This is a genomic window from Alcaligenes sp., assembly GCF_050255915.1.
GTDB classification, from domain to species: Bacteria; Pseudomonadota; Gammaproteobacteria; order Burkholderiales; family Burkholderiaceae_B; genus Alcaligenes; species Alcaligenes aquatilis.
The window spans coordinates 1-57,671 of record NZ_JBFWIQ010000006.1 but is presented as its reverse complement, the minus strand read 5'-3'; the positions used below and the strand labels follow the sequence as shown (position 1 = coordinate 57,671).

At 57.8% G+C, this 57,671-nt stretch carries 51 protein-coding genes (1 of these 51 running past the window's edge); 37 read left to right on the top strand and 14 right to left on the bottom strand.

The features are described from left to right. Together AB7E06_RS09135 and AB7E06_RS09130 are read right to left on the bottom strand one after the other, a co-directional pair. Window positions 1–1,790: the 5' portion of a helicase-related protein gene (locus tag AB7E06_RS09135; RefSeq protein WP_427956486.1), read on the bottom strand. The gene continues 1,411 nt to the left of window position 1, outside the view; 1,790 of the gene's 3,201 nt are visible here — the first part of the coding sequence; its start codon is at window positions 1,788–1,790; its stop codon lies beyond the left edge, outside the window. A 386-nt stretch (window positions 1,791–2,176) separates the two neighbouring features. Further along, window positions 2,177–2,932 (bottom strand): alpha/beta fold hydrolase, encoded by a 756-nt coding sequence (locus AB7E06_RS09130; RefSeq protein WP_321277981.1) that lies wholly within the window; start codon window positions 2,930–2,932, stop codon window positions 2,177–2,179. A gap of 143 nt (window positions 2,933–3,075) precedes the next feature. On the opposite strand from AB7E06_RS09130, the gene AB7E06_RS09125 reads away from it, so the two are divergent. From AB7E06_RS09125 to AB7E06_RS09005, 25 genes are all read left to right on the top strand, one after another. Further along, on the top strand, window positions 3,076–4,128 hold the full coding sequence (locus AB7E06_RS09125) for a FecCD family ABC transporter permease (protein ID WP_094195385.1): 1,053 nt from the start codon (window positions 3,076–3,078) through the stop codon (window positions 4,126–4,128). 3 nt (window positions 4,129–4,131) lie between these two features. Beyond that, entirely contained in the window at window positions 4,132–4,917 is a 786-nt protein-coding gene (locus AB7E06_RS09120; RefSeq protein WP_249460925.1) for an ABC transporter ATP-binding protein, read from the top strand. A gap of 14 nt (window positions 4,918–4,931) precedes the next feature. After that, entirely contained in the window at window positions 4,932–6,065 is a 1,134-nt protein-coding gene (locus AB7E06_RS09115; RefSeq protein ID WP_094195383.1) for an ABC transporter substrate-binding protein, read from the top strand. Window positions 6,066–6,071: 6 nt separating this feature from the next. Next, on the top strand, window positions 6,072–6,851 hold the full coding sequence (locus tag AB7E06_RS09110; protein WP_427956481.1) for an alpha/beta hydrolase: 780 nt from the start codon (window positions 6,072–6,074) through the stop codon (window positions 6,849–6,851). A gap of 164 nt (window positions 6,852–7,015) precedes the next feature. Next, a complete protein-coding gene (locus tag AB7E06_RS09105) occupies window positions 7,016–8,098 on the top strand; it encodes an NAD/NADP-dependent octopine/nopaline dehydrogenase family protein (protein WP_249460922.1) in 1,083 nt (360 codons plus the stop codon). Beyond that, complete coding sequence (locus AB7E06_RS09100) at window positions 8,098–9,114, top strand: 3-hydroxybutyryl-CoA dehydrogenase (RefSeq protein WP_321277980.1); 1,017 nt, start codon at window positions 8,098–8,100, stop codon at window positions 9,112–9,114. Before AB7E06_RS09105 ends, AB7E06_RS09100 begins: the two co-directional genes overlap by 1 nt. A 74-nt stretch (window positions 9,115–9,188) precedes the next feature. Beyond that, window positions 9,189–10,163 carry an ABC transporter substrate-binding protein gene (locus AB7E06_RS09095; protein ID WP_230018868.1) on the top strand — a complete coding sequence of 325 codons (975 nt, stop codon included), beginning with the start codon at window positions 9,189–9,191 and terminating at the stop codon, window positions 10,161–10,163. Next, on the top strand, window positions 10,160–10,924 hold the full coding sequence (locus AB7E06_RS09090; RefSeq protein WP_094195378.1) for an ABC transporter ATP-binding protein: 765 nt from the start codon (window positions 10,160–10,162) through the stop codon (window positions 10,922–10,924). Before AB7E06_RS09095 ends, AB7E06_RS09090 begins: the two co-directional genes overlap by 4 nt. Next, on the top strand, window positions 10,921–11,706 hold the full coding sequence (locus tag AB7E06_RS09085) for an ABC transporter permease (protein ID WP_094195377.1): 786 nt from the start codon (window positions 10,921–10,923) through the stop codon (window positions 11,704–11,706). The genes AB7E06_RS09090 and AB7E06_RS09085 overlap by 4 nt, the downstream gene beginning before the upstream one ends. Before the next feature lie 4 nt (window positions 11,707–11,710). Further along, complete coding sequence (locus tag AB7E06_RS09080; protein WP_321267471.1) at window positions 11,711–12,523, top strand: ABC transporter permease; 813 nt, start codon at window positions 11,711–11,713, stop codon at window positions 12,521–12,523. Between the two features lie 128 nt (window positions 12,524–12,651). Then, window positions 12,652–13,113 (top strand): MarR family winged helix-turn-helix transcriptional regulator, encoded by a 462-nt coding sequence (locus tag AB7E06_RS09075; RefSeq protein ID WP_094195376.1) that lies wholly within the window; start codon window positions 12,652–12,654, stop codon window positions 13,111–13,113. Between the two features lie 252 nt (window positions 13,114–13,365). Then, window positions 13,366–14,568 carry an ABC transporter substrate-binding protein gene (locus AB7E06_RS09070; RefSeq protein WP_346549200.1) on the top strand — a complete coding sequence of 401 codons (1,203 nt, stop codon included), beginning with the start codon at window positions 13,366–13,368 and terminating at the stop codon, window positions 14,566–14,568. Further along, complete coding sequence (locus tag AB7E06_RS09065; RefSeq protein WP_094195374.1) at window positions 14,565–15,446, top strand: branched-chain amino acid ABC transporter permease; 882 nt, start codon at window positions 14,565–14,567, stop codon at window positions 15,444–15,446. Before AB7E06_RS09070 ends, AB7E06_RS09065 begins: the two co-directional genes overlap by 4 nt. Continuing rightward, window positions 15,447–16,385 carry a branched-chain amino acid ABC transporter permease gene (locus AB7E06_RS09060; protein ID WP_125277325.1) on the top strand — a complete coding sequence of 313 codons (939 nt, stop codon included), beginning with the start codon at window positions 15,447–15,449 and terminating at the stop codon, window positions 16,383–16,385. Next, window positions 16,382–17,140: an ABC transporter ATP-binding protein gene (locus tag AB7E06_RS09055; RefSeq protein WP_346549198.1), complete on the top strand. Its 759-nt coding sequence runs from the start codon at window positions 16,382–16,384 to the stop codon at window positions 17,138–17,140. Before AB7E06_RS09060 ends, AB7E06_RS09055 begins: the two co-directional genes overlap by 4 nt. Next, the gene (locus AB7E06_RS09050; RefSeq protein ID WP_108728276.1) at window positions 17,137–17,853 is read left to right on the top strand and encodes an ABC transporter ATP-binding protein; all 717 of its coding nucleotides are present in this window, start codon (window positions 17,137–17,139) and stop codon (window positions 17,851–17,853) included. Before AB7E06_RS09055 ends, AB7E06_RS09050 begins: the two co-directional genes overlap by 4 nt. A 1-nt stretch (window position 17,854) precedes the next feature. Continuing rightward, a complete protein-coding gene (locus AB7E06_RS09045) occupies window positions 17,855–18,532 on the top strand; it encodes a 4'-phosphopantetheinyl transferase family protein (RefSeq protein WP_108728277.1) in 678 nt (225 codons plus the stop codon). Between the two features lie 50 nt (window positions 18,533–18,582). Then, on the top strand, window positions 18,583–20,229 hold the full coding sequence (locus AB7E06_RS09040; RefSeq protein ID WP_427956470.1) for a (2,3-dihydroxybenzoyl)adenylate synthase: 1,647 nt from the start codon (window positions 18,583–18,585) through the stop codon (window positions 20,227–20,229). Then, window positions 20,226–20,471 (top strand): phosphopantetheine-binding protein, encoded by a 246-nt coding sequence (locus AB7E06_RS09035; RefSeq protein WP_108728279.1) that lies wholly within the window; start codon window positions 20,226–20,228, stop codon window positions 20,469–20,471. Before AB7E06_RS09040 ends, AB7E06_RS09035 begins: the two co-directional genes overlap by 4 nt. Window positions 20,472–20,492: 21 nt before the next feature. Next, on the top strand, window positions 20,493–24,416 hold the full coding sequence (locus AB7E06_RS09030; RefSeq protein ID WP_346549196.1) for an amino acid adenylation domain-containing protein: 3,924 nt from the start codon (window positions 20,493–20,495) through the stop codon (window positions 24,414–24,416). 3 nt (window positions 24,417–24,419) lie between these two features. Next, window positions 24,420–25,670, top strand: a complete 1,251-nt coding sequence (gene entS / locus AB7E06_RS09025) for an enterobactin transporter EntS (protein WP_094195366.1) — start codon at window positions 24,420–24,422, stop codon at window positions 25,668–25,670. A 97-nt stretch (window positions 25,671–25,767) separates the two neighbouring features. Then, on the top strand, window positions 25,768–27,165 hold the full coding sequence (locus tag AB7E06_RS09020; RefSeq protein WP_230018855.1) for an SMP-30/gluconolactonase/LRE family protein: 1,398 nt from the start codon (window positions 25,768–25,770) through the stop codon (window positions 27,163–27,165). Between the two features lie 69 nt (window positions 27,166–27,234). After that, window positions 27,235–28,440 carry an isochorismate synthase gene (locus AB7E06_RS09015; RefSeq protein WP_094195364.1) on the top strand — a complete coding sequence of 402 codons (1,206 nt, stop codon included), beginning with the start codon at window positions 27,235–27,237 and terminating at the stop codon, window positions 28,438–28,440. Between the two features lie 14 nt (window positions 28,441–28,454). After that, window positions 28,455–29,093, top strand: a complete 639-nt coding sequence (locus AB7E06_RS09010; RefSeq protein ID WP_427956464.1) for an isochorismatase family protein — start codon at window positions 28,455–28,457, stop codon at window positions 29,091–29,093. 13 nt (window positions 29,094–29,106) lie between these two features. Continuing rightward, the gene (locus AB7E06_RS09005) at window positions 29,107–29,889 is read left to right on the top strand and encodes a 2,3-dihydro-2,3-dihydroxybenzoate dehydrogenase (protein ID WP_427956461.1); all 783 of its coding nucleotides are present in this window, start codon (window positions 29,107–29,109) and stop codon (window positions 29,887–29,889) included. Window positions 29,890–30,919: 1,030 nt separating this feature from the next. Here AB7E06_RS09005 and AB7E06_RS09000 read toward each other — a convergent pair. The 7 genes from AB7E06_RS09000 to apaG form a co-directional block, all read right to left on the bottom strand. Then, entirely contained in the window at window positions 30,920–32,497 is a 1,578-nt protein-coding gene (locus tag AB7E06_RS09000) for an alpha/beta hydrolase (protein WP_321267448.1), read from the bottom strand. Window positions 32,498–32,606: 109 nt separating this feature from the next. Continuing rightward, the gene (locus tag AB7E06_RS08995) at window positions 32,607–34,139 is read right to left on the bottom strand and encodes a methyl-accepting chemotaxis protein (protein ID WP_230018851.1); all 1,533 of its coding nucleotides are present in this window, start codon (window positions 34,137–34,139) and stop codon (window positions 32,607–32,609) included. Between the two features lie 178 nt (window positions 34,140–34,317). Continuing rightward, the gene (locus AB7E06_RS08990; RefSeq protein ID WP_427956456.1) at window positions 34,318–35,934 is read right to left on the bottom strand and encodes an EAL domain-containing protein; all 1,617 of its coding nucleotides are present in this window, start codon (window positions 35,932–35,934) and stop codon (window positions 34,318–34,320) included. Between the two features lie 312 nt (window positions 35,935–36,246). Further along, window positions 36,247–36,978: a DsbC family protein gene (locus AB7E06_RS08985; protein ID WP_094195358.1), complete on the bottom strand. Its 732-nt coding sequence runs from the start codon at window positions 36,976–36,978 to the stop codon at window positions 36,247–36,249. Window positions 36,979–37,017: 39 nt separating this feature from the next. After that, on the bottom strand, window positions 37,018–38,211 hold the full coding sequence (locus tag AB7E06_RS08980) for an FAD-dependent monooxygenase (protein ID WP_427956452.1): 1,194 nt from the start codon (window positions 38,209–38,211) through the stop codon (window positions 37,018–37,020). Continuing rightward, on the bottom strand, window positions 38,208–39,503 hold the full coding sequence (mltA, locus tag AB7E06_RS08975; protein ID WP_230018846.1) for a murein transglycosylase A: 1,296 nt from the start codon (window positions 39,501–39,503) through the stop codon (window positions 38,208–38,210). The genes AB7E06_RS08980 and mltA overlap by 4 nt, the downstream gene beginning before the upstream one ends. A gap of 15 nt (window positions 39,504–39,518) precedes the next feature. Further along, on the bottom strand, window positions 39,519–39,893 hold the full coding sequence (gene apaG / locus AB7E06_RS08970) for a Co2+/Mg2+ efflux protein ApaG (RefSeq protein WP_427956448.1): 375 nt from the start codon (window positions 39,891–39,893) through the stop codon (window positions 39,519–39,521). A 117-nt stretch (window positions 39,894–40,010) separates the two neighbouring features. On the opposite strand from apaG, the gene rpe reads away from it, so the two are divergent. After that, complete coding sequence (rpe, locus tag AB7E06_RS08965; RefSeq protein ID WP_094195354.1) at window positions 40,011–40,706, top strand: ribulose-phosphate 3-epimerase; 696 nt, start codon at window positions 40,011–40,013, stop codon at window positions 40,704–40,706. Window positions 40,707–40,761: 55 nt separating this feature from the next. On the opposite strand, the gene AB7E06_RS08960 is transcribed toward rpe, so the two are convergent. After that, the gene (locus AB7E06_RS08960; RefSeq protein ID WP_094195353.1) at window positions 40,762–42,564 is read right to left on the bottom strand and encodes a GGDEF domain-containing protein; all 1,803 of its coding nucleotides are present in this window, start codon (window positions 42,562–42,564) and stop codon (window positions 40,762–40,764) included. A gap of 210 nt (window positions 42,565–42,774) precedes the next feature. Here AB7E06_RS08960 and AB7E06_RS08955 point away from each other — a divergent pair, with 210 nt between their 5' ends. The 9 genes from AB7E06_RS08955 (at window position 42,775) to AB7E06_RS08915 (ending at window position 51,528) form a co-directional block, all read left to right on the top strand. Then, complete coding sequence (locus AB7E06_RS08955; protein WP_230018843.1) at window positions 42,775–43,455, top strand: phosphoglycolate phosphatase; 681 nt, start codon at window positions 42,775–42,777, stop codon at window positions 43,453–43,455. Between the two features lie 216 nt (window positions 43,456–43,671). Then, on the top strand, window positions 43,672–45,192 hold the full coding sequence (gene trpE, locus AB7E06_RS08950) for an anthranilate synthase component I (protein WP_108728293.1): 1,521 nt from the start codon (window positions 43,672–43,674) through the stop codon (window positions 45,190–45,192). A 37-nt stretch (window positions 45,193–45,229) separates the two neighbouring features. Beyond that, window positions 45,230–45,793: an anthranilate synthase component II gene (locus AB7E06_RS08945; RefSeq protein WP_427956443.1), complete on the top strand. Its 564-nt coding sequence runs from the start codon at window positions 45,230–45,232 to the stop codon at window positions 45,791–45,793. A gap of 3 nt (window positions 45,794–45,796) precedes the next feature. Then, a complete protein-coding gene (gene trpD / locus AB7E06_RS08940; RefSeq protein WP_094195349.1) occupies window positions 45,797–46,831 on the top strand; it encodes an anthranilate phosphoribosyltransferase in 1,035 nt (344 codons plus the stop codon). Further along, a complete protein-coding gene (gene trpC / locus AB7E06_RS08935; RefSeq protein ID WP_042488673.1) occupies window positions 46,828–47,628 on the top strand; it encodes an indole-3-glycerol phosphate synthase TrpC in 801 nt (266 codons plus the stop codon). The genes trpD and trpC overlap by 4 nt, the downstream gene beginning before the upstream one ends. Continuing rightward, window positions 47,625–48,083, top strand: coding sequence for an HIT family protein (locus AB7E06_RS08930; protein WP_427956439.1), 459 nt, complete (start codon window positions 47,625–47,627; stop codon window positions 48,081–48,083). The genes trpC and AB7E06_RS08930 overlap by 4 nt, the downstream gene beginning before the upstream one ends. Window positions 48,084–48,529: 446 nt before the next feature. After that, the gene (locus AB7E06_RS08925; protein ID WP_427956436.1) at window positions 48,530–50,398 is read left to right on the top strand and encodes a ribonucleoside triphosphate reductase; all 1,869 of its coding nucleotides are present in this window, start codon (window positions 48,530–48,532) and stop codon (window positions 50,396–50,398) included. Window positions 50,399–50,578: 180 nt separating this feature from the next. Beyond that, window positions 50,579–50,761 (top strand): anaerobic ribonucleoside-triphosphate reductase, encoded by a 183-nt coding sequence (nrdD, locus tag AB7E06_RS08920; protein ID WP_094195346.1) that lies wholly within the window; start codon window positions 50,579–50,581, stop codon window positions 50,759–50,761. A 17-nt stretch (window positions 50,762–50,778) separates the two neighbouring features. Then, window positions 50,779–51,528, top strand: coding sequence for an anaerobic ribonucleoside-triphosphate reductase activating protein (locus AB7E06_RS08915; RefSeq protein ID WP_249460882.1), 750 nt, complete (start codon window positions 50,779–50,781; stop codon window positions 51,526–51,528). Between the two features lie 7 nt (window positions 51,529–51,535). On the opposite strand, the gene ubiT is transcribed toward AB7E06_RS08915, so the two are convergent. The 3 genes from ubiT to ubiU are packed head-to-tail and all read right to left on the bottom strand — an operon-like array spanning window position 51,536 to window position 53,965. Beyond that, complete coding sequence (gene ubiT, locus AB7E06_RS08910) at window positions 51,536–52,024, bottom strand: ubiquinone anaerobic biosynthesis accessory factor UbiT (RefSeq protein WP_230018836.1); 489 nt, start codon at window positions 52,022–52,024, stop codon at window positions 51,536–51,538. Between the two features lie 24 nt (window positions 52,025–52,048). Then, the gene (ubiV, locus tag AB7E06_RS08905) at window positions 52,049–52,951 is read right to left on the bottom strand and encodes a ubiquinone anaerobic biosynthesis protein UbiV (RefSeq protein WP_125277305.1); all 903 of its coding nucleotides are present in this window, start codon (window positions 52,949–52,951) and stop codon (window positions 52,049–52,051) included. An 18-nt stretch (window positions 52,952–52,969) separates the two neighbouring features. After that, window positions 52,970–53,965 carry a ubiquinone anaerobic biosynthesis protein UbiU gene (gene ubiU, locus AB7E06_RS08900; protein WP_108728773.1) on the bottom strand — a complete coding sequence of 332 codons (996 nt, stop codon included), beginning with the start codon at window positions 53,963–53,965 and terminating at the stop codon, window positions 52,970–52,972. 248 nt (window positions 53,966–54,213) lie between these two features. Here ubiU and AB7E06_RS08895 point away from each other — a divergent pair, with 248 nt between their 5' ends. After that, window positions 54,214–54,435 (top strand): DUF2249 domain-containing protein, encoded by a 222-nt coding sequence (locus tag AB7E06_RS08895; protein WP_094195343.1) that lies wholly within the window; start codon window positions 54,214–54,216, stop codon window positions 54,433–54,435. A gap of 4 nt (window positions 54,436–54,439) precedes the next feature. Then, window positions 54,440–55,807 carry a hypothetical protein gene (locus AB7E06_RS08890; RefSeq protein WP_427956431.1) on the top strand — a complete coding sequence of 456 codons (1,368 nt, stop codon included), beginning with the start codon at window positions 54,440–54,442 and terminating at the stop codon, window positions 55,805–55,807. Here AB7E06_RS08890 and AB7E06_RS08885 read toward each other — a convergent pair. After that, the gene (locus AB7E06_RS08885) at window positions 55,746–56,516 is read right to left on the bottom strand and encodes a Crp/Fnr family transcriptional regulator (RefSeq protein ID WP_094195341.1); all 771 of its coding nucleotides are present in this window, start codon (window positions 56,514–56,516) and stop codon (window positions 55,746–55,748) included. The two genes, AB7E06_RS08890 and AB7E06_RS08885, sit on opposite strands and share 62 nt — an antisense overlap. Window positions 56,517–57,671: the final 1,155 nt, after the last annotated feature.

Below are 57,671 nucleotides of genomic sequence, written 5' to 3'. Positions count from 1 at the left end.
AACGGCGCCAAATACACGCCGGACCGGGCTTCCATCAGGGCCTCCAAGGCCTCGTGCGTCTTGCCCGAGTTGGTCGGCCCCAAACGGAACACCAGATGGCGACGGATACCACGGGCCAGACTGAACATTTCCGGGAAATCGCCCAGGCGCATCAAATCCTGGGCGCGTTGCTGCTCCACGCTTTCCAGAATGCGACGCACCGGGCCATTGAGCAGACGTTTCTCAAAATCTCCAGCTTCAATTTCCTTTTGCTCGATGCCTTCTTCCAGAGCCATGCGCAAGGCTTTGGCCAGCTCCAGGAAGGACGAGCCATCAATCAAGGGGCGCTGCGTTTGCAAAAATGCCTCCAGCGAATCTTCCAAGCGCTGGGACAGACGGTTTTGAGCCGCCGTATTGAACAAGACCGTGACACGGGCGGGTAATCTGTCCAGCTCCGAGCCGGTACGTGGCAAAGGCACGGCAGCCTGCATACGCACATTGGCACGCCAGTGCTGGCGCTCCCCCGCTACGGACACATTCACGGCCAGCCACAAATCCTTGTGCCACCACAGGCGCTGCGGATCTTCCGGATCAATGTCGTAATCGCATGCCTCTTGCGTCTTGATCTGATTCAGCACTTGTTGCTGACGCCATTGCGTGCGAGCACGGTCAGCAGCGCGCTGATACTGCACACGTTCACGATTGCTCAAGGTGCTGGCGTGCTGCTCGCGCCATTGCTCAATCTGGTTCTGGTCAATGGCCACCAGCAAATCCGGATGATGGGCAATACGATCACGCCCGCCAGCGGCTGCGCCACGCACTTCCAGCTTGGTGCTGGGCAAGCGGCGATCAGCCAGCCACAGCTCGTATTCCTGACGGGTAATACCCAGCAAGGCCATGGTTTCTTCCGAACCGATGCACGCCTGCTCCCAGGCCCAACGCTGCTGGCGTTGCTCGCGCTGACGTTCCTGACGTTGTGCTTGGGCCTGCAACAGAAACTCCTGCTGCTCGGCATCCAGCTTGAACTCTTGAGTCAAGACAGCGGCACTGGCATTGCGGCCATACACGGTCATGAACCAGTGGGCAGGTTCACCGGCTTGCAGGCCCTCAAAGGCCTCCAGGGTGATGCGCTGCGGCTCGCAACCCTGCTCTTTCAGCCAAGCGGTCAACCGCGCCTGGGCTTGATCGAACTTGCGCTGCTTGTCGTTTTGTTCTTTTTGACGGGCTTGCTCACGTTCTTTCTGAGCCTGCTCCCAGCGCTGGGCACGTTGATCGCGATCGCGCTGTTCGGCCTGCAACTGCCACAAATAGGTTTGCGCCAAAGGCAAGGACTGCCAGGCCTGTACCAAAGCCTGCAAGCGCGGACCGCGTTCGGCATCGGGCCAGTTCTCGCTTAAAGGCAAAGACTGGGAAGCAATCGCTCCGGCCAATTGGCCGCGCTGTTCAAGCAGTTGCTCGCGCAAGGTTTCATACACATCCGCCTCCAGCTTGTCTGCACTCATTTGATAGAGCAGACGCAGGGTACGAATCACGACCTCAGGCACCCCTTGGGACTGCAGGCGCTGGTCCGCATCCTTCAAACCCAGTTCAGCAGCAATGATCTGATTGAAAAAAGCGGCATCCTGCGGCAAGCGCCAGGCTTTCAGCCACAGGCGTCGTATGCCTGCCCGGTCCTGATAACGCGCTTTTTTGGCGACCTGACGAGCCACTCCCTCCAGACGCGGATAATCCAGCCATTGGGGATGGAGCAGCAAACCCGCTTGAGTGGGGACGGGGGAATCGGAAACAGACGAAGCGCGACGCGCAGCCATAGGGCGGGGACCTGAAAATACGGGAAGAGGAGAACGAGAAGGGCAGAAAAGCCGGTTCAAGCCAGCATGAGCAGCATTATACGGGTCTGCTCCGGTACGGTCAGAGGATACATGCCATCACCGTGCTGAACGTCTTGGTGGACAGAAAGAAACCGGGCCATCCCAGCACACGATCAAGAAGGAAGCGAGTCAACGCAGGCAGAACAAGTAAACCAAAGCCGCATTGGATGGCTCAGAGCCAAGCACATACGCGGTCAGCCTCGACGCAACCGCAGCGGCGTGTCCAACCAAGTCGGGATAAAAGGTCGCCCAAGGCGTCAGAGACGGCCCCATCGCCTAGCGCGGTAGCAAAACAGCGACACATCTAAACAAAGCCAGCGATACCACTAATCAGCCAACCATTCCAGACAGCCTTGCGGCAAGGCGACCAAACCGGACTGACTGTGATTGCAGCCCGGCACGATGCGAAAACGCGGTTCACCACCTTGTTGTTGCGCCAAAGCCTGCGCCAGTTCGCGTGTGCCATCGACCATGCGGCGCGCTTGCAAACGCAAGCGACGCAGCTCGCGCTTGTCCTCGGGCATGGCTTTCTCTGCCGGGCCCAGGCTTTGCTCGAACTCGCCAACGGAGAGCTGCACAGGCATCGTCAAAGCGGCTTTGGGCAAGGGTTGAGCAAGCAGTCGAGCCAGATAGCCCTCCCCCCACCAGACCGAGGGGCTGGACACCACCAGCGCATCGAACAATTCCGGCTGCTGATACAGCAGTTGCAAGGCAAACAGGCCTCCCAGGGAATGACCGCCAAGCAACCGCCGTTGCACATTCAAGGGCGCTTGTGCGTAGGCCCAAGGCAAGAACACGTCTTGCATCATGGCCAGAAAATCCGGCGCGTGGCCCGCGTCCCCATTTAGCGCGGGCGTGAAGTCCTGGTCGCGCCAGACCTGCCCGCCATAACCGATCCCCAACACCGCACAGGCTTGTGGAGCCTGCTTTTCACAGGTGGCCAGCACCGCATCAAATTGCGGTAGATCAAGCACACACAGCAATGGCCAGCCATCCGCAGGTGCTGGCGTGTCCGGCCAGGCCAAAGTCAGACGATACTGTCGGCCCAATGGGGAAAGAAAATCCAGGTGTTCAAGCGGCATAAAAGAATCGCGGTCAGCACGTTAGAGGCATCGGTCTACAAGCACAAACAGCCGGCCCGAAGCGGGCTGCTTTTAGTGTTAACAGACCCTAGCCAATGAACTATACTTTCTTTCTATGTAAACGGTTATCATTCAGACTCTTAATGTCCACATCCGCTGTTCCGGCCCCTGCCCTGGCCGACTATCAACATATCCTCAGACGTCGCTGGCTCCTGGTAGGTGCGCTGGTCCTTGTGATTTTGGCCTCGATTGTGGCCGACTTCATGTTGGGGCCGTCGGGCCTTAGCTTGGGTGAGCTAAGCCACGCTCTGTTCTATCCGGAACAGTCCGACCCAACCACCCGCGTCATCGTCTGGGAAATCCGCCTGCCTTACGCCCTGATGGCCATGGCCATTGGTTTAGCGCTGGGGCTGTCCGGCGCGGAAATGCAGACCATCCTGAATAACCCGCTGGCCAGCCCCTTTACCTTGGGGATTTCCTCGGCGGCGGCCTTTGGCGCGTCCCTGGCGATTGTGCTGGACTTGTCGATTCCTGGCATTCCGCAAGCCTGGACCATTGCTGCCAACGCCTTTATTTTTGCCTTGCTGTCCGCCTTTTTGCTCGATGCGGTGGCCCGCTGGGGCGCCATGAGCACCGCCAACCTGGTGCTGTTTGGCATTGCACTGGTGTTCTCCTTTAACGCGTTGGTCTCGCTGGTGCAATTTGTGGCCAGCGCCGAGGCCCTGCAGGGGCTGGTGTTCTGGACCATGGGTAGCCTGTCACGCTCGTCCTGGGGCAAGGTCGGTATCATGCTGGCGGTGTTTGCGCTGATCCTGCCGCTGTCCCTACGTGATACCTGGAAGCTGACCGCTTTGCGTCTGGGTGAAGACCGCGCCACCAGCTTTGGTATCAACGTCTCGCGCCTGCGTCTGGTGTCCCTGCTGCGCATCAGCTTGCTGGCCGCGCTGGCCGTGTCCTTTGTGGGCACCATCGGCTTTGTGGGCCTGATTGCCCCGCATATTGCCCGCCGTCTATTTGGTGAAGATCACCGTTTCTACCTGCCTGGCAGTGCGCTGGTCGGGGGGGTGATTCTGTCGCTGGCCTCGATTGCCTCAAAAAACATTGTGCCGGGCATCATCATCCCGGTCGGCATTGTCACCTCGCTGGTGGGTGTGCCCTTCTTCCTGGGCGTTGTGCTGCGCCGCCAAATAAAGTGAACCATGCTTGAAGTCCACGATCTGAGCCTGTCTTACGGCAAACGCGAAATCCTGTCCAAGCTGACCATCGAGCCTTTGCAGCCCGGTCAGTTGGTGGCTTTGCTGGGCCCCAACGGCAGCGGCAAATCCACTCTGCTCAAGTCCCTGGCAGGGTTGCTCAAGCCCACCACCGGCAAGATCTTGCTGGACGGTCAGGAGCTGAGCGGCATCAGCTTCGAGCAGCGTGCCCAAAAAGTGGTGTACCTGCCCCAGTCCCTACCGGCATCGGTCCACCTGCGGGTATTTGAATCCGTGCTGGTGGCGGCCAATGCCTCAGCCCCCGGCGGGCATGCCCGTGATGTGGACCATGAGCACATCATGCATATCCTGCAGCGTCTGGGCATTGCACACCTGTCCATGCACTATCTGGACCAGCTCTCAGGTGGCCAGAAGCAACTGGTGGGCCTGGCACAAGCCTTGATTCGCAAGCCGACTTTGCTGCTGCTCGATGAACCCTTGTCCGCCCTGGACCTGAACTATCAATTCCACGTCATGGATTTGCTGGCCCAGGAGACCCACGACAATAATCTGATCACCCTGATCGTGCTGCATGACCTGAACGTGGCCCTGCGCCATAGCGACTATGCGCTGATGATTGAAGGCGGTGGGCTGCTGGCGCAAGGGGAACCGTCCAACGTCATTACCCCCACCTCGCTGGCCCAGGCTTATGGCGTACGTGCCCGCGTGGAGAGTTGCTCACAAGGCACCTTGCAAATCATCATCGACGGGCTGCAAGAGCCTGTGCTGTGACCTTCGGAGAACCCATGAACATCCTGCGCCACCTACTGTTGTCGCTGACCTTGCTCTTGCCTTTGGGTGTGCAAGCCCAGCCCATCGAAGTTACCGATGCCATGGGTCGTACCGTTACCCTGCCCGGCCCGGCCAAACGTATTGTGCTGACCCAGGCGCGCCATTTTCCGGTATTGGCTTTGGTCCACCCCGAACCCGCCACGCTGATTGCCGGTTGGTCGGACGAATTCAAGACCTCATTCTCCAACGAATACAACACCTACCTGAAGCGCTACCCACAACTGGCCAATATTCCTATTGTGGGCCGCCATACCGCTGATACCTTCTCGGTCGAGCAAGCCTTGGCTCTGCGCCCCGATTTGGTGGTACTGACCGCCGCCTTTGCGGGCCTGACACCCGGCCAGGACACACGCGACTCGGCGCTGATCCAGCGCCTTACTGCCGCCAAAGTGCCCGTCATCGTGATCGACTTCTTTGTCAATCCACTGGAGAACACCGTACCCAGCCTGCGCGCATTGGGCTACGCCGTGGGTGAAAAAGAGCGCACCGACGAGTTCATCCAGTTTTACGAAGAACACATGCAAGGCGTGGCCCAGCGACTGGCTGATCTGCCCAAGGAAGATCACCCGCCCGTTTTTGTCCATGCCCATGCTGGCAGCACGGACTGCTGCAACTCGCCCGGCGCAGGCACCTTCAACGACATGATCACCTATGCAGGCGGCCACAATATTGGTGCCGATGTCCTGAAAAGCGCCACTGGCAAGCTGAACTTTGAATACATCCATTCCCGTGCCCCGGTGGTCTATGTGGCCACCGGCACAGGCGCAGGCAAGCGTACGACCTCCGGTGGCCTGACCATTGGCACAGGCGTGACACCGGAGCAAGCCCGTGAAAGCCTGCAAGCCATTATCGACGGCAACCGTCTGCAGGCCTTGCCTGCCGTACGCAGCGGCAATAGCCACGGTATCTGGCACGCCTTTAACGATTCGCCTTTGCACATGATCTTTATCGAAGCACTGGCAAGCTGGATTCACCCGGATCGTTTTGAAGGTGTCTCGGCCCTGAAAACACTAGAGGAAGTGAATCAGCGTTTCCTGACCGTGCCGATGGAAGGCACCTACATGATTGATCTGAAGCCCGCCTCCTAAGCCTTCATGTCGCGCCTGATTCCACTAGAGCTGCCGCCTGCGGGCGGCCATCCCCATCACGTCTTGCTGCGCCTGCCGGACGGCAAGCCCGAACAAGGCCCTCTGCCTTTGCTGTGCCTGCTCGATGGTCAGTGGACCTTGCCCTTGCTGGAAGAAAGCGGTCACCCCGCCCTGGAACGCTGCGCCATTTTGTCGCTGGGCTATCAAGGCGAACGCGATCAGATCACCCGCTATCGCGCTCTGGATTACACCCCGCCCGGCCCGGACGGTGGTTTATGGGAAGACCCGCGCGTCCCTCAGTGGCAAGCCGGTGGCGCCCCAGCCATGATCGAACAAGTACGCATGGTGCTGGCATTGGCCCAAAGGGTAGAACCCGCACTAACCCGTTCGCGTATCAGCCTGTACGGTCATTCCTACGCCGGCTTATTCGTGCTGTATGCCCTTAGCCAGCACAGCCTACCCATTCATCATTACCTGTGCGCCAGCCCTTCTTTGTGGTGGCACGATCCCCTGATCTGGACCTTGCTGGAGCAATTGGGCAAGCCGGTGCAGGTAGATATTCTGGCCGGTGCCTCAGAGGCCTGGTATCCGCTGAGCGCTCAGGCAGCAGGGCCGGACGGACGCAAAAATGGCGTGCCTACCCTGCCCACCATGCAAAAACTGCAAGCGCACCTGCAAGCCCAAGGCATGCAGGCCAAGTTGCATGTTCTGCCCGGAGCCGGTCACGGCCATGTGCTGGCACAAGCCACCCTGCGTGCGCTGGAACTGGCCTGCGGCGCGGCTTAGCCGCTTTTTTCTTGCGGGCACTGGGTGCCTTTTCACTTCGTATCCAAGTTTTCCCGCCCTAGGGTAACTCCCCCCATTCGTCCTCTTGTTTTAGGCCTCAACTTCTTTTAGTCTGTATTTATATGCAAGTGCATAGAAATCAAAAAAAGAGATTGGAGACGAATATGAAGGTAGCGGTATTAGGTGGCGGGCACGGTTGTTACGCAGCAGCGGCAGACTTGAGCGAGCAGGGCCACGAAGTACGTTTGTGGCGCCGTGATACGGCTCAGCTGCAGCCCTTGCTGGACCGCCCAGTCATGACACTGAAAGACGAAGCAGGCGAGCGCGACATCCCCATTGCCAAGGTCTGCGCGGATATTGGCGAGGCCATCGCCGGTGCCGATCTGGTACTGATCCCTTCGCCCGCCATTGCACAAACCGATATTGCCCGCGTCATGGCCCTTCACCTGACAGACGGCCAGGTCGTGTTCCTGCCACCGGGCACCTTTGGCTCCTTCATCATGAGCGAGATCGTGCGCGGCACCGGCAACAAGGCCGATGTCAGTTGGGCCGAAACCGGCACCCTGCCCTGGCTGGCCCGCAAGCATGGCGATACCGTCATCAACATCACCACCCGCGCCACCCGCCTGCCTACCGGCGTGTACCCGGCGCGCAATACCGATCACGCCCTGGAGGTGATTGGCAAAGTGTTCCCCAGCGTGGAGCGCTGCGAAGATGCCCTGTCCGGCGCCCTGATGAATGCCGGCCCCATCATCCACCCCCCGCTGATCATGATGAACGCAGGCCCGCTGGAGCATTTCCCGGCCTGGGATATTCATAACGAAGGCACTCAGCCCTCGGTACGTGCCGTGACCACGCAGCTGGACAATGAACGCATGCGTATTCGTGAAGCGCTGGGCTACGGTGCCCCGCACTTCCCCCTGTCCGACCACTACGAAAACGACCAGTGGATGTATGGCGACCGTTCCTCGCACTCCAAGCTGGTAAAAAGCGGCGACTGGCGCGAGAAGATCGACCTGCACGAGCACCGCTACATGCGTGAAGACACCATGCTGGGTCTGGCCTTCTTCGCTTCCGTAGCCGACTGGGCCGGTGTGGACGCCCCCGTCACCAAAGGCTTGCTGGCGATTGCCGGTGCCATCGTGGGTGAAGATCTGCGCCAGGGCCAACGTACACTGGCCAGCCTGGGTCTGGACACGATGAGCCGCGAGCAATTGCAAGAGATGCTGCACGCCGGGAGAGCCTGATGAGCACGCCCGCCCCGATCCAACGTGTCGTTGCGGTGGGCGCAGGTCGCATGGGGCGGGGCATTGCCCTGGCCTATGCGCTGCGCGGCCAAGCCGTGACCTTACTGGATTTCAAACCCCGGCAGCCTGCCGATAGCGCCCGCCTGGAAGCCGAAATACGTCAGGAGTTACGTGCCACGCTGGAACAGTTGGCCGACCTGGGCATGTTCGCCGCCGAGCAAATCGACGGCTATCTGGCCTGCATCGGCGTCGCTCCCTTGAGCGAAGCGGCGCACGTGTTGGGCCAGGCAGATCTGATTTACGAAGGCGTGCCCGAAACCCTAGCAGCCAAGACCGACGCTCTGGGTCGTATCGGTGAACTGGCCCAGCCCGATGCGCTGATCGCCTCCACCACCTCCACCATGCTGGCCTCGGATCTGGCCCCCATGTTGAGCCATCCCGAGCGTTTCCTGAACGCGCACTGGCTCAACCCGGCCTTCCTGATTCCGCTGGTTGAAATCAGCGCCCACCCCGGCACCAGCGAGCAGACCTTGAACCGTCTGCAAAGCAATCTGGAGTCCATCGGCAAAGTGCCCGTAGTCTGTGGCTGCCACCCCGGTTTCATCGTCCCGCGTCTGCAAACCCTGATCATGAACGAGGCCGCTCGCATGGTGGAAGAAGGCGTGGCCAGCGCGGCGGATATTGATAAAGCCACCCGCTACGGCCTGGGCTTTCGCTTTGCCAGCATCGGCGTGCTGGAGTTCATCGACTACGGCGGCAACGACATTCTGTATCACGCCGGACAGTACTTGTCGCAGAACCTGGACCCGGAACGCTACGCCGTACCCGACATCATCACCCGCTATATGGAAAGTGGACGTAACGGTCTGCGTAGCGGACAGGGCTTTCACGAATACCCAGTGGACCAGCAACAGGCATACCGCCGTGACGTGCTGGCCCGCGTACTGGGAATGCTGGATCACATCGGCCTGGCCCCTGCCCGCGCCGAACACCTTGCCAAGGAGACACAGGAATGAAAAAAGACACCCACGCTGCGCCTTCGGCTTGCTGCCCTCCAAGAGGGCACCTTTCATCTTGGGGCGGCCCGGCGATGAAAAAAACCGCTGCGTTGTTGTTTGCCCTGATGAGTTGTCACGGTCTGAGCCAGGCTCAGGAAGTCCCCACCCTGCGGGTAGGCTGGACCATTCCGGGCGAGGAAGCCAAGTATCTGATGGCCAAGCGCCCCGAGCTGTTCCCGCAATTGGGCAAGAAATATCAAATCCAGTGGACCCAGTTCCAGGGCACCTCGCCCATGGTGCAAGCCATGCGGGCCGGTGTATTGGAGTGCTCCACCATGGCCCCCATGTCGCTGGCCAATGGCGCGATTGAAAGCGGTCTGGAAGCCTATATCGTGGCCCAGCACGTGCACTCGGACGATAAGCACTTCTCCGTCTATTGGGCCGTGAAAGAAGACAGCCCGATCAAGACGGCAGCGGACCTGAAAGGCAAGGTCATCGGCACCAACGCCTACGGTGCCGGGGTGTACTTCGACATGCTGCTGTGGCTGCGTCAAAACGGCATTGACCCGGACAAGGATGTGAAAATCGTTGAAACCGGTTTTCCGCCTGCGGCTGACGCCGTTCGCAGTGGCCGCATTGATGCCGGTCCCATGGCCCAACCCTTTGCCCTGCTGAATGAAAAGAAAGGCGGCTTGCGCAAGCTGTTTTCCCTGTCCGAAGTGGCCAGCCCGTCGGTACAAATTTTCGAGGCCTGCAGCAAATCCTATAGCGATGCCAACCCCGAAGTGGTACGCGCCTACGTACAGGATTTGAAAACTGCCATGAGCATGCTCAGCAAGGATCCAGCATTGGCCGTGGAAGTCACCGCCCAAATCACCCGCGCCCCCAAGGACTTGCTAGCCCAATACCTGTTCACCGACAAGGACTTTGCACGTGTGCCCGACATGCAGCCCGATCTGGAGTCCATTCAAGGCACCTATGACCGCTACCACAAGGCCGGTTTCCTGAAAGAAGCCTTGAACGTGCAGGATTTTTACCGGGCTGATTTACGCGAGGCCAAACCATGATTGAACTGGATGGTGTCGGTAAAACCTTTAACACCCGGCAGGGCCACAGTCATACGGCCCTGCAAGACATCGCCCTGAGCATTCCGGCAGGGCGCTTTGTGTCTATTCTGGGGCCCAGCGGTTGCGGCAAAAGCACCCTGCTCTATATGTTAGGGGGCTTTGAGTCCTGCTCCAGCGGCCAGATCCGCGTCAAGGGCAAGCCCATTACTGGCCCAGGTCCAGACCGGGGCCCGGTGTTTCAGGAATATGCTCTGTTTCCCTGGAAAACCGTGTTGGGAAACGTGGCCTACGGCATGCGCGAACAAGGCATGCCTAAAGCCCAGGCCGAACAACGCGCCAGCGAATGGTTGGACAAGGTCAAGCTGGGGCCTTACGCCGCCTTCTATCCTCGTGAACTGTCCGGCGGCATGCGTCAGCGCGCGGCCATTGCCCGCACCCTGGCCTATGAGCCGGACATTCTGCTGATGGACGAACCCTTCGGGGCGCTGGATGCCCATACGCGCGTCACCCTGCAAACGGAACTGCTCAGCTTGTGGGAGCAGTTGCGCAATACCGTGGTCTTTGTGACACACGGCGTGGACGAAGCGGTCTTTCTGTCCGATACCGTGATTGTCATGACTGGCTCGCCTGGCCGCATCAAGGAAGTGGTGGAGATTGACTTGCCCCGCCCCCGCATCCGTAGCGAGCTGTTGCGCAATCCGGTCTATCAGGAAACCATTATTCGTCTGGAGCAATCCTTGATGGCGGAGGCCCACCCATGACGCCACAGCACTGGTATGAACATCGCTGGGCCTCTTTGGTCATGGCGGCCATTCTGGTGCTGCTGGCCTGGGCAGGACTGGCCCGTTGGGTAGAGCTGGACTCCTTCCCCAGCCCCTGGGCGGCTCTGGGTGAACTACCCGCCCTGATCAGCGACCCGATGGCCTGGTCGGCCATCCTGCAGTCAGTAGGCCGCATGTTTACGGGCTATGCCCTGGCGCTGGTCGTGGCCGTACCGCTGGGTTTGGCCATGGGCCGCAGCCGCCTGGTCTATACCGCCTTCTATCCCTTGGTGGCCCTGGCTTATCCCATGCCCAAAGCGGCCTTGATGCCAATCTTGATGCTGTGGTTCGGTCTGGGGGATTTCTCCAAAATTCTGGTCATTGCGCTGGGCGTGTCCCTGCCTTTGCTCTATCACAGCTATCACGGTGCAACCCGTATCGAGCCCAAGCTGATCTGGGTAGCCCAGTCCATGGGTATGGGTCCACTGGCCCGTCTGGGCAAGATCGTACTGCCCGCCTCTTTGCCGGAAGTCATGATTGGCTGCCGCGTCGGCGTGGTCATGGCGCTGATCGTGATGGTGTCCTCCGAGATGATTGCGCGTCAGGAAGGCATCGGCAATCTGCTGTTCACCTCTATGGATATGGCGCAGTACTCCACGGTGTATGCGGTCATCATGCTGCTGGCGGTCCTGGGCATTGCCTTTGACGCCTTGTTTGAGTTCGTGCGCAAGCGCTGCACGCACTGGCATGACTCTACCCAGGGCCTGATGGACAAAGGATGACGCGATGACCACTAAAACCTTAGCCTCATCGGGACAAGCTATGCGTTCTACTGAAACCCGCCCGGCCAGGCGCCGGGATCTGTCCGGTCTGTCTTTGTGCATCAGCCCGGCCATCTTGCTGATTATCTGGGAGCTGTGTACCCGCTCGGGCTGGGTCAGCCCGCAGTTGTTGCCTGCCCCTTCTGCCATTTTGATGCGGGTATTGGAGCTGGCCGGTCAGGCTGACTTCTGGCAGAACCTGGGCATCACCGTCTACCGTCTGATCAGCGGTTTGCTGATTGCCTGTGTGGCCGGGGTCGCCCTGGCCCTGATTGCCCAACTGACACGCTGGAGCTCGTTTCTGCTGGATGCACTGATCCGTTTGCTGGCCCCTATCCCCAAGATCGCCCTTTACCCGGCACTGATCTTGATCATGGGGTTTGAAAGCGCATCGAAAATTGCGCTGGTGGTCTCGGATGCCATTTTCCCTGTGCTGATGGCCAGTTGGGTGGCGGCGCAAACGGTGGACCGCAAGCTGATCTGGTCGGCACGTGCCGCAGGCACCTCCCGCAGTGCCTGCCTATGGAAAATCATTTTGCCCGCCATCAGCCCGACGGTGCTGGCCGGTGTGCGGGTGGCCGGCGTGATTGCCTGCGTAGTGGTCTTTCTGGCCGAGATGATTGCCTCCACCGACGGTCTGGGCCATATGCTGACCGCCGCCGCTCGCAGTTACCGCACGCTTGATATGTTTGTACCCCTGGTCTGGATCTGTGTGCTGGGCTTCGCACTGAACCTGACCATTGCCGCTTTGCAACGCAAAGTGGATCATGCAAACTAAGTTCCACTCACCGTAAAAACCACCACTTGCCCGGTCTGCTTACAGCGATGACCGGGCTTTGGCAGGCTATCTCAATCATCTGGAACGAGTAGCCTGCTTTTTTTCTGCATCAAGGAAGCCGCTTCACTATGGCCAGCCCCCCTCTGACCGACGCCTATACCGGGCACGATACCTTTATTCCCTATCTGCTCAATCGCAGTACCTCGGCCTTAAATGCTGACTTTCAAACCTTGCTGCGCAGCCATGAACTGACCCTGCTGCATTGGCGCGTGCTGGCTTTTCTGAATGAAACCGATGGACTGGGCGTCAGCACCCTGGCGCAATATACCGATGTGGACCAAACCACCTTGTCACGCGCCCTGGTGGTGATGGAAAACGCGGGCCACCTGTCCCGCCAGCCCGATCCGCTGGACCAGCGTCGTGTGTTGATCCATCTGCATGAGCAAGGTCGGCAGCACTTTTTGCGCGTCCTGCCCGCCGCGCTGGATATTCATCACCGCGCCATTCAGGGCTTTTCGGCTGAGGAACTGGCCCAGCTACGGCAGTTTTTGAACCGTATTCGCGCCAATATCAACGGGGATGGGCGCTAAGCACCCCGCCCCTGCGCCTTTCCTGCAAAGCGTCCACGTGGCCGCTTTGACCTGCCTCACCCTCTGAATCTGCCCCCAATCGAGGCCTGCTGCCCTTGAAGGCCCACGCTTGAAATGGACATTCAAGGGCGATGAGCCTTTATTTACATCAGGAAAGACCATAAAATGATAATGATTAACATTTAGTAGTGCAGCCTCCTGCCTGAAATGTCTACCCAGGCGAACTTGGCTCTCTTACGGAAACAAGCTCTCGTGACTCTCTCCCCTACCCGTGCTGGACGTCGTCAGCTTTTGCTGGCCGCTGCGGCCAGCCCTTTGCTATTTGGCGTACCCCGCCTGCTTCGTGCCCAAGACGGTCCCCTGAAAATTGCCCTGCTGACATCCTTGTCCGGCCCCTTCGCCTCCTTGGGCGAAAGCATGCGCGCCGGTCTGGAGTTGATGCTGCAACAATGCAATTACGAAATGGGTGGGCGCAAGGTGCAGTTGCTGGTCGAGGACGATCACGGCAAGCCGGACGAAGCCATCCGTAAAGTGCGCAAGCTGATCGAGCGCGACAAGATCGACATTTTGGGCGGCGTCATCAGCGCCAATATCGCACTGGCCATTCGTGACATCGTGCACGATGCGCAACTGCCTACCTTTATTTCCAACGCCGCTGCCAATGGCCTGGCGCGTGAAGCCGCCAGCCCCTACGTATTCCGCCCCACCAAAACGAGCTGGATGCTGGGTCATACCGGCGCCTTGTGGACCTTCGAACACATCGAAAAATCCGGCGGTATCACGCTGGGTTCGGACTACACCGCAGGCCGTGAATACATTGAGGACTTCGCCAACACCTATCAGGAACAAGGCGGCACACTGGGCGAGCGCATCTGGACTCCCTTGGGTACCCCCGACTTCGCGCCTATCCTGATGAATCTGGCCGCCAGCAACCCCAAGTTTGTCTACACATTCCTGGCTGGTGCCGACGCCGTTCGTTTCCACCAGCAAATGCAGGATTACCAACTGCACGGCAAGATCCAGATCGTGGGCCCCGGTGCCTTGTTCGACCAAGAAGATGTGATCACTGCGGTGGGCGAGGCCGCATTGGGTGGCGTCAGTACCTTCCACCAGTCCCCCGGCGCTCCGGCTGCCCAGGACTTTGTGGCCGCCTACCAAGCCAGCCGTGGCCGTTTGCCCGGCGAGGCCAGCACCTCCGGTTACGTGACCGGCCAGGTCATCAAGGCCGGTCTGGATGCGGTTAAGGGCGATCTGTCCAACAAGGTCGCCTTCAAGCAAGCCCTGCTGGACAAGCCTATCGACACCGCCTTTGGCCCCATGGCGTTTGACCCGCGCAATAACCAGTCCATTCTGGATATTTACGTCAACCGGGTGGAAAAAGACGCGCAAGGTCGCCCCTTTAACACCGTGGTTCATACTTACCAGCGTATCCAGGACCCCGGCCCGCGTTCTTGAGCCACACCTTGTCTTACTACCTGCTTCAAATCCTCAATGCCCTGTCCTTCTCGGCCCTGCTGATGTTGGCGGGGCTGGGGCTGTCTTTAGTGCTCAGCCTGATGAACTTCATCAACCTGACACACGGCTCTTTTTTCCTGCTGGGCGGCTACATCAGTGTCCAATGGCTGGCCTCTGGCGCGCCCTGGTGGCTGGCCTTTCCCGCCGCGTTTGTACTGTGTGGGCTGATGGGCTTGTTACTGGACCGCTTTCCCTTTCGCCAGTTCTATCAACGCACTCACCTGATGCAGGTGCTGCTGACCTACGGCCTGTCCGTGATTCTGGCCGATTTGATGCGCTGGGGTTTCAGCGCCGACACGCTCTCGCCCATGCTGCCGCAAGTGCTGCGTGGCGGGGTGTGGATCATGGGCCTGCCTTTCCCCACCTATCGCCTGTTCCTGATCGTCACCGGCCTGACACTGGCTTTGTTGTTCTGGTTCCTACTGGATCGCACCCTGTGGGGTGCGGCCATTCGCGCTTGCGTACAAGACGCCCAGATTGTCGAGACCCTGGGCCTGAATTCGCGTCGCCTGTTTGCCATCGGCATGGCGCTGGCCGCCGGTCTGGCCGGTTTGGGTGGCGCCTTGGGCGCAGGCATGTTGTCGGTCTACCCCGGTCTGGATGAAGAAATCCTCTTGCTGGCCTTGCTGGTGGTGGTCATTGGTGGCTTGAACTCAGTGCGCGGGACCTTGCTGTGCGCGCTGATTCTGGGTTTCGTCACCACTTTTGCCCGCGTCTGGGTCCCTGCTTTTGCCAATGCCGCTACCCTGGCCGTCATGCTGGGCCTTCTGCTTTGCTGGCCCAATGGCCTGAGCAAATCCGCTACGCGTCAGGTTTAAATGAACAAGCTCAACACCTGCCTGCTACGCACTGGACTTTGGCCCGCTTTGGCCTGCCTGGTCTTGCTCAGCAGCTATTTCTGGGGCGACGCCTTCTTATGGCGCTTTGGCACCGAAGCCCTGCTGATCGGTTGCGCCGTCCTTAGCATCAACCTCTTGATTGGTTACGGTGGTCTGGTCTCTCTGGGCCACGGTGCCGTCTTTGGCTTTGCCGCGTACGCCACTGCCGTCAGCAGTCAATACTGGGGCGCATCCTTGCCCTTGATGCTGCTGGTCGGCATTGCGGCAGGCACCCTGCTGTCTATGTTGATGGCGCTGATCAGCTTGCGCAGTTCCGAGCTGTTTTTCATGGTGGCCACGCTGGTTGCCGGTCAGTTGATCTGGGAAGTGGCATTTCGCTGGCGTGACGTCACCGGTGGTGCAGACGGCCTACGCGGTTTCCCGCGTCTGAGCCTGGGCGAGTTGCCCCTGAGCGCCCCCTACACCCTGATGATTCTGGCCCTGGTGCTGGCGGTGGTCTGCTGGTTGTTGCTGCGCTCCTTCAGCCGCGCCCCGATCGGGTTGGCCTTGACCGGCCTGCGCGACCAGCCCTTGCGCATGGCCGCCCTGGGTTATCAAGCATGGCGCATTCGCCTTTACACATTCATGATTGCGGGTGCGGTAGCGGGTGCGGCTGGCGGCCTGTATCCCTTTGCAAACCAGTACGTCAGCCCACAACAAGTGCATTGGAGTTTCTCGGCCACGCTCATCATCATGGGTGTGATCGGTGGCATACGCACCTGGCGCGGCGCATTCATCGGCGCTACGTTTTATCTGTTTGCCCAGACCTACCTCAGCTCCTACACAGATCGTTGGCAGTTGTTGGTGGGGTTGATCTTTGTGCTGACGGTTCTGTTCATGCCCAACGGTCTGGCTGAGCGGCGCAAGAGGTCCACATGAGCGTGTTACTAAGCACTCGCGAACTGGCCCTGCATGTGGGTGGCCTGGATATCCTGACAGATGTCAGCCTGGAGCTGCGTGCGGGCGAAACCCTGGGGCTGATTGGCCCCAATGGTGCAGGCAAAACCACGCTGTTCAATATCATCAGCGGTTTGACCACGCCATCCAGCGGCCAGGTTTTTCTGGAAGGCAAGGACCTGCGCAGTCTGGGGCCTATTGAGCGCGCCAGGCAAGGTCTGGTACGCAGCTTTCAGACCAGCCGCATTTTTCCCGAACTGAGCCTGCTGCAAAACCTGGCCTTGGCCGTGCGCATCAAAAAAGGCTGCGGCTATCACTGGTGGGGCCGCCAATCTGCCCGCAGCGCCAGTCAACAGGCGGCCGAAGCATTGCTGGAGCACAGCGCCCTGGCCGGTCGCGGGCATTTGCTGGCCCGCTCCCTGTCCTATGGCGAGCAACGCATTCTGGATTTGCTGATTGCCCTGGCGCAGCAACCCCGCGTACTCTTGCTGGACGAGCCAACGGCTGGCCTGTCCGAATCCGAATCCCGTGAAGTCATGGCGCTGGTCCATGCCATGCGCGGCCAATGCGCCGTGCTGCTGATCAGCCACGACATCGATATTGTTTTCCAGGAATGTGACCGGATCGCCGTGCTGTCGTCCGGCACCTTGCTGACCTGCGATACCCCGGACGCCGTGCGCCAGCACGCTGGCGCGCGCCAGGCCTATCTGGGTGAACTGGCTTTGGAGACCGCATGAGCACAGCGCTGAACATCTCGGGCCTGCATGCACGCTACGATCGGGCCGACATTTTGCAAGAAATTTCGCTGAATATTCCCGTCGGACAAAGCGTGGCCCTGCTGGGCCGCAACGGTGCCGGAAAAACCAGTCTGCTGCACTGCCTGTTCAATATGGGCCCGCAATGGAGTGGGCAAATCCATGTGCACGGTCAAAACATTACGGGTTGGCCTACCCACAAAATCGCCCTGCTAGGCATGGCGCTGGTGCCACAAGGCCGGGGCCGCTTTCCCACACTGACCGTGCAGGAAAGCCTGCGCCTGGCCGGGCTGGCCCGCCGTCCACGCTCGGATGATCGCTGGACGCTGAACAGCATTTATGAATCCATGCCGCGTCTGTACGAGCGCCGCCAGTCCTCCTGCTCCGCCTTGAGTGGTGGCGAACGGCAATTGCTGGCACTGGCCCGCGCCCTGCTGACACAGTCCTCCATTATTGTTCTGGACGAACCCAGCGAAGGCCTGGCCCCCATGACAATTCAGGACACCTTGCTGCCGCAGCTGCAAACGCTAAACGAGCAGGGCATTACCGTGCTGATTGCCGAACAGAATTTAAGCCTGGCTCTGCAATTGGCGGATCGAGCCTTGTTGCTGGGCAATGGTCAGTTGGTTTACGACGGCCCTGCCGAACAGTTGCGCCAGGACGCCGCCCTTTTGCAACGCCATTTGGGACTTTGACATGCTGGCTGTGTACAGCTTGTCGCTTCCCCTGCCTGCAGGTATGGAATCCTGGTTACGAAGCCAGATCCCGGACAGCACCCTGGCCGTGATTGCCCGCCGCAAGCGTCAATCAGATCAGCACTTAAGCCTGCTGGCCCACGGTGCCCTGCGCCATTTTCTGGCGCCTTTGCTGGGGTGTACGCCACGCGCCGTCCCCATTACTACGCTGGAACATGGCAAGCCGGTGCTGGATCTGGACGATACCGATCTGCACTTTAGCCTGTCGCACAGCGGCGAGCGCGTGCTGATTGGCATGGCCGACCGAATCATCGGCGTGGACATAGAAGCCATGCGCCTGCCCGTCAAACCAGGGTTGGTCGAACATTGCAGTGTGCCGTCCGAACGCAGTTGGTTAAAATGCGATCTGGATTTTTATGCGCTGTGGTGTGGAAAGGAAGCAGCCTTGAAACAGGCGGGCACCGGTTTTCATATTCAGCCTCAAGAGTTATCCTTGAACGGCCATCCGGATTACGGATGCACCGTACAATCCCCCCATCCCATCTTGCAAGATTTGGTGGTGCACAGTCACCGGCCAGTAGAAAACTATGCCGCTGCGATCTGCCTGAACACCCCTTTTGCTCCGTGGACGGTCAGCTTGCTGGACAGTGTTGAACTGCCTGACACCAAGCTGACTTAGCACGAGTAAATCTGACAAGCCTACTTATTTATGTAATAGTTCTCATTACCATGATGAAATCTATTCCTGTTGAACAAATTTGGCCTGACGCCTTTGCCCAGCGCTATCGCGATGCCGGACACTGGCAAGGGGAAACGTTTGGGGCCTTGTTGCGCACGCGCGCACAAAACCACCCGGAACGTGAAGCCGTTGTTGGCGGCACCCAACGCTGGACCTATGGCGCGCTGGATCAGTACGCCAGCCAAATCGCAGCGGGCCTGCTGCAAGCCGGTCTGCGCAAGGGTGATCGGGTTCTGGTACACCTGCCCAACATCCCTGAATTTGTCAGCGTGATCTTTGGCCTGTTCCGTGCTGGTCTCCTGCCCGTGTATGCCCTGCCAGCGCACCGCATTACCGAAGTCGAGCATTTTGCCAATACCGCCCAGGCACGCGCCTATATCGGTGTCGATACGCATGCCGGTTTTGACTATCTGCCCTTGGTGCGCGAGCTGCGTGAACGCTGCCCGCATGTAGAACAGGTTTACATCGTGGGCAATGCGCAGGAATACACCTCGCTTGCCCAGTTGCAAAGCAGTGCGGCCAATGTGGACGTGCCCGTATCAGCAGCCCAGCCTTCTGACGTGGCTTTCCTACAAATTTCAGGTGGCAGCACCGGCTTGTCCAAGCTGATTCCCCGCACGCACGACGACTACATCTACACCTTGCGTGAAAGCGCCAAGATTGCTGGCCTGAACGAAAGCAGCGTGTTCCTGGGCGCCTTGCCCATTGCACACAACTTCCCCATGAGCTCACCCGGTTTTCTGGGTGCGCTGTACGCCGGTGCCAAAGTGGTGCTCAGTCCCGCCCCCAGCCCGGACGTTTGCTTTGAGCTGATCGAACGCGAAGGCGTGACCGACACCAGCCTGGTCCCCCCACTGCTGATGCTGTGGATGGATGCGGCCACCAAGACCCATGCCAATCTGGAGTCGCTGCAAGTGATTCAGGTGGGCGGTGCCAAGCTGAACGCCGAAGCCGCCAAGCGCGTGCGCCCCACGCTGGGCGTGACCTTGCAGCAGGTGTTTGGCATGGCCGAAGGTCTGGTGAACTACACCCGCCTGGACGACCCCGAGGACATCATCATCAACACCCAGGGCCGCCCTATCAGCCCGGACGATGAAATCCTGATCGTAGACGACAACGGTGACCCGGTCTCCCCTGGCGAAACCGGCTACCTGCTGACACGTGGCCCCTACACGATCCGCGCCTATCACAACAACCCGTCGGCCAATGCCCGCTCCTTTACCGAGGACGGTTTTTACCGCACAGGCGACGTGGTACGCATGACGCCCGAAGGCTATTTGATAGTTCAGGGCCGTGCCACTGACCACATCAACCGCGCTGGCGAGAAAATCTCCGCCGAGGAAATTGAAGATCATCTGCTGGCCCACCCGCAGGTCTTTGACGCTGCCGTGGTGTCGGTGCCCGACGAGTTCCTGGGCGAGCGCAGTTGCGCCTTCATCATTCCCAAGGATGACAAGCCACGCGCGATTGAACTGAAGAAATGGATACGCAGCCGTGGTCTGGCCGACTTCAAGGTACCGGACCAAATCGTGTTTGTAGACCGTTTCATGGAAACGGCGGCCTTGAAGATCAGCCGCAAAGAACTGCGCGCCCAGTTGCGCGAGCAATTAGAAAACACAACGCAAGAATCATCATGAGTACTCCCCTTACCCTGGAACGCATGCGGCAAGACATTGCCGCCATGTTGCATGAAGACCCGCAGGACATCCTGGACGACGACAATCTGATCGATCTGGGCCTGGATTCCATGCGCGTCATGACCCTGGCTACCCGCTGGCGCGAGGCCGGCGCTCCTATCGAGTTTTCCGAAATGGCCTCGGTTGTCACCCTGGGCCAATGGTGGTCGCTGATCGAGCGTGCCCAACAAAACGGCCGCTGATTTTCTTACTGCAACACGCTTATGTTTAGCTCCCCTTCCGAACTGCCATTGCGCCCCCTGACCGAAGCACAAGAAGGTCTGTGGTACGCCCAGCGTTTGGACCCGCTCAACCCGATTTTCAACACCGGGCATTGCACCCATATCCACTCGGCGTTGGACACCGCGCTGTTTGCACAGGCCATCAATCTGACGCTGACCGAAGCCGATGCCTTGACCTTGCGCATGGTGGACACACCCGATGGCCCGGCCCAGTACCTGCGCCCGCAAGAGCCGATTCAGCTGGAAATTGTGGACCTGTCCGCTCACCCAGACGGTGCCGAACAGGCTCAAACCCAGTTGATGGCGGACCTGCGCACACCGCTGGACCCGACCATTGCACCGCTGGCACGGCACATTCTGTTTGTGTTGGGGCCCAAACACCATCTCTGGTATCAGCGTATCCATCACCTGGCCGCTGACGGCTATGGCATGGCGCTGATCGAGACGCGGGTAGTCAAGCTCTACAAGGCCTTGCTCAATGGCCATGAAGATCATGGCCATGAGCTGGAATCGTTCGCCCTCTTGCAGGATGACGATCAAAGCTATCGGGAGAGCGAGCGCCGCAGTAAAGACAGACAGTTCTGGCTGGACACCTTGAACGATGCAGAACCCGCCCAAAGCCTGAGCGAATCCCAGGCCTTGAGCGACCATCATTTCCTGCTGGCACGCCGCGCCGTCAAGCCCGAGCTGACAGCCAGCCTGCAAGCATTGGCACAAAGCAGCGATATCAGTTGGCCAGACATTCTGACGGGCCTGACCGCCGCCTATGTGCGCCGTCACACCCGCCAGGACGAATGCACGGTAGGCGTGCCCTGGATGGGACGTCTGGGCCATATCAGCGCCCGTATCGTCTCCACCGTGATGAACGTGGCTCCGCTGCGTTTGCAGATCGACGAATCCCAGCCTTTGAATCAATACCTGATTCAGGTTTCCAAGGCACTGCGCCAGGCGCGTCGTCATGGCCGCTACCGCAGTGAGCAACTGCGTCGTGATCTGGGTTTGCTGGGCGGCATGCGTCGTCTGCACGGCCCCATCATCAACGTCCTGCCTTTCGATGCACCCTATGAACAAGCAGGCCTGACCGCCAGCCAGACCGTGCTGTGCGCTGGCCCCGTAGAAGACCTGAACTTCACCTTCCGCGCCCAGCCCGATGCCAGTGGCCTGCGTCTGGAAGTCGAGGCCAACCCACGTCTGTACACCGAAAAGCAGATTCAAACCCATCTGACCCGTCTGGAACAGTTTCTGCTGCGTGCTTTGCAAGCCAACACCCTGTCTGCTGTGCCTACGCTGACGGACGCGGAACACCACCACTGGATTGAGACCGTCAACCAGACTGCTCACCCGGTTCCTGAAACAACACTGTGGGCACTGATCCACGCCCAGTTGCAGGCTCACCCGGAACAAAGCGGCCTGGAATTTGAAGGCAAGAAGCTCAGCTACGCCCAGATCAACGAGCAAACCGCCAATCTGGCCGCGCAACTGCGTCTGGCCGGTGTGCAGACCGGTGATATCGTCGCCGTGGCCCTGCCCCGCTCGCTGGAACTGGTGCTGTCCTTGCTGGCTATCCACCGTGCCGGTGCCGCCTACTTGCCGTTGGATCTGGACCAGCCTGCCGATCGCCTGAACACCATCTTGCAGGCCGCTCAACCGCGCCTGCTGGTTGGCCAGCCCGATTGCACGCTGAACGCCACCCTGCTGGTTCCTCAGCCTGAACAGGCTTGCAGTGCAGACGCCTGGACAGCCGCTGGTCCGCATGACCCGTCTTACCTGATCTACACCTCCGGCTCTACCGGCACACCCAAAGGCGTGCTGGTCAACCACGACGCCATCGTCAACCGGCTGGTGTGGATGCAAACCCATTACGGCATTGGCACGGGTGACCGCATTCTGCAAAAGACCCCGGCCACCTTTGACGTGTCGGTGTGGGAGTTCTTCCTGCCCTTCCTGTCCGGTGCAACCCTGGTCGTGGCCCCACCACAAGCCCACCGCGACCCCGCCCATATTGCCCGCCTGATGCGCGAACAGTCCATCACCGTGCTGCACTTTGTGCCCTCCATGCTCAGCGCCTTTCTGGATGAGCCTGAGGCTCGTGGGCTAGCGCCGCGTCTGGTGTTTTGCAGTGGTGAGGAACTGTCGGCCACTACCCGCGACCGCTTCCACTGCCTGCTGAACGCCGAACTGCACAATCTGTACGGCCCAACCGAAGCCGCCGTGGACGTGTCCTACTGGCCTGCTTCGCGCGAGGACAAATCCCAGCCTGTGCCCATCGGCTTCCCTGTGTGGAACACCGCTCTGTACATTCTGGACGAGCAATTGCAGCCTGTACCGCCGGGCGTGGCCGGCCACCTGTACCTGGCTGGCAGACAGTTGGCGCAAGGCTACTGGGGCCGCCCGGACCTGACTGAAGAACGCTTTGTACCCGACCCTTACGCCCTACATGGCGACCGCATGTACGCCACTGGCGATGTAGCCCGCTGGCGTGACGATGGCGCAGTTATTTTCCTGGGCCGCTCCGATCACCAGATCAAGCTGCGTGGCCAGCGTATCGAGCTGGGCGAAATTGAAGCCTTGCTGGCGCGCCACCCCGATGTGGCCCACGTCGCCGTGATTGCCCGTGAAGATGTACCCGGTCAAATGGCGATTGTGGCTTACTGGGTGCCGCAAGCAGGCAGCCAGTGCACGGACAACACGCTGACCGCGTATGTCGGCGAGCAATTGCCGTCCTACATGGTGCCCAGTGCCTGGATCAGTCTGGACGCCTTGCCCGTAACGGCCAACGGCAAGCTGGACCGCAAGGCTCTGCCCGTACCGGCCTTGCAAGCACGCTCTGCTGGTTTGCCACTGGAAGGGGCCACTCAACACCAAATCGCCGCTGCTTTCGCCACCGTGCTGGAAAGCAGCGACGCGTTTTACGCCGACGACGATTTCTTCGCCCTGGGCGGACATTCGCTGCTGGCCGCCAAACTGGCCTTGCTGCTGCGCGAAGCACGCAGCCAGGCCGTCTCGATTGGCACTATTTTTGAGTACCCCACCATTGCCCGTCTGGCCAAGCACCTGGATCAGGCAGGCAGCACGACTGCCGATGGTTTTGGCCCCATCATCACCTTGCGTCCGGCACAAAGCGACCAACCTGCGCTGTTCGTGATTCACCCGGCCGGAGGCTTGTCCTGGTGCTATGGCGCGCTAGCGCGTCACCTGCCCCCAGGTCGTGCCGTCTACGGCCTGCAAGCCAGTGTGCTGTCTGACGCCTCGCTGGGTCTGGATAGCAGCCTGGATGCCATGGCCAAGGTGTATGTGGATCGTATCGAGCACGTTCAGCCACAGGGCCCCTACCATCTGGCCGGCTGGTCCGTGGGCGGCATTATTGCGCAGGCCATGGCCGTCGAACTGCGTCGTCGCGGGCAACTGGTGGGCATGTTGTCCTTGCTGGACGCCTACCCCAGCGATGCGTGGCGTAACGAACCGGCTCCCGAACCCAACGCCATCTACAAGGCGCTGCTGCATATTGCGGGCCATGATCCGGACAGCTTGCCCGACGTTTCCCTGACCCGTCAGGGCGTGGTGGACTTCCTCAAGCGCAGTGCTCACCCGCTGGCCGAACTGCCTGACACGCGTCTGGACAGCGTATTTCAGGTGGTGGAGAACAATAACCGTCTGGTGCGTCTGTACGAGCATCACGTCTATGACGGCCCCATGCTGTATTTCCGTGCGGCTCTGGACCACGCAGGCACACAATTGCATCCCAATTTGTGGCAGCCCTATGCAGAGCAGCTAGATGTGCACGATATTGCCTGCCTGCACGCTCATTTGACCGGTACTGAAGCCGTGGCCGTCATGGCCCCGCTCATGGACTCGGCCATGGCTTTTGCCGAACAGGCACAAGCTCAACCTGAACTCGATGTATAAGCCATGTCTGTAAGACGTTTCTTTCTGGATATCTCGCCGCTGATCGAAAGCCGGGCCTTCCGCTTTGCCTACTTCGCTCGGGCCGCCACGGTGCTGGTCACCGGCATGTTGATGGTGGCTGCCAGCGTACAGCTTTATGATCTGACCAAATCCAGTGTGGCCGTTGCTTTCCTGAATGTGTCCATGGCCACCCCCATGGTGCTGGCACTGATTGCGGGCGGTGTTTTGTCGGACCGCATGGACAGGCGCAGTCTGATGGTCTGGTCGCGCAGTGTCTACATCCTCAGCGTGCTGCTGTTCCTGATCAATACGCTGCTGCCCAACCCGCAGGTCTGGCTAATCTATGTGGCTGCAGCCATTGGTGGCGCGGCGGGCGGCATCAGCGTGCCGGCCATGATGTCGGCCACCCCGGCCCTGGTCGGTCGAGACAAGCTGGCCGCTGCCGCTGCCCTGTCCGGTTTGGCCATGCAGTTGGGCGGCATTATCGGCCCCGCACTGGCAGGCGTTCTGATCTCTGGCCCTGGCCTGATTTTCTGCTACGTGATCGTGCTGTGCGGTGTCATTGTCACCCCTTTGCTCTTGCGCGCTCTGCCGCCCTTGCCTCCGCAAGCGGGCAAGCAGCCCCAGAAAAACGCCTTCCAATCCCTGCGCGATGGCCTTGCCTTTGTAGCCAGCCACCCTTTGCTGCGCGCCCTGTTGCTGATTGATCTGGCCGCCTTGATTTTGGCCACGCCCTTGGCCTTGATGCCCGAGTGGGGCGACACCATTCTGAACATGGGCGCTACCGCCACCGGCTATCTCTACGCCGCCCCGGCGGTAGGTGCCACGCTGGCTGCCCTGTCCAGTGGCTGGTGCCGCCAAGTGTCCCGTCCCGGTGCCGCCATTGTGCTTGCCGTACTGATCTGGGGTCTGGCTGTTGCCGCCCTGTCCCTGCAAACCACCTTATGGTGGGCACTGATCTGCCTGGCCATCATGGGCGCAGCCGACACCATCTCCAAAATCATGCGTATGGCGCTGGTTCAGCACCACACCCCCGATTACCTGCTGGGCCGTGTTTCCAGTCTGTGGATGACGCAATACTCCCTGGGCCAGGCCCTGGGCAATATGCAAATGGGCTATCTGTCCCGCCTGCTTGGACCGGCAGTCGCTGTGGCCGTCGGTGGTCTGGCTTGCGCTGCGGTCGCAGGTGGTTTCGGCGTGTTCAATCAAGGTCTGCGGTCAGCCCGCAAACAGGATGGCCCACCCCATGCCTGACATCTCGATTTTGTTCTATCCACGCCTGCTGCACGCCTGTAGAAAGAGCTCCTACATGGACCGTCTTGTCGACCGAACTTTTATTTAGGATTAAAAGATGCTAATCAATGTCAATTGCATTCGTCGTACCCCCGCTGCCCTGCTACGCAAGGCCGGCCTGAGCGCCGCCGTCCTGTCCCTGTCTCTGGCCAACGCCTTTGCGGCTCCTGCCTTTGACCAGCCTGACGCTGACTTCCGTGGTTCCATGAATGCTGCTGGCGTGGTCTACGCAGGCACCGAAGCTCAACTGGCAGGCCGTGGTTTTACGCCCGGCCAGGAAGTGATTCTGCTGCAAAACGGCCACACCCTGACCCCCAAAGCGCTGGTTGCTGACAAGGAAGGCAATCTGAGCACCACCCTTGCCATTCCAGCCGAAGCCGCCGTTGGCGTGCATCCCGTGGTCATGCAGGTCAGCAAGCCATCGACCGCTGGCATCTTCAACCTGAAGGTTTCCCCTAAAGTTGAGCTGAGCGGTCAGGACAAATTTGAACTGCAATCCCAGCACCTGGTGCCCGGCTTGTACCAAAGCGCCTACAGCCCCAAGAACAAAGTGCTGTTCGTGACTTCTGCCGTGGGCCGTCCACCCGTCAAGCAATCGCAATTGCTCAAAGTTAACCCCAAGACCCTGGCCGTTGAAGCCAGCGTGACCCCCGCCGCTCAACAAAGCCGCAATGATGGCCAGGTTCAAGCTGTTTATGGCGTGGACGTGGACGATGCGCACGGCCATGTTTGGGTCACCAACACCCGCAGTAATACAGTCGCGGTCTACAGTCAAAAAGACCTGAAACTGGTGAAACAGTTTGAGGATGGTGCCGCCAGCCACGCCCGTGACGTTGTAGTGGATCAGAAAAACCAACGCGCCTATGTCTCCTCGCCCGGCTCCAAGCTGATTTCTGTTTTTGACACGAAGAAATTGGCGACACTGGACCCCATCGAACTGAAATCCCAAACTCGCGGCCAGCTCAGCCCCATGAGCCTCGCCCTGGATGACGAGAATGGCCGTCTGTACACCGTCAGCGCCAGCACCAATGAGCTGCTTATCATCGACCTTAAAGACGGCAATGCTCAGACCGTCTATGCCCTGCCAGGCTCACGTGGCGCGGCCGGTGTGGCCGTGGATAGCAAAAACGGACAAATCTACGTGGCCTCCCAGGGCAGCGACAACCTGCTGATCGTCAACGCCAAAGACGGCTCCGTCCAGCACGACATCAAAATCGGCGCTGGCGCTTTGAACGTAGCCTTCGATCCCAAGACATCCTTGGCGTACGTGGCCTCCCGTGGTGCGGGCACCGTGACCGCCGTGAACGGCAAGGGCGAAATCGTTGCCAACCTGGACGGTGGCAGCTTCCCCAACCACGTTTCCCTGGATGGCGACGGCAATGCCTACCTGGTCAACAAATCCAAAGGTAAGGATGACCAGACTGCTGACCGTATCACTCGTATCCACCTGAAGTAAGCCGCCTGACGCGCCCCTTTCATAAAAAGGGGCGCAAAGGCAAAACCCTTGCCCTTAAAAAGGACTCCTATGAACAGCCGTATAGCCGACCAAGTCCGCCCCGCCACCATTGAAGAATGGTTAAGGCATTACCGGGCCGACAGCAGCGTATTTGCCTCTCCCACCGTCAGTTTGATGGCACACGGCACGGCACTGGAGCGGCATACCCATAATGCCCAAGGACAATTGCTGTCAGATGCCCAGACCTTGCTGTCACAAGCCGCACAACAAGGTCTGGACGCCCCCCTGCTACTGGGTGTGATTCCCTTTAACCCGGCCCGCGAAGCCTATTTACGCGTGCCCAAGGAATACCGACGCGATCCCGTCTTGCTGCGCCCGGTCCAGCGCCCACCGCTGGCCAAATCCGGCAACAGCATTGCCAGCCAAAGCCTGCTGCCCAACGGTGCGGGCTACGAAGACAGCGTCAGCCGCATCCTGGCAACGATGCGCGAACAAAACATCTCCAAAACCGTGATGGCCCGTACCGTGACCATCACGCTGAACGAAGCCCTGGATCGTCAGACTGTGTTGAGCAATATGCTCCACAGCAATCCGGCTGGCTACACCTACGCCCTGCCCTTGCCAGGTGGCAAGGCCCAAGACCCAGATCTGTTTTTTGGAGCCAGCCCCGAGCTGTTGGTGCGCCGCCAAGGCGATCTGGTTACCGTCAACCCGCTGGCAGGTACAGCCCCGCGCTTTGCCGATCCGCAACGCGATCAGGCCAGCGCAGAAACCTTGATGGCGTCCAGCAAAGACCTGCGTGAACATGCCTACGTGATCCAGGACGTAGTACGCATCCTGTCCCAGTTCTGCGACTGCCTGGACGTGCCCGACGGCCCCAGCCTGACCAGCACCGCCAATCTGTGGCACCTGTCCACGCGTATCAGTGGCCGTTTGCGCGACCCATCCGTCACCTCTCTGGAACTGGCATTGGCCATGCACCCCACACCGGCCGTGTGCGGTTTGCCCACCCAGCCCGCCATGCAGGCCATCGAAGCCACCGAGGTCTTTGATCGCGGCTACTTTGCGGGTGCCATAGGCTGGAACGACCACGAAGGCAACGGCGAATGGGCCGTGGCCATCCGCTGTGGCCACTACACCCAGCAAAATCTGACCTTATCGGCTGGCGCTGGCATTGTGGACGGCTCCGTCCCTGCCCTGGAGCGTCAGGAAACCGGCAATAAACTCATGACCCTGATCAACTCCCTGGGTCTGGCACAAAACATCACTCTTTAACGGAGACACGGTTCATGACCATTCACGCCTTGCCCAGCTACGAGCTGCCTCAAACCCCCGTAGCCAACCGCGTCAATTGGCGGCCTCAGGCCAATCGTGCCGCCCTGCTCATTCACGATATGCAGACCTACTTTCTGCAGAAATACGATATGAGCCAGGCTCCGATCCCCATGTTGATCGAACGCATCGCGGCCCTGCGCGAGGTCTGCCACTCGCTGGGCATTCCCGTGTTCTACACCGCCCAGCCTACCGAGCAGCCCGAGAAAGACCGTGCCCTGCTCAACGATTTCTGGGGCCCTGGCCTGACCGCCACCGAATTTCACACTCAACAAGCCGTCGTGCCCGAGCTGGCACCAGCCGAACAGGACATCATGCTGACCAAATGGCGCTACAGCGCCTTTCAGCGCTCCGATCTGCGCGAGCAACTGCGTCACCTGGGCCGCGACCAACTGATCATCACCGGCGTCTACGCCCACATCGGCTGCATGACCACCGCTCTGGAAGCCTTCATGCAAGACGTGCAGCCCTTCCTGGCCATTGACGGCGTTGCCGACTTCTCGCTGCCAGAACACCACATGGCCATCCGTCACGTCTCGCAACGCTGCGGCGTCAGCCTGACCTGCGCCGAAATCCAGGACAGCCTGCAACGCTAAACAGGGAGTACACATGAGCACACAAGAATTTGCAGGTGAATGCGTTGCCGTCACGGGCGCGGCCCGTGGCATCGGCGCCTCTGTGACCAAACTGCTGCTGGAGCGAGGCGCCAGCGTCATCGCCCTGGACCTGGACGTAGAAGGTCTGACCCAACTGAGCCAATCCGAATACAGTGAGCGGGTTTCCTGCCACCTGGTCGACATCAGTCAGGCCGATGCCGTTGATGCAGCGCTGGCCCAAGGCCAGGAAAAACTGGGCCCCATCCAGCGCCTGGCCTGTGTCGCGGGCGTCCTGCAAATGGGCCGCATCACCGAACTGAGTAACGAGCAATGGGACCGCACTTTCGCCATCAACACCACCGGCGTCTTTAACGTCTGTCGCAACGTGGCCAAAGGCATGATAGAGCGCAAACAAGGCGCCATCGTCAACGTCAGCTCTAACTCCGCCGCCACTCCCCGCATCGCCATGGGCGCCTACGCCGCCTCCAAAGCTGCCGTCACCCAACTGAGCCGCTGCCTGGGGCTGGAACTGGCCCCACACGGTATCCGGGTGAACATCATCTCTCCCGGCTCCACCGACACCCCCATGCAACAAGCCATGTGGGCGCAAGGTAGCTCGCGCGAAACGGTTATCGCAGGCTCCGGCGAGAACTACCGTCTGGGCATCCCCCTGCAGAAAATTGCCACCCCCGAAGAAATTGCTGAAGCCGTGCTGTTCCTGCTCTCGGACCGCGCCAGCCACATCACCCTGTCTGACTTGCGCGTGGACGGCGGTGCCACACTGGACCAAGGCTAAACAGCCAGACGCAAAAAAGGGCGGATTCTCCGCCCTTTTTTATTACCCTTGACCCGTCCTGAATTAAGTTGACACTTTTTCTCCTTATCGAAGGAGAGTCAATGGAGACAAGGCATTCGACACAGCCAACGTGATTACAGCTTGGCTTTTAAATTGCGGGGGGGCGAGCAAGTTGGCCTACAAGCAGGCTCAGCAACGCTATGGTACTCAAGGTCACTCAACCGTTTTAGTATAGTGCCGTCAACACGGCTTGCAGGACTGACCCGTCCTGAGCGACATTGACACTTTTTCCCTGTCAAAAAAGCATGAATTGAGACACTGAATCCGAAGTCACCAACGTGATGACTCGTCTGGCTTTTAAATCACCAAACGAAAAACTCCAGATAACAGCATGCCCACATCCACACGAGTGATCACGCCAATAAGAAAGGATCACAGCATGCCAAGCCAAAGAAAAACACCAGCAAACCGAATTACGAGGAGTGTGGCCAAGTGGAGCCAGACTCAGTCAGATCAAATCGGATCAGGTCAGGTCAGGTCAGGTCAGGTCAGGTCAGGTCAGGTCAGGTCAGGTCAGGTCAGCATCAGATTAGCCCACATTGCCGACAACACCCTACGGCATCATCCCCTAACCCAGTCAAATCTTCTGCAGTAGATCGAGCAACTCCAGCGCCCCCAACGAGTCCCCCATCAAAAATTGCAAGTAGGTCTACTCAAGAGCACTACTGCCATGCTGTTCGGGTCGGGGCAGGCTCAGGCGGGGCGGATCAGAGTGCTTGCCGCGGGCCTGAGATTGCGTAGGGATGCAAGGGGCCTGCTGTTCGAGTCGGACGCTTGTACTTGGTCCGGGGACCAAGTACCCGGCGAGTTCAGGCCCCGCCCGTAGCGATCTCAGGCCAAGGGGACTGGTGCGCAGCACCAGCAAACGCTCAGCCCCGCCGGAGCCTGCCCCGACCCGAACAGCCCCCGGTCCACTCTCCTGAGCCTGTCTGTATGTAGCCCGTCTCTCACAGCTTAAGTCCAGATGCGGCTACTTCTTCTCCTCAGCCAGAGCCTCACCCTGCTCAATCCCAAACAAATGCTCCAGCCCCAACGCCAACGCATCCCGCCAAGCCACAAAATCATGTGCCGTCGCACTTTCCACGTAACGCACGTCATACCCTCGCGCCCGCAGCACATCATCCAAATGGCGATTAGCCTGCACCAGGCTGACATCCCGGCTGGAGCCAGAGGACTCAAATACCCCAGCACTCATGTAAATCTTCACTGGCACAGCAGGCGAGTCCGCCATCTGCCGCGTCAGCCACTGCCCGCGCGCCTGACCGGCGGGAGCCCACCAGAACGAGCCTGACATACTCAAAACATTGCCAAACAACTGCGGCAATCGCCAGGCCGCATGCATGGCAGCCAAACCACCATAACTGGAACCACCAATCGCCGTCTTGTCTGCTGTCGATTGCACACCCTGAGCACTCAACCAAGGCATCAGCTCCTTTTCCAGAAACTGAATATAAGCCTCATTCGGCGGCAACTCGCGTGCACGCTCCGCCATGCCTGGATTGTCCACCAGGACCAACCACATCGGCGCCACACGCCCCTGCGCAATCAAGGAATCCAGCATGGCAGGCGCGCGCGCCAAATCCCGATAGTCACGGCCATCAAACAAAATCAAGGTGTGATCAATTTCCTGAGCCCGAGTACCAGCAGGCTGATAAATCTGCACCTGCCGCTCCACACCCAGAGCCTCACTGGGCAAGCGTTCCGTACGCCATTGCCCCTGCCCCAACTGCTGCGGCTCCAGATTCACCACCTGGGCCGGTGCCTGCGTCAAACGCAAGACCGAATCGCCATCGAACAGATCCTTGCTGTTCTCCGGCAACACCCTGAAATTGTGAGGATCCCGCTGCAAGGCCGCACGCAACACTTCACGCGCCAGATTCTGGCCTACATAAGGCACATCCGGTGCCATGCGATAGGCAAAGCGGGCATCACGCGGCAAATCGTAGGTGATGTACCAGATATCGGACTGGCCCAAACGATGCATGCGATCGCTATAAGAGAAGGGGCCACCATGCAGACGAACCTCGTTTTGGGCCCCGCGCCAGACAAACGTGACGCGATCATGCGTATTGCTGTAGCGTTCCACCAAAGGCGAGCCGACACGCTGCACATAGTCCCAGAAACCGCGAGACGACTCACCCGCCCGCAAACGCATGCTCCACTGACGGATCACATCACCTTGCAAAGGCTCGGCCTGAACGGGAGCTTGAGGCGCCGTGACGGATGTCACCTGCCACTGGTACTCGCCCTGCCCCAGCACACGCAAACGATACTCGCCCGCCGTGCTGGCAATAAAACCAAAAGGACCACCTCGCTCCGGGGCATCCGCCCAATGACGAATCGCCTTGCCATCCGGGCCGAACAGCTCCAGCATCACATCACCACTGTGCTGCCAACTGCCTTGCACCAGATCATTGTGCTGCAAGCTCAATATGCGTTCATGATGTTCGTGCGGCTGAACCTCACCCTGAGCCGAGGGCAGCGTAGCCGCCCAAGCCGACCCGAGCATTCCCACCATCAATACAGCAACAACAGGTGCGCGCAACATACATCCTCCTAAACGCCGGTTTGCCGCAGGACAATCCCAGTACCAAGAAGCAGTATACGATCAAAAATAATCAGCGCACCCCTTGGCTGACGCGAGATGGCGCCATTGATCACTCCAGGCGGAAAGCCTGAATCAAACGATCCAGCTCTTGCACCTGGTCCTGCAATTCGCTGGAGGTGTGTGCCACCTGGTTCACCATCTCCGCGTTTTGTTGAGTAGCCGAATCCAACTGCCCCACAGCCACGTTAATCTGCTCGATACCAATCGTTTGCTCGCGGGTAGAAGCGGCAATCTCATGCACAATCGTCATCACTTGCGAACTGCCCGTGACCATCTCATCGATCACCTCACCCACCTGCCCCATCAATCTGGCCCCTTCCCGAGTACTGTCGGAGGATGCTTCCACCAATTGAGCAATCTCCTGGGCAGAGGCCGTGGTACGCTGCGCCAAGGCACGCACCTCACCGGCCACCACCGCAAAGCCTCGACCTTGCTCACCGGCCCGTGCCGCTTCCACAGCCGCATTCAACGCCAGAATATTGGTCTGGAAAGCAATCGAGTTGATCACAGTCGTAATATCTGCCACCTTGCCGCTGGAGTCACGAATCGCATCCATGCGGTCCACCAGCTCGCTGACCATCTGACCACCATGCTGAGCGGTTTTCTGCACCTGGCTGGAGACTTCCTCGGCACGCATGGCGTTCTCTTCGCTCATACGCACTGTGCCGGTCATCTCTTCCATGGCCGATGCCGTTTCCTGCAAGGCCGCCGCCTGCTGAGTGGTGCGGCTGGACAGCTCCAGATTGCCAGCGGACAGTTGCGAAGTATCGTCCGCAATCACTCCGCTGCTGTGCTGCAAGGTGCGCATGACGTCATTTAGCTTCAAACGCATCTGCTCGATGGACGCCATCACGCTATTGTCCGGAATCGAACGCAGGGAGTGGGCAACCCGCAAATCACCATCGGCAATTGCTTGGGCAGCGCCATGTAAAACGGTGGGTTCGGCACCAAGCTCGGCCAAAATCTGGCGCGCCAGAAACACCGTCACTGCCGACACCAGCACAATAATCAACAAAAACACCACCGAGGAGCTGAGCAGGCGGCTTAGGAAACTGTCCTTGATGTTATCGATATACACGCCCGAGGTCAGCACCCAGTCCCACTGGGCCACCCCTTTGCCATAGGCCAGTTTGGGCGCATTGCTTTTGTCAGTGAGTTTGGGCCAGTGATATTCCAGAAATCCTTCACCGCCATTGCTGGCAATACGGCTCATCTCGGCAAAGGGATGTACCCCATTGCTATCGACCACGGCACTGACGTCCTGGCCATCAAGATCTGGTCGCGTGGGGTTCATGATGGACACGACGTCAGTCGATAAAACCGACACATAACCTTCCTGTCCAAAGCGGATACTGGCAATGCGTTGCAGCGCCTGTTTTTGCGCCTCTTCCTTGCTGAGGACGCCTTTGCTGACCAATTGCTGGTAGTCCTGCGTAATGCTCACTGCAATATTGACGATGTGCTGCAAACTGCTTTTTCGCTCTTGCATCTGTGCCTGATAGAGCTGGTAGTTCACAAACGTAAAAACCGCCGCCAACGCCATCAAACACAAGATCAATGGCAACCACAATTTCTGTTTCAAACCCAAACGCATCATATTCCCCGAGCAGCACTGAAAAGACAGGTCCCAGGTATGCAAAAACCGACCGTGTCAAAACGGTCGGCCTGCCAGGAGGCCCCATCGAACAAGCTGGGTAACGGCCTCGGGCTTAAAATACTTAATCAAAGTTACATATAGAGATAATTGATACTAAGGCGGCTTATGAAACACTTCCGCTTACACGTCGGGAAGCGTCATGACCTTGGCCAAAAGAGGGCTCACTGCTGGCTAACGTCAGCAAGAAACCGTCTTCAGACATTAACTCCGAGGTCAGACGGCCTTGGTAATGGCCCAATTCCAGACTCAGCGCCAGATCACGCTGCTCCAGGTTATCGACGCCTTTAATAACCAGTTCAAAACCCTGTTCGCTCAGCAAATGGCACCCGGTTTCCAGCAAAGCCTTGAAGGTGGGCTCACGGCAGGCGCGCTGAATGACCTCGGCTTCCAGCTTGACGCCACTAATCGGCCAGCCCCGCAAGCAGCTAAGCTTGTGGTTTTCAATGTCAGTGCTGGTCAGCCAGACCTGAATGTCCTGCTCTTTCAGGAACTGCAAGGCCTGCATCAGTTCCGGCGTTTCTTCCAGCTCCTGGTCGCTGAACAAATCCAGCTCCACGCAGCAAGGCTGCAACTCAAACTGACGCAACATAGCCGGCATGCGCTTATAGATAGGAAGCACCATATCGATAGGCAGTTTCAGGCCAATATGGCTGGCGCGCAGCGAATAGTCTTGCCACCAGCGACGCACATCGGCCATCAAGGTGCGCAGCATCCACTCACACAAGGCCTGGCGTTGAATCGAGTCCGGCATATGACGCAGCACCAGATCCGAGGACAGGCGCAAGCCGGTGGGCGCTGTCCAGAACACCTGGGCATCCACGCCACTGTACTGGCCAGTACTCGTGGCCACACGCAACTGATAAGAAAAAGACAGCGCTTCGCTAGCCTGGGGATCGAGCACATCCAACGTTTCCAGCGCGTGCAGCAATTCCAGCGGCGTAGGCTGGGACGCTTCCTGCTCGATGCGCGGAGTGTAAAACTCCATAATCTCGGTGTCTTGCAGCTCTTGCTGGGCGATTAATTTACCCGTAAAGGTATAACCCCAACCATGCACCGACTTGATCGGCAAAGCCACGCCCGCCTGACTGGCCTTGCGGCGCAAACGGCTGATCAAAGAATCCACGGCACGGCTGTCGCTAGCCGCCAGACCCTTGTCACGCATCAGGTCTTCACGGCTGAAACGGGCATCCGCATGCCGTATGAATGCATCCATTAATTGACGCTCGCTATGCGTCAGCTCCAGGCCCACACCATTAGGAGCTACCAGGGTCCAGCCCTTGTCACGCAGGATCCACTCCTGCTGCCCGCTATGTTCCTGAACCTCTTGCATCGCCTGGGAGGCACTCACGGCAGCATAAACATTACGGCGGCGCACGGCATGGCACCAGGCCATCAACTCGGGAACTTGCACATCCAGTGCCAGACAAGCATCCGCCCCCGTCAGCAACAACTGTACTCGCGCACTGGCAGACAGGCCGGACTGAACGGCCACAATACCCAAAGAGCCAAAGTCATTGCGCAATTTGGCCACCATCAACGGCACGTAGCCCGCCTCAACGGGGAACAGCAGCAGATCAGCCTGGCTCAGGCGTGCCTCGGCGACCTGCTCCAAGGAGCTGACAACGCTTGTTTTGGTACCGAAAACCCGCAGTTGCTCCAGCCAGTAGTGCAAGCCCTCGCCTTCTTCCAAAACAATCAACACGCAGCGTGCATGTTCCATAAGCGCCTACTATTTAATTATTGCCAGCGCTGCGATGATCCAAGTGCAGGCCGACAATACTATTTTTTATCAATAGTTGGAATTATCACTTCTAGAATACAGAGCACAAAGTAAAGAATGGTCAAATGTGGCGTTTGAAATTTTTTGTCTTCAAAATAACGCCTGCCTTACCCTCTGAACCAGAGCGGGATTATTTTCCAACACTGATTTCTTAAAATACCCATCTCACAAATAATTATAGTTTTCATAACACAAGGGTATAAAAAACCCGCTCGAAAGCGGGTTGCTCTAGCTCAAGACTGGCTGGAATAGTTATTGGGCAGCGGCCTGCAGACGGGACTGCAACTGGTCAACAGGCAACCAGCCATCCACACGACTGCCATCAGCAAAATAAATAGCCGGTGTACCTTGGATGCGCAGTTTCTGCCCAGCGGCCAGTATTTGATCCAGGGGATGTTCACACGAGGCTTTCTCAGGCCGGGCTCCACCCCCCATCCAGTCGCTCAGAGTTTTAGCCGGGTTCTGTGCACACCAGATATCCTCGGCTTTACGGCGGCTATCGGGGCCCAGAATGGGGAACATCAGACTATAAACCGTAATATTGTCGATCTCCTGCAAAGTGGTATGCAGACGTTTGCAATAACCGCAATTGGGATCTTCAAAAACCACCATTTGGCGACTCCCATCGCCTTTCACCAGCTTAATGGCTTTATCCAGCGGTAAGTCATTCAGTGAAACACGGCTGAGCTCCTGCATGCGTCGCTCGGTCAAGTCAATTCGATTTTTACTATCCAGCAAAGAACCCTGCATCACAAAATTGGCCTGCGGATCGGTATAAAGCAAGGTTCCGCCTACCTCCACTTCCAGCAGATTGGGAAACGGTGTGGCACGAATACCATCCACCGTCACGCCCGGAAAAACCGCCTCAAACGCTTGGCGAGTAGCCTCGAAACGCGTGTCTATTTTGGCAGGGCCGGCTGCCTGAGCCAGGCCACACAGCGACAACAGGGCCAGGGCCAAGACAGAACGAAGGTGCAACATCATGACGTACTTCCTTTGCTAATCAACAAGGCTCTAGCGGCCTTAGAACAGGAGAGCGCCTGGTTTGATTCCAGCCGCATGAGCAATCAGGCGGCGTTTGACCCAAGGCAGGCGGTCCACCACTTGCATACCGGCATTACGCAACATGGAGATCGGAGCCCCCGGTGCCGCAAACAGACGGTACAGACCATCGGTGGCAGCGCGCATGGCTGCGATAGGTTCGGCGCGTGCGCGTTTGTAGCGATTAAGCACACGCATATCACCCACCGAATAATGCGGGCCGCGCTCGGACAACACCTTGATCAGAGCTTCGATATCGCCCAGACCCAGATTCAATCCCTGACCGGCCAAAGGATGCACGCGATGCGCCGCATCACCGACCAAGGCCACGCCGGGCGACACCAGGCCACTACGCTCAAAGGTCAAAGGGAAACCGTGTACCGGGCTACGCAAGCTTAACTGCCCCAAACGGCCATTCGATAAGGAGAACAAGCTGTTTTGCAGATATTGCGCCTGCTCCTCTGAGGGCATGGCCAACACTTTGTCGGCCTGCGCTTGCGGCACAGACCAGACCATGGAGACTTGCGGCTTGCCATCCACATCCGGCATAGGCAACAGGGCAAGAATCGAATCGCCGGTAAACCACTGCAAGGCAACTTGCTGATGTGGCCGCTCTACATTGAAGTGGGCCACCAAACCGGCATCGCCATATTCACGTCCGTGGTGCTCAATTCCGGCTGCAGTACGCAGTCCCGATCGAGCCCCATCCGCACCTACAAACAAGTCCGCAGTGATGCGTTTTTGCCCGGCAGTCAAAATGGTATTGCCTTCCAGACGCTCGAAGCGGTCTTCAATCCAGGGCACTCCAAATACTTGCAATGCCTGATACAGCGCCTGCTCCATCTGACCGGACTCAACAATCCAGGCCAAATAGTCCTGCGCATCCTGCCAGGCATGCAAATTCAGACAAGCACCGCCATCACCATGCACTTCCATGGCCTGCACCGGCGAAATGCGCTGGGCTGACATCAAGTTCCAGACACCCAGTTGCGCCAAAAAACGCTGACTGGCCACCGAGACAGCATAGACACGGGGGTGATACTGCCCGCCCGCCAGCTCCATAGGCTTGTAGGCGGGGGACAAGATGCTGACATCAAACCCAGCCTTGCATAAACCCAGGGCGCTGGCCATACCGGCCAAGGCCCCACCACACACCACAATCCGTTCTTTATTCATCGCGCGCTCGGTTCTCCTGCCTGACGTGGCCACAGCAGCCACATTTGCCCCTGCTGCTTCATGCGTCCGGCCTGTGCACCCGCCTGATCGCCCGTACCCCAGTACAAGTCGGTACGTGCAGGCCCCTTGATGGCCGCACCCGTGTCCTGGGCAAAGACCAGCCGCTGCAAAGGCTGCTTAGTTGCAGGTTGCGAAGTGGCCAGATACACCGGCGTACCCAAGGGTACATAAGTGGGGTCAATAGCAACGGAGCGCAGGCCAATCAAAGGAATGCCATAAGCGCCTTTAGGCCCCAGTTCCGGGTCCACAATGGCCTCTTCACGAAAGAAAACCATGGCCGTATTTACATTCATCATTTCCTGAACACGGTGCGGATTGCGCTTGGCCCAGGCTTTGATGTTTTGCATGGAGGTCTGGGCCAAAGGCATCTCGCCCTGCTTGGCCAGCCATTGGCCTACGGAAGCGTAAGGGCGTCCGTTATGATCGGCATAGGCCAGGCGTACGGCACTGCCATCAGGCAGTACGGCACGGCCCGAACCTTGAATCTGCAAGAAAAAACCTTCTACCGGGTCTTTCGCGTACACAATCACGGGCGGCTGGCGCTCCGACTGGGCCATGATCTGTTCGCGCGTATCGTACGGCACAATGCGTTTGCCCACTTGCTTGCCACGAATACGCTTGCCAGCCAGCTCGGGATATAAACTGCCCAGATCAATCGTCAACAAATCATCCGGCGCGGCGAACAGCGGCCACTGATAGCCAGCGCTGCGAGTACGGGAAGCCTGGAGCAAAGGCTCGTAATAGCCTGTGACGGTGTTTTGAGCCACCTTGCCATCGCCTGTCAACAAGCGCCAGGGCTGCAACTGTTGCTGTAGAAAATTGCGTACAGCCGCCGTATCTTTGGTGTCAGCGTTCAGGCCCGCAGCCGCCGCAGCTTGGCAGACAGGCTGCCAGGCACGAGGGTTGGCACGAGCAGGCATAGCCAATGATCCACTGACCGGACGCATCAAACCCTTGCAGTTATTGATAAAGCCTTTCCAGACATGATCCAGCGAATCGGCCTGCCAGCCTGGCAAGGTTGACCAGTTCACGGCCTGATAGCGCCCCGCCAGCGCCCGCGCCGGGGTTTCCGGCAGAGCCGACAAGGACGGCACCTGCAAAGGCTGCAAGGCGATATCAGGACCACTGTCTGCGGTGCCCGGAGCCGTTGACGAAGAGCCCTGATCCACAGGCGTGGTTGAACAGGCGCTTAATGCCAGCAGTACGGCTGGCACGCAATAAATTAACTTCATGGCTGGATTTGGCCCTTAGTGCAAGGTACGGGGGGAGGAAAGGATGAACTCCTGGATGAGGACCTCAAAGGGCACACCATTTTCACCTACACATTGATAGCTGCCACGCATGGTGCCAAACGGTGTATTTAAGGGACAGCCACTGGTGTACTCGAAGGTCTCGCCGGGAGCGAGCACCGGCTGTTGTCCCACAATACCCAGGCCACGCACTTCCTGAACCTGCTGATTGTCGTCCGTAATGATCCAGTGACGACTGATAATCTGGGCCGTCTGCTGTCCATTGTTGGTAATCCGTACGGTATAGGCAAACACGTATTGGTTACTCTCGGGCTCGGATTGCTCAGGCAGGTACTGGGGCGTGATTTGCACCTCAATATCGTCAGGCTTCATGATGGATTCCAGGTTACGGCTGTACAAATACGGGGCGCTGCACAGCCCCCCGCTTGAAACTATAATGATGACATATGGCCACGATTTTCGTGATGTCTAATCTTTACGGCACCTATTATGTCCCAAGCCAGCACCACACGTATCGCTCCCAGTATTTTATCGGCTGACTTCGCCCGTCTGGGAGAAGAAGTCCGCAATGTCATTGCCGCCGGAGCCGACTGGGTTCATTGCGACATCATGGACAACCACTTTGTACCCAACCTGACTTTCGGTCCCATGGTCTGTGCTGCGCTGCGCCCCCACACCACCGCTCCCATCGACGTACACCTGATGGTAGAACCCGTAGACGCACTTATCCCTGAATTTGCCAAGGCGGGTGCCGACTACATCAGTTTTCACCCCGAAGCCTCGCGCCACGTGGATCGCACGTTATCGCTGATCCGTGACCACGGCTGTAAGGCCGGCCTGGTGTTCAACCCGGCCACCCCGCTGAACTGGATGGATCACCTGATGGACAAGTTGGATCTGGTCTTGCTGATGTCCGTTAACCCTGGCTTTGGTGGCCAGGCTTTCATCCCCAGCGCCATGGACAAGCTGCGCCAGGCCCGCGCCCGCATTGATGCCTGGACGGCAGAAGGTGGCCAACCCATCCTGCTGCAAATCGACGGCGGTGTGAAAGTGGACAATATCGGGGCCATTCGTGCTGCCGGTGCTGACACCTTTGTGGCCGGTTCCGCTATTTTTGGCCAGCCCGACTACGCTCAGGTCATCCGCGACATGCGTGCTCAAATCGCTTTGGCAGAGCAAGCTTAAGTGCAATGCCCGGCCCGCCAACAGGCAGGGCCGCTGCAAATCCCAGCCACCTTATCTACTGCAGCATCGTACTGCGGTTGTAGCAGCCTTGCTGCATCGTATTGTCTGGCCGACGGCGCTCCACAAACAAGGCATTACCCTGCACCCGTTTGGCCTGCGCCTTGGCTGAACTGGCCAGCTCCGCAATTAAAGAGCCCGAATACAATTCGGGCTCTTCAACAGTAACGACACCTAAAGACAGGCTCACAAGCGGGTGAAACACCAGCACACCCTGGCGGTTCTCAGCCAAATAACCGCCTGCTTGCCGGTGCTCCATTCGATACAAGGACTCCAGCTCTTTTTCCAGCTCGTCCAAAATACCTTGGCAGCGCTCAGCCCAATCCGGGCTGGTAAACACCAAAATAAAATCATCTCCCCCCACATGACCCACAAAGTCCATGCGCGCAACGGCATATCGAGTAAAGAGCTCTGCCATGGAACGCAGTAACTCATCTCCTTTGCGATAGCCGTATAAGTCGTTATAGGGTTTGAAATGGTCCAGGTCCGCATAACATACGGCAAAGCTCTGTCGATTACGCAACAAACCCTCTATATGCTCATCAATGGGCACATTGCCCGGCAATTGCGTCAGTGGATTGGCATAGCGGGCCGTCATGATCTGAATCTGCGTAATTTCACGCATGAGCTCCACACTGGAGCCCAGGCCCAAATATTCATCCGCACCGGTGATGATGAACCCATCACTCAGGGCCTCGCCCTCGCCCTGCGTCATCAAGGTGCCCAGCTCCAGCAGACTGGTATCGCAGTCCACAATCAATGGCGGCGTTTCAATAAACAAGGAGCATGGCTTATTACCATACAGTTCGCGGTGATAAGGACGTGCCAATTGGTCGTAAAGCTGACTACGACGCAAAATCCCCGTTGGCCTGTCGCCCCGCAACAAAGCCACCGCACTCAAATCAGGGCGGCTTTGAAAGAGTTCATAAACGCGATTGGTCGGAGTGTGGTCCGGAACAGCCGGCGCCGCACGCAGCAAACGCCGCACACTCATCGAATCCCGGCCCTGCACTTGGCGCTGGGCCCGCACGGTGGAAGGGCCAAACAAAGCAGCCTGGGCCGGTTCCAATTGAGGGGGAGGGTTGGGTTGGGGCCGACACAGCAAATAACCCTGGCCGCAGGTCACACCCAAATAACGCAAGGTGCGCAATTCCGCCCCAGTTTCAATTCCTTCGGCAATCACAATAGAGTGCGCGTGATTGGCAATATCGCAAATGGAGCGCACCAACTGCTGCTTGAGCACATCGGTATCAATATCGCGCACAAAATATTTGTCGATTTTGACGTATTCGGGCCGCAACTCGGACCACAAACGCAGCGAGGCATAACCTTCGCCCAGATCATCAATCGCAAACTGCAGGCCTTCTTTTCGATATAGCTCAATTGCCTGGTTCAAATAATCGTAGCTGTCGGTGCGCTCGGACTCGGTCAGCTCGACCACCACGCGGCTCCAATCAATACCATCGAGTTGTGGCATGCCTGTACGCGGTTCAATGCGGGCCGAGGGCAACAGCCCCATCACGACATCCGGACTGGAGTTCAGAAACAGTTTGCCGGCCAAACCCTGCTGGTTAAAGCTATTGACCAAAGTATGGCAACATAGCTCTTCCAGATCCCATAAGCGCCCGCACTGTCGAGCAGCGTCAAACAAGGCTAGGGGCGAATAAAAACTGGTGTCCTTCGGACCTCGAATCAAACCCTCGTAACCCAGAATCAAGCCAGACTGCAGATCTACAATAGGCTGAAACACGGGCGTAACTTGTTTTTCTAAGAGAATCTGATGAAATGTCTCGAACATCATTCTTCCGCTCCTAGGGCCTTTCTGAACAGACCATCGAAAGCCAATCTTGTACCAAAATACGGTTTGCTCACTAAATTGATAAGCCCGCGCGCAGTAAGGAGCTTTAACATGATGAATCAAACGAAATGAAAACTCGATTTTCCGGAAACTATTTCTGCTCGACCTTAACAGGAATTTGACAATATTTTGTCACAAGCTCGCTACAAAAAGATGAATATTTGCTCTGTACTGTTTGATTTGGATGGCACCCTTCTGGACACCATTCCTGATTTGGCCTCGGCATGTAATGCCATGCGCATTGACCTGGGTTTGCCTGCGCTCCCAGAGGAGCGTATCGCCACTTTCGTGGGTAAAGGCTCGGAAAATCTGGTCCGGCGCGCCTTGACAGACCTGCCAAATCCCCCCGCCCACTACACCCAGGCATTGGAATCATTTTATTACCATTACCAATTGTGTAATGGCCAACACAGCCGCCTGTATCCCGGTGTACTAGAAGGATTGAACGACTTTAAAAGCCAGGAGTTGCGTCTGGCTGTCGTCACCAACAAGCCTGAACAATTTGCGCGCCCCTTGCTGGAACAAACTGGCTTAAGTCCCTATTTCGAGCTGATTGTGGGCGGCGATACCTGCCCGCGCAAAAAGCCCGATCCCATGCCTTTTCTATACGCCTGCGAGCAAATGAAACTCGCTGCTGAACAAGCTTTGGTCATTGGGGACTCCATGAATGATGCCCAGGCAGCACGCGCAGCGCATATCCCCGTACTGTTGGTGCCCTACGGCTATAACGAAGGCAAGGATGTGCAAACCCTGGATTCCGATGGTATAGTTGCCTCTATTGCCGACGCCGCCATTTGGCTGCGCAACAAAAGCAACCCCATATTTACGTCATAAAATTCATGTCTACTCGCACTCACGCATCCACAATCTACGGCGCTTATTGGCGCTGGTGGCGTTCGTGTATCGGGTAGATATAACCTTGAAGTCTGGCGTCCCTGCAAAGTAGTACACAGCGGACCGCCTCCAGGAAAATAAGCCCGGTAATCACAACGACCGGGCTTTTTTTTGTTTCTGTCCGGCTCGTCGTACCCACTGACCCTCGAGATCCCAATGACAGAAATAGAATTCAATGCCCTAGCAGCAGAAGGCTTTAACCGCATTCCCCTGATTGCGGAAACCTACGCCGACCTGGATACGCCCCTGTCGATTTATCTGAAACTGGCGCACAACGGCCCTGAAGGGGGGCGTTACAGTTGCCTGATGGAATCGGTTGTGGGCGGCGAGCAATTCGGTCGCTATTCCTTTATTGGCTTGCCCGCCCGTACCGTGATCCGCAGCTATGGCCGCCATACCCAAGTGCTGCACGATGGCAAGGTTGTCGAAACAGCCGAAGGCGATCCACTGGAATTTATCGAGCAATTTCAGGCTCGTTTCAAAGTCGCCCTGCGCCCTGGCCTGCCCCGCTTTGCAGGTGGCCTGGCCGGTTACTTCGGCTACGACACCGTGCGCCACATCGAACCGTCTCTGGGCCCGAACCATAAACCCTTCCCTGCCGATCAGGAAGAAGGCGTGCCGGACATCATGTTGCTGCAAGTGGACGAGCTGGTGATTGTGGATAATCTAGCTGGCCGCACTTACCTGCTGGTCTACGCGGACCCGGCCCAGCCCGAAGCCTACGTACTGGCCAAGCGCCGTCTGAAAGAGCTGCGTGAAAAGCTGCGCTCACCCGTGGTGATCCCTTACGCCTACGCCAGCATGCAAACCGAATGCGAGCGCGACTTCAACAAAGAGGATTACCTGAAGGCTGTCGCCCGCGCCAAGGACTACATTGCGGCAGGGGATCTGATGCAAGTGCAGATCGGCCAGGTCATCACCAAGCCTTTCCGCGACTCGCCCCTGTCCCTGTATCGCGCCCTGCGTTCGCTGAACCCATCGCCCTACATGTACTTCTGGAACTTCGACGACTTCCAGGTTGTGGGCGCATCGCCAGAAATCCTGGTGCGTCAGGAAGAACACCGCCAGGATGGTCGCAACCATGAGCGCGTCACGATTCGTCCTCTGGCCGGCACCCGCAAGCGCGGAGCCACACCTGAAGCCGATGCCGCGCTGGCCGCCGAGCTCAAGTCCGATCCCAAAGAGCGCGCTGAACACCTGATGCTGATCGATCTGGCCCGTAACGATATTGGCCGCATCGCCAAAACCGGCACGGTTCAAGTAACGGACACCATGGCGATCGAACGTTACTCGCACGTGCAGCACTTGGTCTCCAACGTCTGCGGCGAACTGCAAGACGGCATGAGCCAAATGGATGTACTGCGTGCCTCCTTTCCCGCAGGCACCCTGACCGGTGCCCCCAAGGTGCGTGCCATGGAAGTGATTGATGAACTGGAGCCCGTACGCCGTGGTGTATACGGTGGTGCGGCCGGCTACTTGAGCTACTCAGGCGAGATGGATCTGGCTATTGCGATCCGCACCGGCGTCATCAAGGACGGCATGCTCTATGTGCAAGCCGCTGCCGGTGTTGTAGCCGACTCCGATCCCGAAAAAGAATGGCAAGAGACCGAGGCCAAGGCACGTGCGGTTATCCGCGCGGCCGAACAAGTGCAATTCGGTCTGGACGAACCTATTTAATCGCCTGACTGCCCCCCTTTCTTGCCGGAGTATTCCCATGCTGTTCATGCTCGATAACTATGACTCGTTTACCTACAACCTGGTCCAGTATTTTGGAGAACTGGGTCAGGAGGTAGTGGTACGACGCAACGACCAAGTCACTCTTGAAGAAATTGAAGCCCTGAATCCCAGCCATCTGTGCGTCTCGCCCGGCCCCAAATCCCCTGCGGATGCGGGCCTGTCGGTTGCACTGATCCAGCACTTTGCCGGCAAGCTACCGATTCTGGGCGTCTGCCTGGGTCATCAAGCGATCGGACATGCTTTTGGTGCCCGCATTATTCGTGCGCAGCAAATCATGCATGGGAAAGTCTCCCCGATTACCCACCAGGGCACGGACGTATTCAGCAACTTGCCCTCGCCCTTTAACGTCACCCGCTACCACTCCCTGGCCATCGAGCGCGACAGCCTGCCGGATTGCCTGGAAGTCACCGCGCAAACCGAAGACGGCGAAATCATGGGCATACGTCACCGTGAATTGCCTATTTATGGCGTGCAGTTTCACCCCGAATCGGTGCTCAGCGAGCATGGCCACGCCTTACTGAAGAACTTTCTGGACCTTTAAATCATGAACACCATCACTCCTACCGAAGCACTGGTGCGCTGTATCGAACACCGGGAAATCTTCCACGACGAAATGCTGCATTTGATGCGCATGCTGATGCGCGGCGAAATGTCGCCCCAGATCTCGGCTGCCTTGCTGATGGGCCTGCGCGTAAAAAAAGAAAGCGTCGGTGAGATTTCTGCCGCCGCCCAGGTGATGCGCGAATTTGCCACCCCCGTCATTACACCGAACCCGGACGAACTGCTGGATATGTGCGGGACAGGTGGCGACGGCTCCAATACCTTCAATATCTCCACTGCCGCTATGTTTGTGGCCGCCTCCGTCGGGGTGAAAGTGGCCAAACACGGCAACCGCAGCGCGTCCTCCTCCTCGGGTAGTGCTGACGTGCTGGAGGCCTTGGGGGTGAACCTGACTTTCTCGCCCGAGCAAGTGGCGCAAAGTATTGCCGACACCAATATCGGCTTTATGTTTGCCCCTGCTCACCACGGAGCCATGAAAAACGTGGCCGCCGTGCGCAAAGAACTGGGCGTGCGCACCATTTTCAATATTCTGGGGCCGTTAACCAACCCAGCCGGAGCAACCAACCAGCTGATGGGTGTCTTTCATCCCGACCTGGTGGGGATTCAGGTCCGCGTCATGCAACGCCTGGGCGCCAAACACGTATTGATCGTACACGGCAAGGACGGCATGGATGAAGCCTCTCTGGGTGCGGCCACCCTGGTAGGCGAACTGAAAGACGGCCAAGTGAGTGAATACGAAATTCACCCCGAAGACTTTGGTATGGCGATGACCTCCAACCGCAGCATTCGCGTCTCCAGCAAAGAGGAATCCGCCGTCATGATTATGGAAGCCCTCAATAACCAAGAGGGGACGGCTCGTGATATCGTGGGCCTCAACGCTGGTTTGGCCATCTATGCCGCCAACCACGCTGACTCCATTGAACAAGGCCTGCGCATGGCTTTTGAGGCCATTGCCAACGGTGCCGCACGCGAAAAACTCGAACAATTCCGTGCCTATACAAGGAATTTACATCCATGAACGACATTCTGGCCAAGATCCTCGACACCAAAAGAGCTGAAGTCGTCACCGCCCGCCAACTGCGTAGCGAGTCCGATCTGCTGCGCGAAGCGAAGAACCGGAACGACCTGCGCGGCTTTGCCAGCGCCATTGAAGACAAAATTGCTCAAGGCAAGCCTGCCATTATTGCGGAAGTCAAAAAAGCCTCCCCGTCCAAGGGTGTGATCCGTGCCGACTTCAACCCCACGGAAATTGCTTCCAGCTACGCCGCCCACGGCGCGGCCTGCCTGTCGGTGCTGACCGATATTCAATATTTCCAGGGTTCTTACGACCACCTGCGTCAGGCCCGTGCCGTGTGCGCGCTGCCCGTACTACGCAAAGATTTCATTATTGACCCCTACCAGATCATCCATGCCCGTGCCATGGGTGCCGACTGCATCTTGCTGATCGTCGCCGCGCTGGAGCAGGATCAACTGATGGAATACGAAGAAATGGCCCACGAACTGGGCATGGACGTACTGGTTGAAGTGCATGACCGCGCCGAGCTGGATATTGCCTTGCAAATGAAGACCAGCCTGCTGGGTATCAATAACCGTAATCTGCGCACCTTTGAAACCAGCACCCAGAACACCTTGGACCTGCTGCCCTTCATTCCTAGCGAAAAACGCGTTGTGACCGAAAGCGGTATCCACACTATTGAAGATGTGGCCCTGATGCGTGAAAACCAGGTGCAAGCCTTCCTGGTGGGCGAAGCTTTCATGCGTGAACCTGATCCGGGCGTCGCCCTGCAAAACCTGTTCTTCGGTCAACCTGCATGAGCTCCACCGCTTGCCCTCTGTGCGCCTTGAAACCCGATCAATTGTTATGGTCGGGTGCAGGGCTGCAGGTGCTGGCTGTCACAGACAGCCCATTTCCTGGCTATACGCGAGTGATCTGGCAAGAGCACGTGGCTGAAATGACAGATTTGTCGGAGGAACAGCGGCAATACATCATGGCGGCGGTCTACGTGGTCGAACAGACTCAACGTGAGCAGTTGGGGGTCACCAAGATCAATCTGGCCCAATTCGGGAATCAGGTGCCGCATCTGCACTGGCACATCATCCCACGCTGGACGGACGACCCTTTCTTTCCGGACTCGGCCTGGTCGCCCGCCCCCGCACGCACAGAAGAACAAAAACAAGGCTGGGCTTCCCACGAAGAACGCCTGCTTGAGCAAGTCAGCCAGTATCAGCAAGCACTGTGTACTGCGCTAAAAGCACGATTCAAGCACTAAACCCGCTATTCAAGAAGTACCCGCTGGCCTATGAAAAGGCAGCGGGTATTTTTGTGCCTCCCAAAAAAGAGACGGCGCACAATAACTGGCAAGCACGCCGCCCATCCATAAGGCGCACTGACGCGTTATTGCACCGACAAGAGCAAGCCTGCTCTTGCGCTACTTACTCGCAAACCACATAAACTGCTTGCTTGCTTGGCATGGTCATAGCCACCTCTTTGCGCTTGAGAGCCCGGCCTTCTCGCCGTCACACACCCTCCACATCAGAACGATACGGGCAAGCCGCGTCCTGCAACCTCCTTCCGACAAGATCGCTGCTCTTGTCACTTCAAGCACAGAATTAACCTAGATCAAGCCTAGGCGACAATCGTCTGGCCCCACCAAAAACCACCATATATAGTGTCGTAAATCCTAAAAATCACTATATATAGTTTTTGGCGAAAAATATGGCTACCCAGGAAACCGCATCGCGTCCAACTGCTCAGCTGGATATCATCCGCTCCATTACTGAATATCTGGACCGCCAGGACTGGCGCGTCCAGGCCAATGCCAACCAGGGTTACTCGCTGGGCGGACTGATTCTGAACAGCTCGGGCAAGATGATTGCCAACTACTGGCTCAGCCATGTGTACCCCGAAGCCATCGGCCAGGCACACCGTCAGGCCGACCTGCATATCCACGATCTGGACATGCTCTCGGGCTACTGCGCCGGCTGGTCCTTGCGCACTTTCCTGAATGAAGGGCTCAATGGCGTACCCGGAAAAATCGAATCCGGCCCACCGCAGCATCTAAGCAGTGCAGTTGGCCAGGTCGTCAATTTTCTGGGCACCCTGCAAAACGAATGGGCTGGCGCCCAGGCTTTCAGCTCCTTTGATACCTATATGGCACCCTTCATCCGCAAGGACGACCTGAACTACAAGCAGGTGCGCCAATGCATGCAGGAACTGATCTACAACCTGAACGTACCCTCGCGCTGGGGGACGCAGACACCCTTTACCAATCTGACCTTTGACTGGGTATGTCCCGAAGACTTGCGCGAGCAAGTACCTCAAATCGGTGGCGTAGAAATGCCGTTTTGCTACGGAGAGCTGCAAGCCGAGATGGACATGATCAACCAGGCCTATATCGAAGTCATGAGCGAGGGCGATGCCCGGGGACGTGCCTTCACCTTCCCGATTCCCACCTACAACATCACCCGGGATTTTGACTGGCACAGCCCCAATGCCGAGCGCCTGTTTGCCATGACGGCCAAATATGGCCTGCCCTACTTCCAGAACTTCATTAACTCTGAACTGGAACCCAATATGATCCGCTCCATGTGCTGCCGCCTGCAACTGGATCTGCGTGAACTACTCAAACGCGGCAATGGTTTGTTTGGCTCTGCCGAGCAGACCGGCTCCCTGGGAGTGGTCACCCTGAACTGCGCCCGCCTGGGGTATCAGTATCCAGGTGATGAAGCAGGCCTGTTTGCCCGCTTGGATGAACTGCTGGAAATGGGCCGCGACAGCCTGGAAATCAAGCGTACCGTGATTCAGCAGCATATGGACCAAGGGCTGTTTCCCTACACACGCCGCTATCTGGGCACCTTGCGTAATCACTTCTCCACACTGGGAGTGAACGGCATTAACGAGATGATCCGCAACTTTACCCAGGACAAGCAGAATCTTTGCACGCCGTGGGGACACCGCTTTGCCCTGCGTTTGCTGGATCACATTCGGGCGCGCATGGTGGAATTTCAGGAAAGTACCGGCCACCTGTACAACCTGGAAGCCACCCCTGCCGAGGGCACCACCTACCGCTTTGCCAAAGAGGACCGCGCCCGCTGGCCCGACATTCTGCAAGCAGGCACCGAGCACATGCCCTACTACACCAACTCCTCACAGTTGCCGGTAGGCTTTACCGAAGACCCCTTCGAGGCATTGGAACGACAAGACGAGTTGCAAGGCAAATACACCGGCGGCACCGTGCTGCACCTGTACATGACCGAGGCCCTGTCCAGCACCGATGCCTGCCGTAATCTGGTGCAACGAGCCTTGAACCGCTTTTCCTTACCCTACATCACCGTCACACCTACTTTTTCCATCTGCCCTAAACATGGCTATCTGTCTGGAAAACATGAGTTTTGCCCGCATTGCGACAGCGAATTGCTGGCTAACAAGATAGCTCAGGCCAGGGTCGAAACTGACGCTCAAAACGACGCGGGCGCGGAAACCTCAATGCGGTCGCAGGCAGCAACACCGACACCGACACCGACACCGACACCGACACCGACACCGACACCGACACCGACACCGACACCGACACCAATCCATTAAATCCGATCTCTTCGAACAGATCCTTTTTGCCAAGACCAGCTAAACCCAACCCACTTAGCTCAGCGAAAGCCAGATTCTTCACTTTCCTCAGCATGCATCTACACAACCCACCTCTTGGCACACACCTCGGCTAGTCACATCCGCTTAGCGTGACGGCCTTTTTTATCCAGGGAGTTACTCATGAACACCGACACCATCACTCTTGAAGATTGCGAACGCCAGCCCTGCGAAATCTGGACACGCGTCATGGGCTATCACCGCCCCATGTCATCCTTCAATATTGGCAAGCAAGGCGAATTTCATGAGCGCCGCTACTTCACCGAAGCCAGCGCCTCTGTAAGCAGCACTGGCCCCAATCTGTAAAAATCTGGTTAAGTGACATGATTTACGCCACGCGCCATCTTTACCCGGCCAAGCCTGCTCGCAAAGAGGCATTGAAAGTGGGCGGCTGTACCCCTTTCTCGGCTACGGATTACCCCGGCCAGTTAGCCGCTGTCATCTTTGTGCAAGGCTGTCCCTGGCGCTGTGGCTACTGCCATAACCCTCACTTGCAAGACCGCAGGCCAAACAGTGCTATTGATTGGAACGCCTTGCTGGATTTTCTGAATCGCCGCGTCGGCCTGCTGGATGCTGTGGTCTTTAGCGGTGGCGAACCCACACTGGACCCAGCCCTGGGTTCCGCCATACGCGCAGTGCGTAGACTAGGTTTCAAAATCGGTTTACACACAGCAGGCACACATCCAGCCAGGTTGCTGGAAGTCCTGCCGTGGGTAGACTGGATAGGTCTGGATATCAAAGCCGAGTTTCAACACTACGACGCCATCACGCAACGCAGTAATAGTGCGGCGGCGCCGCTACGCAGCTTGCAGTTGCTGCTAAACGAGGATGTCCTGTTTGAATGCCGCAGCACCATTCACCCCCAGCTGCATAGTCCAGTATCGGTACTGGCTTTGGGGCAACACTTGCATGATTTGGGCGTACAGCGCTATGCCGTACAGATTTTCCGCAAGCAAGGCTGTAATGATGATTTCCTGAATGAAACTGGGCAGGCCTCTCAGGCCTACCCAGGAACAGAGGTCTTGCAAAACCTGCAGAAGCTGTTTCCGCATTTTGAAGTGCGGCGCTCTTAAGAGAGAGTTATGAAGAGGCAGGCGTACGAATCGGGCGGCGCAGCACATCCTGTAAAGCCGCTTTCCCCTGCTTAATCACCGCACGCGGATGCAGAATGTCGGGGTCCAAGGCGTCCAGGGTGTTTTTCACCATCAGGCCCAGCTCCGTATCACCTTCAATCGATAAACGTCGATTGAAGAACAAGGTATCCGGATCTTCCTGCCGCTGTAAAAGCTGATAAAACGCCCAAAGATCTGCTTTCAGAATCAGGTCCGGACTCTGCGCGCACGCAGACAAAGGGTAAAAAGCGCCCTGACGCCAGGTGTAGTCAAACGCCAAACCAGCATCCGCCACTTGTATGCGTAAAGCCCGGCCTTCCAGTCGCTCCGCAATATCAGCAGGCAAGTGCGGACGCATCAGCACGTTCAAACCCGTACAAAACAAGCGGGAGCCGGGCCAAGGCGGCAAGCGGCTTAAAACACCAGCCACCACAGCGGGCAAACGAGGAGTCGTCATTTCATTCACTCTTGCATCCTTCCCTTAAAAACGCTCGGACACCGGCGCCACCCATTCAAGACCGGGACGACCATGCCAGAAACCGTTGCAGGCTTTAGCGGGCAGTAAAGGCAGCATGTCCTCGTGGGCATCCGCCGCTTGGATACGTCCTTGCACGACATCCTTAAACAAATGCACCACCGCATCCATATGTTGAGACTGCGGACTCAAGCGCAGCATGTCCACACCCAAGTCGCGCAAATCCTGTATCTGCTCCAGCAAGGTGTACACCCAGGCAGATTGAGTCTGAATACCGTTGATCGTCAAAAATCCCTGCCCTTCACGGGTTTCCAGCAACAGGCCATCGGGATAGTCCATGCACACGTACTGACAATTATCCTTAGGCAAGTTGCGGTTACGTGCGGCAAAGCAACGAGCCGAAAAAGCCAGAGGTAAACGCCCGAAGGCGAAGACCTCGGTTTCCAAGCCGGCAGGCCTGTCTTGCTGCAGTTGTGCCAATCCCGTACGCCCCATTTCCAGGGGCATCACCCAGCGCACAGCGCCTTGAGAGGCAATCAAATCCAGCACCGGCCCGTTATAAACATTCAAAAAAGGGCCGGCGACAAAGTCCCGGCCCTGCATCAAACGTACTGCACCCATATCATTGGCTTCGACCAGATAATCGGCCTGCTCGGTGACCTTGCGTAGCGTATTCACGTCCCGCCCCGACTCCAGCAAAACCTGGCTGGACAGAACCGGCACCTTGCCAGCCTGAGCCAGCATCTGTGCAATATCCAGCCAATCATCCAGCCGTAGCTCGTGACGGCGTGAACATACGGTTTCGCCCAGATACACCACCTCTACCGGCCAATCGCAGGCCGACTCATAAAACTGCATGGTGGCAACACGGGACCAGTAGTACTGCAAGGGGCCTAAAGATAATTTCATGTTTGAGCCTCCCATGCTCTACTTCCAGGGCCGAGAATAGGCACCCAGCGTATGTTGCTGCCCTTCGGCCAATTTGTTCAAAGCCCCCATCCAGGCTGGATGGACGGAATAACGGGCTGGCGTGGATTTGGCTGAGTCAATGGCTTGACGCCAAACCTGGGTAACTTGAGCCACATAAGCCGGGCTGCGCTGTCGGCCTTCAATCTTGATTGCGCTAACACCCGCCGCCAGCAACTGTGGCAACAAGGACAAGGTATTCAGACTGGTGGGCTCTTCCAGGGCGTAATAGTTTTCGCCCGCCACATCAAAGCGCCCTTTGCATAAAGTAGGGTAAGCCGCGTTCTCGCCATCCTGATAACGGTCGATCAACACACCATTCAAACGTGATTCCAGGCCCTGATCAGTTTGTTCCCAACGCACATGCCCGGCGGGAGAACAGACTCCATGCGTATTGGGCGATTCACCGGTGGCATAGGAGGACAAGGCACAACGGCCCTCCACCATCACGCACAAGCTGCCAAAACCAAAAACTTCAACCTGAACAGGGACCTGCTCACAGACCTGTTCCACTTGGGCCATGGACAAGACACGCGGCAAGACCACACGCTGAATACCAAAGTTCTGGTGGTAATACTTGATAGCTTCCGGGTTGGTGGCTGAGCCTTGCACCGACAAGTGCAAGCGCAAATTAGGATGTGTCTGGCTGGCATACGCCATCAAACCAGGGTCTGCCATGATGACTGCATCGACCTGAGCCTGGGCAGCCCGGTCCACCGCGTCGCGCCACTGCTGCCAGGCATTAGGTTGCGGATAGGTATTAAGAGCCAGCAAAACCTTGCGGCCGCGCTGATGTGCGTAATCGATCCCTTGTGCAATCGCCTGCGCATCAAAATTAAGCCCGGCGAAGTTCCGGGCATTGGTGGCATCCCGAAACCCCAAGTAAACACTATCGGCGCCGTTATCAATCGCCGCTTTCAAGGCAGGCAGGCTGCCTGCAGGACAAACCAATTCCATCTGCGGGTTATCGGACGCGGCTAAAGCCGTGGACGCAGTATTCATGACATTCCCCGATCAGCAATCTGGCCAGGGCGAATCCTGGCTCGACAAGACCACCACTATGCCTGCTCTGAAATGAAGGGGCCTTAACGCATATCAAATTCTTCCCACCTCCTGACCCTCGGCAAACAAGTCCCACTTTGCCTGCGCCATCGGCGGTCAGAATAGTCCACAATGCTTTTCAAGCCTTTCGTGCTGGAGTTTTGATGACACAGACTGAGATCACACTGGATACTCGCGGCCTGCCCGCACCCGAGCCCATGGAGCATTGCCTGGAAGCCCTGGCCGAACTGGCCCCCACCCAGGCTTTGCTCATGTGGCTGGATAGAGAGCCCTTCCCTTTATATGAAATTCTGCGGCGCAGTGGCTTCAAGTATCAAGGCACACACCAAGAAAACGGCTTTCGGCTCATCATCCGCAGGAACTAAATCTATGCAACGCGCTTTATCGCTGGATCAATCGCCCTCTTTGTCCCTGACCTTGCCCCTGTTTGCGAACGTCCCTTTTTTTGGACTGCTGGCTGCCTTGCTGGCGCTCTATAGCGGACCGGAATTGTTCAACTCCCGCTGGCACCCGGCTACCTTGGCCTTGACCCACGCCTGGACCTTGGGGATCGTGGGCAGCGCCATGTTTGCCTCTTTGACGCATATTTTGGCGGTGGCCTGTAATGTGCGTATTCAGGTATCAAGCGGTCGGGCTCTGGTTTTCTGGAGCTTGCTCAGCGTCGGCACACTGCTCCTGATGACAGGCTTCCTTAGCTGGCAAAGCTGGACATACACGCTGGCGGGCATTTTCCTGGCTCTTGCTCTGGGAGGCTATCTGCTGACGGTCATGTTGGCCTTGTGGCACTCTCGGCGCGACGTCTTTCGCGGAGCCAAAGAGATCGTCGCCCCTATCCGACTGGCGTTGCTGGGGCTGTTGCTGACTGTCTTGACCGGACTGGCCATGCTGGTTGCGCTGGCAAGCGAACAAGCCGTCGCCAATCTACTGAACCTGCACATGATGATGGGTCTGGCCGCCTGGGCAGGCTTACTACTGCTTGCCATGTCATTCCAGTTGCTGCCCATTTTTCAAATCACCGAGCTTTACCCTGCCCCCTTGGTGCGTTGGCTACCTTGGGTTGTCAGCGCGTTGCTGATCGCGCAGTGGGCCTTGGCCTCTTTGCCTGGCTCCTGGCTACCTGTGCGTGATCTGGTCACCTACCTAATCTTCCTAAGCTACGGTTTATGGGCAGTGATCACTTGGGCGCGGCTCTGGCAACGCAAGCGTCCAACAGCAGGAGCCAGCACCTTGTTCTGGTATAGCTCCTTAAGCAGCCTGTTGATTGCTGTGCTTCTGAACTTCTGGACTCACAACCCCGCCGCTTCCAACGCAGAACTGGCGATAGGAGTGTTGCTTATTATGGGAGCCTTAGGTTCCGTAGTGTGTGGAATGCTCTATACCATCGTGCCCTTTCTACTTTGGCGCGAGGCACAAAAGCATGTCAGCTTGGACACCGAGAATACCGAGCACACACGCGTCCTCTTGCGCTTCATCCCCAAGACTGCCAACTACATCCCCGCATCCACCGCCCGAGCTCACTGGGCTTTGCATAGCCTAAGCCTGGCGCTTTGGACCGGTGCAAGCTTGGGTATCGAATCTTTCACGTGGATAGCCGCACCTGCCTTGCTACTGTCCTTTGCGATCTTGTCGTGGAATCTCTGGACAGCCTGGCAGCGCTACCGCAATAGCCTACATGCTATCCGCGCATATCAGGCAGAGCACCATATTGCCGCAAAGCCGCACTGTCCAGAATCGTAAAATTACGCCGCTGAACCCGAATCAGATCCCGGTCCATCAAATCACGCAAAGTACGTGACAAATGCTCCGGGGTTAGATTCAGGCGGGAAGCAATCACAGACTTGCCTACCTCTATCTTGAAAGGCACGCCTTCTTCGCCCGGCCACTCTTGCAAAAGATAACTGACTAAACGCTGCACACCATTTTGCAAGGTATAAGCCTCCAGCTCTCCCATCAAACGGTAAAGTCGCTCACTTAAGCCAGCCAGCATCAGACGAGCAACGTCACTGCCTTTGCCCAACTGCTCCATCAGAGTGTCGCGGTTGATATGCAATAACAGAGAATCCACCAATGTCTGGGCCGTCACAATGTAATTGCGCCCCATGAACATCAACGCCTCTCCAAATCCCTCACCTGGGCCTACCAAACGTACAACACGCTCGGCCCCCGTGGACGAGACAAATACTAGTTTCACCCGACCATAGACCAGCATATGAAAGCCCAAACAAGGGTCGCCGCTGTGAAATAAAGTCGTTCCACGCAAAGCGTGCACTTCCTGAGTGCCTTTAGCGATAGGCTCCAACTGCTCTGGGGGCAACTCCTTGAATATGGGCAGATGAGCCAATTGAGCCTGTATGCGTTTCCAACGGCCAGGCCCTTCCCCCTGCGCTAGCTTGGTGTCTGATAAATCTTCATTGCTTGCCGGTGAAGCTGTGTCTTGAGCCGCCATATCTTTTCCATAGACCAATAGAACCATCGCTAGACTGACACACTCCTTTCCTTCTTGTTCAGATTCGCTCGGCGCCTGATTGATACACGTCAAACGGATAAATCGAGGCATTCAGGAGAAAGTAAAAGGCTGTCAGAACGGTTAGTTCAACATGACTTAAGAACAGATCCAAGCAAGAAGCGGTCAAATTTGACCATGTTAGAGGTAAGGAATATGAGATGGCAGAGTTGATTGAAACAAGCGCGTTACCCACATCTTCTTAAATGCTGAATAAACGCAATCCACCTAACAGGCCTGACAGCTCCGAGACCAGAGGAGGATCGGTAACCGAAACGGGCTGATGGTGATGCAGGTGTGCAGAGCTATCAACAATAGACGCTCCACGCAGCTAGAGTCAGGCAAGCACCATGACGATGGAAGCAATGGCGGGTAACAGCCGTACAGCAGGAAGGAAGATCAGTAACCGAAACGGGCTGATGGTGATGCAGGTGTGCAGAGCTATCAACAACAAACACTCCACGCAGCCGGAGTCAGGCAAGCACCATGACGATGGAAGCGACGGTGGGTAAGCGAACAGAGGAAGGAAGGTAGGTTAAGAAGCGCCCGGAATGAGTTTTTACGGGTGGGATGGAGGGGTGTTGTAGAAGAAGAATGGGGAAGATCCAGCGTCCCCCCAGCCGATAGACCATCAGCTCGATCAAACCAAAGGCTTTCTTGGCTCACTGGATGCCAATCCACGTAACTACCCAAGGCAAGCCGAAGAAGACGGGGCGGACAACAGCCATACAGAGGAAGGAAGGTGAGGCTGAAGGCCCCGACCTGTATTGGCAGCACCGGATGCTACGCGGGGGAGTTACCCGAGGGGCAAGCCGAAGCAGACACGAGTAAGCCGTACAGAAGAAGAAGGGAGACAAGGTGCCCAGAACGGGCCAGGAGGAAGGAAGGGGCGTCCGACCGATGATCGCAGGGATCCGGTCTTTACTGCCGCCAGAACACGGCTGAGCAGCCGTGTGTACGCGCGGTGCGCGTAAAAAACAAAACCCCCGCAAGGGATACTTGCGGGGGTTTTGAGCAATAAGAGCTTGACGATGACCTACTTTCACAGACGTCCGTCCACTATCATCGGCGCAAAGGCGTTTCACAATCCTGTTCGGG

Excerpts from the sequence above, each read along its gene's own strand:
- AB7E06_RS09130 (WP_321277981.1), bottom strand. The coding sequence starts at position 2,932 with ATGCCGCTTGAACACCTGGATTTTCTTTCCCCATTGGGCCGACAGTAT.
- AB7E06_RS09125 (WP_094195385.1), top strand. The coding sequence starts at position 3,076 with ATGTCCACATCCGCTGTTCCGGCCCCTGCCCTGGCCGACTATCAACAT.
- AB7E06_RS09120 (WP_249460925.1), top strand. The coding sequence starts at position 4,132 with ATGCTTGAAGTCCACGATCTGAGCCTGTCTTACGGCAAACGCGAAATC.
- AB7E06_RS09115 (WP_094195383.1), top strand. The coding sequence starts at position 4,932 with ATGAACATCCTGCGCCACCTACTGTTGTCGCTGACCTTGCTCTTGCCT.
- AB7E06_RS09110 (WP_427956481.1), top strand. The coding sequence starts at position 6,072 with ATGTCGCGCCTGATTCCACTAGAGCTGCCGCCTGCGGGCGGCCATCCC.
- AB7E06_RS09105 (WP_249460922.1), top strand. The coding sequence starts at position 7,016 with ATGAAGGTAGCGGTATTAGGTGGCGGGCACGGTTGTTACGCAGCAGCG.
- AB7E06_RS09100 (WP_321277980.1), top strand. The coding sequence starts at position 8,098 with ATGAGCACGCCCGCCCCGATCCAACGTGTCGTTGCGGTGGGCGCAGGT.
- AB7E06_RS09095 (WP_230018868.1), top strand. The coding sequence starts at position 9,189 with ATGAAAAAAACCGCTGCGTTGTTGTTTGCCCTGATGAGTTGTCACGGT.
- AB7E06_RS09090 (WP_094195378.1), top strand. The coding sequence starts at position 10,160 with ATGATTGAACTGGATGGTGTCGGTAAAACCTTTAACACCCGGCAGGGC.
- AB7E06_RS09085 (WP_094195377.1), top strand. The coding sequence starts at position 10,921 with ATGACGCCACAGCACTGGTATGAACATCGCTGGGCCTCTTTGGTCATG.
- AB7E06_RS09080 (WP_321267471.1), top strand. The coding sequence starts at position 11,711 with ATGACCACTAAAACCTTAGCCTCATCGGGACAAGCTATGCGTTCTACT.
- AB7E06_RS09075 (WP_094195376.1), top strand. The coding sequence starts at position 12,652 with ATGGCCAGCCCCCCTCTGACCGACGCCTATACCGGGCACGATACCTTT.
- AB7E06_RS09060 (WP_125277325.1), top strand. The coding sequence starts at position 15,447 with ATGAACAAGCTCAACACCTGCCTGCTACGCACTGGACTTTGGCCCGCT.
- AB7E06_RS09055 (WP_346549198.1), top strand. The coding sequence starts at position 16,382 with ATGAGCGTGTTACTAAGCACTCGCGAACTGGCCCTGCATGTGGGTGGC.
- AB7E06_RS09050 (WP_108728276.1), top strand. The coding sequence starts at position 17,137 with ATGAGCACAGCGCTGAACATCTCGGGCCTGCATGCACGCTACGATCGG.
- AB7E06_RS09045 (WP_108728277.1), top strand. The coding sequence starts at position 17,855 with ATGCTGGCTGTGTACAGCTTGTCGCTTCCCCTGCCTGCAGGTATGGAA.
- AB7E06_RS09040 (WP_427956470.1), top strand. The coding sequence starts at position 18,583 with ATGATGAAATCTATTCCTGTTGAACAAATTTGGCCTGACGCCTTTGCC.
- AB7E06_RS09035 (WP_108728279.1), top strand. The coding sequence starts at position 20,226 with ATGAGTACTCCCCTTACCCTGGAACGCATGCGGCAAGACATTGCCGCC.
- AB7E06_RS09030 (WP_346549196.1), top strand. The coding sequence starts at position 20,493 with ATGTTTAGCTCCCCTTCCGAACTGCCATTGCGCCCCCTGACCGAAGCA.
- entS (WP_094195366.1), top strand. The coding sequence starts at position 24,420 with ATGTCTGTAAGACGTTTCTTTCTGGATATCTCGCCGCTGATCGAAAGC.
- AB7E06_RS09020 (WP_230018855.1), top strand. The coding sequence starts at position 25,768 with ATGCTAATCAATGTCAATTGCATTCGTCGTACCCCCGCTGCCCTGCTA.
- AB7E06_RS09015 (WP_094195364.1), top strand. The coding sequence starts at position 27,235 with ATGAACAGCCGTATAGCCGACCAAGTCCGCCCCGCCACCATTGAAGAA.
- AB7E06_RS09010 (WP_427956464.1), top strand. The coding sequence starts at position 28,455 with ATGACCATTCACGCCTTGCCCAGCTACGAGCTGCCTCAAACCCCCGTA.
- AB7E06_RS09005 (WP_427956461.1), top strand. The coding sequence starts at position 29,107 with ATGAGCACACAAGAATTTGCAGGTGAATGCGTTGCCGTCACGGGCGCG.
- AB7E06_RS09000 (WP_321267448.1), bottom strand. The coding sequence starts at position 32,497 with ATGTTGCGCGCACCTGTTGTTGCTGTATTGATGGTGGGAATGCTCGGG.
- AB7E06_RS08990 (WP_427956456.1), bottom strand. The coding sequence starts at position 35,934 with ATGGAACATGCACGCTGCGTGTTGATTGTTTTGGAAGAAGGCGAGGGC.
- AB7E06_RS08985 (WP_094195358.1), bottom strand. The coding sequence starts at position 36,978 with ATGATGTTGCACCTTCGTTCTGTCTTGGCCCTGGCCCTGTTGTCGCTG.
- AB7E06_RS08980 (WP_427956452.1), bottom strand. The coding sequence starts at position 38,211 with ATGAATAAAGAACGGATTGTGGTGTGTGGTGGGGCCTTGGCCGGTATG.
- mltA (WP_230018846.1), bottom strand. The coding sequence starts at position 39,503 with ATGAAGTTAATTTATTGCGTGCCAGCCGTACTGCTGGCATTAAGCGCC.
- apaG (WP_427956448.1), bottom strand. The coding sequence starts at position 39,893 with ATGAAGCCTGACGATATTGAGGTGCAAATCACGCCCCAGTACCTGCCT.
- rpe (WP_094195354.1), top strand. The coding sequence starts at position 40,011 with ATGTCCCAAGCCAGCACCACACGTATCGCTCCCAGTATTTTATCGGCT.
- AB7E06_RS08960 (WP_094195353.1), bottom strand. The coding sequence starts at position 42,564 with ATGATGTTCGAGACATTTCATCAGATTCTCTTAGAAAAACAAGTTACG.
- AB7E06_RS08955 (WP_230018843.1), top strand. The coding sequence starts at position 42,775 with ATGAATATTTGCTCTGTACTGTTTGATTTGGATGGCACCCTTCTGGAC.
- trpE (WP_108728293.1), top strand. The coding sequence starts at position 43,672 with ATGACAGAAATAGAATTCAATGCCCTAGCAGCAGAAGGCTTTAACCGC.
- AB7E06_RS08945 (WP_427956443.1), top strand. The coding sequence starts at position 45,230 with ATGCTGTTCATGCTCGATAACTATGACTCGTTTACCTACAACCTGGTC.
- trpD (WP_094195349.1), top strand. The coding sequence starts at position 45,797 with ATGAACACCATCACTCCTACCGAAGCACTGGTGCGCTGTATCGAACAC.
- trpC (WP_042488673.1), top strand. The coding sequence starts at position 46,828 with ATGAACGACATTCTGGCCAAGATCCTCGACACCAAAAGAGCTGAAGTC.
- AB7E06_RS08930 (WP_427956439.1), top strand. The coding sequence starts at position 47,625 with ATGAGCTCCACCGCTTGCCCTCTGTGCGCCTTGAAACCCGATCAATTG.
- AB7E06_RS08925 (WP_427956436.1), top strand. The coding sequence starts at position 48,530 with ATGGCTACCCAGGAAACCGCATCGCGTCCAACTGCTCAGCTGGATATC.
- nrdD (WP_094195346.1), top strand. The coding sequence starts at position 50,579 with ATGAACACCGACACCATCACTCTTGAAGATTGCGAACGCCAGCCCTGC.
- AB7E06_RS08915 (WP_249460882.1), top strand. The coding sequence starts at position 50,779 with ATGATTTACGCCACGCGCCATCTTTACCCGGCCAAGCCTGCTCGCAAA.
- ubiT (WP_230018836.1), bottom strand. The coding sequence starts at position 52,024 with ATGACGACTCCTCGTTTGCCCGCTGTGGTGGCTGGTGTTTTAAGCCGC.
- ubiV (WP_125277305.1), bottom strand. The coding sequence starts at position 52,951 with ATGAAATTATCTTTAGGCCCCTTGCAGTACTACTGGTCCCGTGTTGCC.
- ubiU (WP_108728773.1), bottom strand. The coding sequence starts at position 53,965 with ATGGAATTGGTTTGTCCTGCAGGCAGCCTGCCTGCCTTGAAAGCGGCG.
- AB7E06_RS08895 (WP_094195343.1), top strand. The coding sequence starts at position 54,214 with ATGACACAGACTGAGATCACACTGGATACTCGCGGCCTGCCCGCACCC.
- AB7E06_RS08890 (WP_427956431.1), top strand. The coding sequence starts at position 54,440 with ATGCAACGCGCTTTATCGCTGGATCAATCGCCCTCTTTGTCCCTGACC.
- AB7E06_RS08885 (WP_094195341.1), bottom strand. The coding sequence starts at position 56,516 with ATGGCGGCTCAAGACACAGCTTCACCGGCAAGCAATGAAGATTTATCA.